Below are 57,671 nucleotides of genomic sequence, written 5' to 3'. Positions count from 1 at the left end.
CGCGTCCGCCGGATCGACATAGACCGTGTCGGTCGGGCCCTGGCCGAAGATGTAGACCACCACCGGCTCGTCCCGCGTCAGGGCGAAGTGATGATCGCCCGCCGGCTCGGTGTAGACGCTGCCCGGCGGCAGGGCCTTGACCCTGGCCTCGTCGGCCTTGTCGCCATAGCCGAAGAACCAGGTCCCCGAGATCACCACCGCCGTGCGTTCGTCGCGGTGGCCGTGGGCGGCGATGCGGGTGTTGGCCGGGGCCTGCAGCCGGATCGTGTAGGGCCCGGCCTTGGTCGGATCGCCGGCCAGGACCGAGGTCTGGATTCCGGCGACGCCGGACGATCCCGGACCGGCCCCGCCCTGGGCCAGGGCCGCGATCTCTGCAGGGGTCAGGCGCAGTTCGGCGCTGGGCGCGGCGGCGACGCCCGACGCCGCCAGCAGGACCGCGACGAAGCCGAGGACGGCGCCTTTCACAGGGGCCCTCACAGGGGCTTGTCCAGGAACGGACGCACCAGGGCGATCGTGCCCTTGGGGTTCTCTTCCATGATCCAGTGGCCCGAGGCGGGGACCACGCCCTCGGTGACGTTGTCGGCGGCGGCGCGCATGACGACCGCCATCGTCAGGCCGAACGACTTCTCGCCGCCCAGGGCCAGCACCGGCATGGTCAGCTTGCCGTACTGGGCCAGGAAGGCCTTGTTGTCGACGGCGTCCTGGTCGAAGGCGTGGAACTGTTCGAACCCGGCGTGCATGGCCCCCGGCTGGGCGTAGAGCTTGGCGTAGTGCTCGCGCGACGCCTCGTCGAGCTTCTTCGGATCGGCCGAGAACTCGTTCCAGAAACGGTCCAGATAGATGCGCTCGCGGCCGGCGACCAGGCGCTCCATGTCCGGCCCGCCGAACCGGAAGTGCCACAGCAGCGGGTTCTTCAGGATCTCGTCCCAAGGGCCGATCCCGGGCACGGGGGCGTCGATCAGCACCAGGCGGGTCACGCGCTTCTGGTTCTGCACCGCGAAGGCGTAGGCGACCATGTTGCCGATGTCGTGGGCGACCACGTCGGTCTTGTCGATCTTCAAGGCGTCGAGAACCCCGGCCACGTCCTTGGCCTGGTTCTTCTTGTCGTAGCCGCCGGCCGCCGGCTTGCTCGACAGGCCCATGCCGCGCAGGTCGGGGACCACCACGGTGTGGTCGCGGGCCAGGTCGGCGGCCATCGGCGCCCACATGTCGCCGGTCTCGCCGTAGCCGTGCAGCAGCACGACAGCCGGGCCCTGGCCGCCGACCCGGACGTGGATCGTCGTGCCGTTCGCGGCGATCTCCTGGGTCTTGAACGCGGCGGGGAAGGCGGGGATTTCGGCATGGGCGGCGCCGGCCAGCGAAAGCAGCGCGACGGCCCAAAGGAAAAGACGGTGCATGACGAACCTCCTGATCGGAGCGTCAGCCTGACCTCGAGACGCCGCCTCGGCTTGGAGAATCCCGCCGCGACTAGCCGATTTCCGTCATTTGACCGGAGCGCCGCGGGTGATCGCGTCTAGGCGCCGCCGACCGCGCCGATATAGCCCAGCGTCGCCGCCCGGTGGACGGTCTGGGAGCGGCCGGCCACGCCCAGCTTGTCGGCGGCGTTGATCATGTGGAAGCGGACGGTCGGGGCGGCGATCTGGACGATGGCCGCGATCTCGCCGTCGGTCTTGCCCGCCGCGGCCCATTTCAGGCACTGGATCTCGCGCCGGGTCAGGCGCGCCATATCCCTGCGCTGGCCCAGCGCCGCCTCCTGGTAGGCGCCGGTCAGACGCAGGGCCAGCAGGTGGAACTCGCCGGCCCGGGTCGCGAAGATCTCGGCCACGTCGACGTCCGCGTCCGGCGAGGCCCAGACGACCGCCCCGATCACGCCGCGCGGCTGATAGGCCGGAGCCACGATCGCGGTGGCCACGCCGAACATGTCGCCCGGGTCGATCGCCCCCATCGCCTGGGTCCAGCCGGTGCGCCGCCAGGTCTGCAGCCGGCCGTCCTGGAAGAAGAACGGCTCGGACGTCAGGCGGGTGGCGAAGACGAACGGCGCGCGCAGGGCGAAGGCCCGGTCGCGCCAGTATTCCAGCGTCGGGTCGATCCAGCGGAACAGAGTCTCGGCCAGGGGTTGGCCGTCCATGCCGACCATGGGCCTGGGACTTGAGATATCGGCGCTGACGGCGATGAACGGCAGGCCGACCTCGCGGCCCAGCGCGTCGATCTCGCGCGCCAGCCGCTCGACCAGCTCCAGATCCGCGGCCGCGGGCGCGCGCTCGGCGCTCATCGTCCCACCCCTGCTCATCGCAACCCGCGGACGATGATCCGGCTTGGCGGGGGGCGCAACGATCCCCCTAGGGAAGGTCCCTATCAGTTCCGATAGCTTGCGTCCGCGAGCGCCCTTGGCGAGCTTGCGGGCGGGCGATAGCGGCGCCCCGCGTGGCGAGGTGATTTGGGTGGAGCTTGAACTGTCGGCCGAGGACCTGGCCTTTCGCGACGAGGTCCGCGCCTTCCTCGCCGCCCGCCTGACGCCGGAGCTGGCCCAGGCCGGGCGACGGATGACCAGCGTCTTCTGCGACAAGATCCACAGCCTGGCCTGGCAGAGGATCCTTCACGCCCAGGGCTGGGCCGCGCCGTCCTGGCCGGAGGAATACGGCGGCCCGGGCTGGACCGAGATGCAGCGCCACGTCTTCGCCGCCGAATGCGCCCGGGCCGGCGCGCCCGGCCTGGCGCCGATGGGCCTGAGGATGGTGGCGCCGGCGATCATGGCGTTCGGCGCGCCGGCCCAGAAGGCTCATTACCTGCCCCGCATCCTGTCGGGCGAGGACTACTGGTGCCAGGGCTATTCCGAGCCCGGCGCGGGGTCCGACCTGGCCGCCCTGTCGCTGCGCGCGGAGCGGGACGGCGACGACTACGTGCTGACCGGCTCGAAGATCTGGACCACCCACGCCCACTGGGCCAACCGGATGTTCTGCCTGGTCCGCACCGCGACGCAGGGCCGTCCCCAGGCCGGGATCACCTTCCTGCTGATCGACATGGACAATCCCCGCATCAACATCAAGCCGATCGTCACCCTGGCCGGCGAGCACGAGGTCAACCAGGTGTTCTTCGACGAAGCCCGCACCCCGGTCGTCGACCGGCTGGGCGAGGAGAACCAGGGCTGGGCGGTGGCCAAGCACCTGCTGACCTTCGAGCGCGGCGGCGGCTACGCGCCCGGGCTCGAGGCGGCGCTGGAGCGCCTGCGGACCTCGGCCGGGCTGGAAGCCGGCGACGAGACCGAGCGCCTGCTCGACGATCCGCATCATCGCCGCCGCCTGGCCGAGGCGCAGATCGCGACCCTGGCCATCGACATCTCCGAGCGGCGGGTGCTCAGCGCCCTGGCCGCCGGCGGCGGTCCCGGCCCGGCCTCGTCCCTGCTCAAGCTGCAGGGCTCTGAAGCCCTGCAGCGCCTCGACGAGCTGGCGACCGATACGCTGGGCCCCTATGTCGCCCCGCATCAGCCCCAGGCGCGGGCGGCGGGCTCGAACCTGTCGCCGATCGGCCCCGAACACGGCCTGACCACCATGGCCCGCTATCTGAACAATCGCGCGGCCTCGATCTATGGCGGCTCCAGCGAGATCCAGCGCGACATCATCGCCCGCCAGATCCTCGGGCTTTAGGGCGAGCGGCTTACGATCCAAGGGCGTCAGGACGCTAAAATTAGTTGTCATCCCGGAAGCCTCGCAGAGGCTGTCCGGGACCCAGGGGCCGGGGCAACGCGGTTGCCCTGGGTCCCGGCTCTCCGCTTCGCTACGGCCGGGATGACAACCGGTGTGGGCGAATGCCGATGGGCTCGAACCGCCGCGCGCTCTGAACCCGCCCCCTATCATTTCCGATAGCTTGTTCGCCCAACGCCGGACCCGCACGCTCCTCCCAAAGCCAGCGTCCCATGAAGGCGCGGCGATCAGGGAGGAAGAAGGATGTCCGGACCATCGCGTTTGGCGCTGACGCTCGGTGCGTCGGCGCTGGCCCTGCTTGCGGCCGCGCCCGCCTGGGCGCAGAGCAAAGCCCAAGGTCAAACCCAGGGCCAGAAGACCGACCCCTTCACGATCGAGACCCTGGTGGTCACCGCGCAGCGGCGCGAGGAGTCCGCCAACAGCGTCGGCATGCCGATCCAGGCCTTCAGCGGCGAAACCCTGCAGCAGCTGCGGGTCACCGACCCCAAGGACCTGTCGGCCATCGCCCCCAGCTTCACGGTCTCGCAGAGCTACCAGGGCGTGCCGACCTACACGCTGCGCGGCATCGGCTTCAACACGATCAACCTGTCGGCCACCTCGACGGTCGGCACCTATGTCGACGAGGTCGCCTACGCCTATCCGTTCATGAACACCGGCCCGATGTTCGACCTGGAGCGCGTCGAGGTGCTGAAGGGGCCGCAGGGCACGCTCTACGGCCGCAACACCACCGCCGGCCTGATCGACTTCGTGACCAACAAGCCCAGCGAGACCTTCGAGGGCTCGGCCACCGCCGAGGTCGGCAACTACCAGACCCACAATTTCGAGGGCTATGTCGGCGGCCCGATCGGCAAGGGCTTGCAGGGCCGCGTGGCCTTCCGTTCCGAGGACAGCGACGAGGGCTGGCAGATCAGCAACACGCGCGGCGAGCGGCAGGGCGAGAACCACCGCCTGGGCTGGCGCGGCGCCCTGGCCTTCCAGCCCAGCGACACGGTCGAGATCGACCTGTCCTATTCCGGCTGGACCAACACGTCCGACACCGTGGCCGCCCAGGGGATCGGCTTCACGCCGGCCACGGCGGCCAGTCCGTTCAACGCCCCGGGCCTGGTCGCCTACGTCAACGCGCACCCGCCGACCAAGGCCAGCCAGGCCGACTGGGCCTCGCCGACCGCTCGTGGCGCGGACATCGGCACGGGCCTGGGCATCGGTGGCCCGGCTCGCGAGGACGACCGGATGGACGCCGGCAAGCTGAAGGTGGTCTGGGACCTGACCGACTCGGTGCGGCTGGTCTCGCTGACCAGCTACAACAAGCTGACCCGCGACGCGGTGTTCGACTGGAGCGGCGCGCCCTACGAGGTGCTGGTCCAGAAAGCCCATGGCGAGATCGAGTCCTCGGCCGAGGAGCTGCATTTCGAGGGCAAGACCAGCAAGGGCGCCTGGCTCGTCGGCGGCTACATCGCCCACGACGAGATCCTGGACAGCAACCGCACCCTGCTGGGCCAGAACGCCAATGTCGGCCTGGTGCGCTTCTATGGCTCGACCCTGCTGGCCACGCCGTTCAACAGCGGCGGCTACACCGCCCTGCAGATGAGCCAGGCGTTCCGCACCTATCGGGACATCGGCGACATCGAGACCGACACCTGGAGCCTGTTCGCCAATGTCGACCACCAGCTGACCAGCGACCTGAAGCTGACCCTGGGCGTGCGCTACAGCCAGGACAAGCAGGACTACGCCGGCTGCTCGCGCGACTTCAACGGCAACATGCTGCCCAACGTCAACGTCGTGAACCGCGCCCTGTTCTTCGCCGCCTACGGCCTGGTCGCGCCGATCAGCCAGGGCCAGTGCAACACCTTCGACCCGGTCAAGAAGAGCTTTGGCCTGGTCACCTCGACGCTCGACGAGGACAACCTGGCCTGGCGGGTGGCGCTGGACTGGGCGGCGTCGGAAGACGTCCTGCTGTTCGGGTCGATCTCACGCGGGGCCAAGGCCGGCGTCACGCCGATCAACGCCGCCAACATCTCGACCCAGAACGCGCCGGCCAACCAGGAGCTGCTGACCGCCTACGAGGTCGGCATGAAGGCCGGCCTGCTGGACCACAGGCTCCAGGCCAATATCAGCGCCTTCTACTACGACTACACGGACAAGCAGCTGAGCGTCTATTTCGCCGACCCGATCTATACGGCCCTGGCGCGCCTGGCCAACGTGCCGGAGTCCATGGCCTACGGCCTGGACGGCGACATCACCTGGCGGCCTCTGCGCGACCTGACCCTGATCGCCTCGGCCACCTGGCTGCACACCGAGGTGCAGGGCTATACGGGCATCAACGCCGCCGGCCAGTCGCAGAGCTTCGACGGCCGCCCGTTCCTCTACAGCCCCAAGTTCCAGGGCGGACTGACCGCGCTGTTCGATCACGACCTGGAGAGCGGGCTGAAGCTGCAGGCGGCGTTGAACGGCCGCTGGCAGGGCAAGTCCTCGGCCGACCTGGAGGGCAATCCGCTGTTCGCGATCGACGGCTACGGCCTGCTGAACGCCAGCGTCGGCGTCTCGGACCCGGCCAAGGGCTGGGAGCTGTCGCTGTGGGGCCGCAACCTGACCGACGAATATTACTGGAGCGCGGTCAGCAGCAACGCCAACGTCGTGGTCCGCTTCCCCGGCAAGCCCACCACCTACGGCGCCTCGCTCACCGTCAAGTTCTGACCGAAATGATCGCTTCGGCGTGATGGCCGCCGAGCCGACCTCCCGCTCGCCATCGACCTCGGATCCTGGAGCGTGGCGCCTTTCCTGGCGCCACGCTCCTCTTTTTGGATCGTCAGGCCAGGGCCTTCTTGTAGAGCGCCAGCAGTTCGGTCCAGGCCTTCTCGGCGGCGGGCTCGTTGTAGACCTGGCTGCCCTTGACGGTCCAACCGTGGGCCGCGCCTTCATAGACCTCGACCTTGGCCGGGCGCTTGGCCTCGGCGAAGGCGGCCTTCAGCTTGTCCTTCACGGTCGGGTCCTGCTTGTCGTCGTTGTCGGCGACGCAGACCAGGTACTCGGCGTGGGTCTTGGGGATCAGCAGGTGCGGGCTGGTCGGCTGCCCGGTGACCAGGCCGCCGCCATGGAAGGTGGCCACCGCCCCGATCCGGCCCGGCGCCGCCGCGGCGGCGCGGAACGACAGGGGGCCGCCCATGCAATAGCCCTGGACGCCGACCTTCCTGGCCTTGTCGGTCTGGGCCTGGGCGTCGAGGAAGGCGACATAGGCGACGGCGTCGCGGTCGGTGCCCTCCGGCGTCACCGTGGCCCGCATCGGATCCAGCTTGGCGCGGTCGTCGGGCTTGGAGAAGTCGAAGGTCTGCTCGATCACCGGCGCCTTCTTGGCCCGGTAGTAGAGGTTGGGGACCAGCACCACATAGCCGGCCGCGGCCAGTCGCTTGCCCATGTCGCGGAACACCGGCCGCAGGCTCAGCACGTCCGGCCAGACCAGCACCGCCGGCCATTTCCCCTTGCCTTCCGGGTAGAACAGGGCGGCGTCGGCCACGCCGTCGGCCGTCTTGATCTCGACGTCCTTCTCGACCACCGGGCTCTGGGCCCGGACGGCGGTCGCGGCGACGCCGCCCAGCGCGGCGGCGGCCAGACCGAAGGTCCGGCGCGACAGGCGGGGATCGTGAACCAGACCGGGGTGGATATCGTCGTCACACATGCGAGCATTCTCCGTCGGAGCGCCAAAGACGCCGAGAGTGGGGGCGGCCAGCGCGCGCCGCCCTTGTGGTGAACGCATTACCGCATGACCCAAGCCCGGGAATGTTTCAACGGAGAAACACCGCGGACGCTCGTCGACGCCTGGCGGTCGTTGGCAGAACACAACGGCGGCGAGCGGCGGCGACGGCGATTTCACCAGCGCAGTTTCAGACCCGCCTGGAGCCCATAGCTGTGCTGCCGGCCCTCGAAGTCGGTTTCGTAGCGGACGTTGGCGTGCAGCGAGAGCCTGCTGTTGACCTCGGCCGTGACCCCGCCGTCGAACTCGACCCACTCGCCGCCGAGGTCGGCATGCAGCGGGACGAAGCCTTTCGCCGACGAGAACGCCGCCTTGGTGTCGCCCTGGAACTCGTACCAGAGGCTCGTCCGGCCCCACAGCGAGACGGCGTCTTCGCCGCCCCGATCCCAGGTCTTGGCGACGCGCGCGCCGAGCCTGCCGGTCAGGGCGTTCATGTCCTGGAAGTGAACGCGAGCGGCCATGTCGGTCACGTCGTCCAGCGAAACCGACTGGAACATCAGCTGGGCCTGCGGTTCGACCGTGACGGCGCCCGTCCGCAGCGCGCGGCCGCCCTCGATCGAAGCGGCGAAACCGGACCCGTTCGTCTTCACCGTCCCCAGGCGCGCCGACTGCGCCTTCATGTCGTACTGAGTGGCCTGGACGACCCCGTCGACGTACCAGCCCGTCGGATCAAAACGGGTCCAATAGGCGCCCAGCGTGTAGGCGTTGAACTTGTCCTTGCCGGTCCGCGCCTGGGTGAAGTGCTGAACCTCGCCGTCGCCGGAGCCGTAGGCCGCGTAGAGACCGGCGAACCGGCCGCTGTTCTCGCCGCTCTCGTGCACGAGGTCGACGCCCATCTGGGCCGCGTAGTAGTCGTAGTCATAGCGGGGCCCCTGCCCCAGGATCCCGTTCTTGCCTTCGCGCTCGCCGTCGCGAAGGAGGACGCGGCTCCATACGGCCCGATCATCGTCGCGATGGGGCCCCAGGCGGTCCATGTCGCCCATCCGCTCGTGCAGCGTGCCGACCAGGGACCGGCCATAGGTGAGGGCCAGCGCCGGCAGCGCGGCGTAGAGCGAGGTTTCCGGCCGGTAGGACGGGGTCTCCCCGCCCGCCTCCGTCGTCGAGCGCAGGAACCAGTCGTCGGAGGCGGTGGAGGCGCCGCCGCCGCGCACCAGCAGGTATTCGTATGGGCCGGCCAGGACGGGCGCTGACAGCTTGAACGCATCGGCGGTCGTGGTTCCGCCGTTCGCCGCGTCGACGACCAGGATGCCGTCGCCCGTGGTCAGGGCGCCCGCCCCGCCCAGATTGAGCACATGCACCGTCGTCGAGCCGGTCGCGGCCCCGCCCGCGATGACCAGCCGATCGCTGGGCGAGTCGTCGCCGCCGAGCAGGGTCTCGATCTCGAGCGCGCCGCCGTCGCCCGCATAGTCGCCGCTTACCGTGAGCGTGCCGATCGAATTGCCGGGCGCGACGCGGCCGCGGTTGACGACCTTGGCGAAGATCACGCCCACGCCGCTCAAGGTTCCGTCCGGCCCCACCGTCGTGGCCGAGCGGATCGAGCCGTTGATCGAAAGCTCGCCCATCACGATCGATGTCTGGCCGGCGTAGTCGCTGTGGCCGGCCAGGGTGAGGCGACCGGCGCCGAGCTTGGCCAGTCCCCCCGGACCGCCGACGCCCTGGCTGATCGTGCTGTCGAAGCCGTTGGTGTCGAAGCGCCCGCCGCCCGCGCCCAGCGTGATCGGTCGCGTCGCGGCCAGATCGAAGCCCGCCGCCCAGCGCAGGGTCCCGGAATCGAGCGTCAGCGCGCTGGTCGCGCCGCCGATATTGGCGTCTCGCGCGATCTGCAGCACGCCGGCGCGCACGGCCGTGCCGCCGGAATAGCTGTTGGCGCCCGTCAGGGCCAGGAGGCCGGAGCCGCCCTGCTCCACCGCTCCGAGACCGCTGATCACCCCGGCGAAAGTCACGCTGTCCGATCGATCGAAGACCAGGCGGCCGTCGTTGGCGACATCGCCGCCGATCCCGCCGCTGGTTCCACCGGCCCCGATCTGGAGCGTGCCGTCCCGGATCGTCGTGCCCTCCGAATAACTGTTGTTCCCCGTCAGGATCAGGGTTCCCGCATCCGACTTGGTGAGCCCCGCCGTCCCGGCGATCACGGCGGCGATTTCCGCCGTGGCCGCCGGATCGACACGCACCAGACCGCCGACGCCCGAGGCGTGGTTCAGGAAGGTCAGGACATGTCCCGCGCCCTGGATGCGGTAGCCGTCGCCGACGAACTGGAGCGCGACGGCCTCCACGTCCCCGCCCAGCGTGACGTCGCCGCCGGGCCCGGCGAAGACGGCCATGCCCGAGATCCATTGCTGGTTGATGGCGCCGTTCGGCGTCGTCCAATTGGTTCCGGCGAGGCTCCACGCGCCGCCGCCGCCGTCGACCCGTCCGTCGCCGAGACTGTCGCCGCCGTCCCAGAACTGGAGGGCGAGCCCATCGCGAACCGCCACCAGATTGACCTGGCCGGGAATGGCCGTCTGCACCTGGCTGGCCGCGAAACGATCGGGCAGCGCCCCCAAGGCAAGCCCCTGGTCGGTGAGCGCGCCGCCGTAGTCGATCAGCCGATAACTGCCAGGCAGCGTCGCGAAGTCCGAGGTCGGGGTGATGTCGAGCCTGCCGTCCAGCGTCAGATCGCCGGCGACCTCCACCAGGTCATTCAGGCGCCCGCCGACGACATTGGGACGCCCCAGCCGCCAGGTCAGCCGCGCGCCCGGCGCCAGGGCGAGCGCTCCGACCGAAAGGCTGCCCGGCGCGGCGAGCGGGCCAGGAGCGAGGCGCGCGCCGGCGCTTATGCTTACAGATCCCGCGATGGAGCCGCCGCCCGACAAGGTCGCGCCGGACACGACGGTGACGGCCGTGGCGCCGAGCGACCCCGCCGCCTCCAGCCGCCCCCGGACAATGGTCGTCGGGCCGGTATAGCGCATGGCGCCGCTCAAGGTCAGCGTGCCGCCGCCTTCCTGGCGCAACGCGCCGGCCCCGCTGATCGCGCCGGTGAACGTCACATCGTCCGAGCGATTGAAGGCCAGCGTTCCATCGTTGACGACTTCGCCGGTGATCGCGCCGCCGGTTCCGCCATTGCCGATCTGCAGGGTTCCCGCGCTGATCAGCGTGCCGCCGGCGTAGTTGTTGGCGCCCGTCAGGACGGTCTTGCCGGTTCCGGCCTGGGTCAGCGATCCGGCGCCGCTGATCGCGCCGGCGAAGGCGGTCTGGTCCGCTCGATCGAAGACCAAGACGCCGTTGTCGACGACGTCGCCAGCAAGGCTGCCGGTCGTTCCGCCGTTGCCGATCCGCAGCGCGCCCGCGCTGATCGTCGTGCCGCCGCTGTAACTGTTGTCGCCGACGAGGATCAGGGCGCCGCCGCCCTGCTTGGTCAGCGCGCCCGTGCCGGCGATGCCCTGCGCGAAGGTCGAGGTGTAGCCGCCGGTGTCTATCGCGCCGCCAAGGCCGAGCAGGTCGACGGGCCGCGTCGCGGCGGGATCGAAGCTGGCGCCCAGGCGCAGCGTGCCGCCGTCGAGAACGAGGGGGGCGGCCGCCGCGCCCAGATTGCCGTCGCTGGACACGACAAGAGTCCCCGCCTCGACGATCGTGCCGCCGGCATGGCTGTTGAGTCCGGTCAGGACGAGCGTTCCCTCGCCGGTCTTGCCGAGCTGGCCGGCGCCGGTGATCACGCCGTCGAGCGTCAGCTGCGCGCCGGCGCCGATCGAGAAGGCGCCGCCGTTCTCGCCAAGCGCCACGCCGCGCGCGGAAGCGAAGCTCGCCGTGGTCTCCAGCGTGCCGAAATCGAGCGCGAGCCCGCCGGAGGCTGCGCCGAGATTGGCGTCGGCGCCGATCCGGATCGCGCCGCCGTTGATCGCCGTGCCGCCGGCATAGCTGTTGGCCCCGCCCAGGACGAGCACCCCGCCGCCGCTCTTGGTGAGCGTCGCCGCCCCGGTGATCGACGCGTTGATCGTCGCCGTCGTCGACGGATCGACCCGGATGATCGTGACGCCCCCGGCGGTCAGACCAAAGCCGCCGCCCTCGATGCGGTAACCGCCGGTGCGAAACTGCATGCCCTCGAAGGCGATCGGTTCGCCCAGGGTCACCACGCCGGCCGCGCCCTGGAAGATCGCGAAGCCGCCCTTCCAGGCGGTGTTGACGCCGCCGTTGGCGACCGTCCAGTTGGTCGCCGTCGCGCTCCAGATCGCCGCGCCGCCGTCGACGACGCCGTTGCCGGCGGTGTTGGGACCATCCCAGAACTGCAGCCCGGCCCCGCCGCCGCTGCTGACGATCAGGTTGACCTCGCCCGGCGTCGCCGTCGAAATCACCAGGTTCGGGGCGGAGAAGCCGCTCGGCGCCGCGCCCAGCACAAGGCCGTTGTCGGTCAGCGCGCCGCCATAGCCGATGAGCCGATAGACGCCCAGACCCAGCCCGCCCGCGTTGGCGACGTTCAGGGTCCCGTCCAGGGTGAGGGCGCCGCCCACGATGGTTAGGTCGTTGACGCCTTGGTGGACGATGTCGGGCAGGCCGAGCTCGTAGTCGAGCTGCGAGCCGGCCCCGAGCACCAGAGACCCCACCGTCAGCACGCCGGGACCGTCGCCCGGCGCCAGACGCCCGCCGTCGGCGATAGTCACGGCGCCGCCGATGACGCCTACCCCGCCCAGCCGCGCGCCGCCGGCCACGGCGACGGCGCCGCCGATCGTCCCGTCGACGAGGAGGCGGCCGTTGTTGACGCTGGTCGGCCCGGCATAGCTGCTGGCGGCGGTCAGCGTGGTCGTGCCGGACCCCTGCTGGACCACCGCGCCGGTTCCGCTGATCACCCCGTCGAACACCAGGGCGTTGGAGCGATCGAACACCAGCGTTCCTTCATTGGCGACATCGCCGACGATGACGCCGGTGGTCGCGCCGTCGCCGAGCCGCAGCGCGCCGGCCATGATCGTCGTGCCGCCCGCATGATTGTTGTCGGTGGTCAGCGTCACCGTGCCGACGCCCGTCACGCTCAAGGCGCCGGGACCGGTGATCGGTCCGGAGAACAGGTCGGCGAAGCCGCCGTTGTCAATCGTTCCGCCGCCGACGCTCAGCAGGATGGACCGCTGGCTCGCGAGCCCGGCCGTGGTCAGCAGGCGCCCGCCGTCCAGGGTCAGCGTCGCGCCCGCCCCGCCAAGATTGAGATCGCTGGCGACCGCGAGGGTTCCGGCGCTGACGGTTGTTCCCCCGGTATGGGAATTGGCCCCCGAAAGCGTCAGCGTGCCCGCGCCGATCTGGTTGAGCGCGCCCGCGCCGCTGACCACGCCGGCGAACGTCACCGCGTCGGCCCGGTTGAACGCCAGCGCGCCATTGTCGGCGACGTCGCCGGTGAGGCTTCCAGCCGTCCCGCCGTCGCCGATCTCGAGGACGCCGGCGCTGATCGTGGTCCCGCCCGTGAAGGTGTTGGCGCCGGTGAGGATCGTCGTCCCGGCGCCGGCCTGCAGAACCGCGCCGGCGCCGCTGATCGCGCCGCCGAGGACCAGCGTGTCGGAACGGTCGAAGACCAGCAGGCTGTTGTCGACGACATCGCCGGCGATGTCGCCGCTGGTCCCGCCGTCGCCGATCCGCAGGGCGCCGGCGCTGATCGTGGTGCCTCCTGTATAGCTGTTCGACGCCGTGAGGACCGTCGCGCCCGTCCCGGCCTGCACCACGGATCCGCCGCCGCTGACCATGCCGTCGAAGAACACCAGGTTCGAGCGCGTGAAGGTCAGGACGCCGTTGTTGACGACATCGCCGGCGATGTCGCCGGTGGTCCCGCCGTCGCCGAGGCGGAGCGTGCCGGCCGCGATCGTGGTCCCGCCGGCATAGGCGTTCTCGGCCGTCAGCGTGACCGTCCCGACGCCGGTCAAGGTCAAGGCGCCGGGACCGGCGATCTGGCCGGCGAACAGGTCGGAGACGCCGCCGTTGTCGATTGTCCCGCCCCCCGTGGCCAAGCCGATGGGACGCGTGCTGCTGATCGCGGCCGTGGTCAGCAGGGCCGCGCCGTCGAGCGTCAGACCCGCGAGGGACGCGCCGAGATTGAGGTCGCTGGACACCGCGATCGTTCCCGAACGGGCGATCGTGCCGCCCGAATAGGTGTTGGCGCCGCCGAGCGTCAGCGTGCCGGCGCCGGTCTGGCTGACCGTTCCAGAGCCGCTGATCGCGCCGGCGAACGTCACGGCGTCGCCGCGATTGAACACCAGGGCGGCGTTGTCGACGATGTCGCCGGCGAGGCCGCCGCGGGCGGCGCCGTCGCCGACCCGCAAGGTCCCCGCGCTGATCGTGGTCCCGCCGGCATAGGTGTTGGCGCCGATCAGCGTCAGCGTTCCCGCGCCGAGCTTGGTCAGCGCGCCGCCGCCGCTGATCAGCCCGCCGAAGGTCACCGCGTCCGACCGATTGAAGATCAGGCCGGCGTTGTTGGCGACGTCGCCAAGGACGCCGCCCGTCGCCCCGCCGTTTCCGATCTGCAGCGCACCGGCCTGGATCGTCGTGCCGCCGGAATAGCCATTGTCGCCGGCGAGGGTCAGCGTGCCCGCCCCGATCTTGACCAGCGCGCCGGCCCCGACGACGCCCTGCGCCAAGGCGACGTCATGGCCATTGGTGTCGATCGCGCCCCCCGACGGGGCAAGGGTCATGGAGCGGCTGGCGGCGGGATTGAAGCCGGCGTCGAAGCGCAGCGTCCCGCCGTCCAGGTCCAGCGCGCCGGTGGCGGCGCCGAGATTGGCGTCGGCCGTCACGGCCAGCACGCCCGCGCCGATGACCGTGCCGCCGGCATAGGTGTTGGCCCCCGAAAGGACGAGCGTGCCGGCTCCCGACTTGCGGAGCGCTCCCACCCCGCCGATCACGCCGCTCAGCGTCAGCTGGGTCGCGCCGTCCGGCGAGACCACGCCGCCATCCTCGCCCAGGGTGACGGCGCGACCGGAGCCGAAGCTGGCCGTCGTCGCCAGGCTGGCCCCGTTCAGGCTCAGCGCGCCGCTCGCGGCCCCGAGATTGGCGTCGGCGCTGATCCGCAACGCGCCGGCGTCGACGACCGTGCCGCCGCTGTAGGTGTTCGAGCCGCCAAGACTCAGGGAACCGGGTCCGATCACGGTGAGCCGCGCCGGGCCGCCGGCCCCGTCGGCGATCGGCGCATCGACCGCCGCCGTCACCGAGGCGTCGACCCGGATGATCGTGTCGGGCCCCGCGGCGAGGCCGAAGCCGCCGCCCTCGATCGCATAGCCGTCGGTGCGGAACTGCAGACCCTCGACCGTGATCGGCGCGCCCAGCGTCACGACGCCCGCCGCCCCCTGGAAGACGGCGAAGCCGCCCTGCCACGGCGCGTTGACCACGCCGTCATCGGCGGTCCAGTTGGTCGCGGCGTTGGTCCAGCTTCCGGCGCCGCCATCGACAAGGCCGTCGCCGGCGGTGTCGGGGCCATCCCAGAACTGGAGGCCGAAGCCGCCGGCGTTGACGATCAGGTCGACCTGGCCGGCGGTCGCGGTCGAGACCAGCATGTCGCCGGGGACGAACCGGGTCGGCAGGCCCGCGACCGCCAGACCATTGTCGGTCAGCACGCCGCCATAGTTGATCAGTCGGTAGACACCCCGGCCGAACCCGCCCGCGTCGGCGATGTTGAGCGTACCGTCCAGCGTGAGATCGCCGGTGACGATGGTCAGGTCGTTGGTCCCGCCGCCGACGATGTCCGGCAGGCCAAGCTGGTAGTTCAGCACCGATCCGGAGCGGAGCAGCAGCCCGCCGACCGTCAACGTGCCGACGCTCTCGCCCGGCTCGAGGAACGCCCCGTCGGCCAGGGTCACCGCGCCGGCGAAGCTGCCCGAACCCGCCAGCCGCGCTCCGCCGGCGATCTCGGCCGGTCCGGTCACGGAGCCGTCGATCAGCAACCGCCCGCTCAGAACGATCGTTCCGCCCGTATAGGTGTGGGCCCCGACCGCGATCAGCGTGCCGGGTCCCGTCTGGACGACGGCGCCGGCCCCGCTGATCGTGCCGCCGAACGCCGTCCGACTGCCGGGGCCGGCGACGTTTCCGAAGAACACTGGACCCGCGCGATCGAAGACGAGCCTGGCGCCCGCCGCGATCACGACGTCGCCGTTGAGCGTTCCCGCGTCCAGGCCGGCTCCGAGCTGAAGCGCCCCCGCGTCGATGATCGCGCCGCCGGTCTGGCTGTTGGTATTGGTGAGGACCAGGGTTCCCAAGCCGTCCTTGACCAGCGGAACCGCTCCGAAAACCACGCCCTCGGCGGTGATCGTGCCTGGCCCCGAGTCGATCGTCACCGGTGCGGCGCCGGTGAATTCAATCCTGCGCGTGATGCTGAACGTTTTGGTGAGAGCAAGCTTGCCGCCATCCTCCAGGTAGATGGTCCCGGTCGAATTGCCCAGATTGGCGCTCGCCTCCGCGACGAGCGTCGTGGCCAGCGGCGTCGGGCTCGAAACGCCGATAATCCGCAAGTCACCCACGAAGGGGTTGTTTCCGGTCACCGTCGCGACGCCGCCGTTCCGGAACGTCACATCGCCAACGCCGGAGATATTGTTGGTGACCGAATAGGTGTCGCTGCGGCCGAAGGCGAGACCGCCCTGGTTGATGATGGCGCCAAAGACGCCGCCCGTCGTCCCGCCGAGGTCGCCGATCTGCAGCACGCCGCTCTTGATCTCGACGCCCCCGGTAAAGGTGTTGTTGCCGGTCAGCAGGATCGTGGCGCCGGGGCCGCCCATGCTGTTGAACCGGCCAGGCCCCGATATGACGCCCGTGAAGGCCGCGTTCGAGCCGTTGAGATTGAGCGTCCCGCCGCCAATCCCGAGCGTCACCCCTCGCGCCGAGCTGAACCCGTCGCCGACGTTGAGCGTGCTGTCGTCGAGCGTCAGTCCGCCGCCAGCCTCGCCCAGAAGATTGTCGGCGGCGACCGTCAGGGCGCCCGCCTTGACGAATACGCCGCCGGCGAAGCTGTTGCCCGCGCCCTGCAGCACCAGCTCGCCAAGGCCGGCCTTGGTGAGCGCGCCTGGGCCGGAAATGACGCCGGAGAAGGTGGCCAGCGCCCCGAGGGTCGTGATCGTCCCGCCGCCCGCGTCGAGCGTCACGGCCCGCGCGGTGGCGAAGCCCTCTCCCACGTGCAGGGCGCCGCCGTCGAGGGCCAGCCCGCCCGTCGCCGCGCCCAGGTTGGCGTCGACGTCGACGCTGAGCACGCCTTCGTCGATCCTGGTCCCGCCGGTGTAGCTGTTGGCGCCGTTAAGAAGGACCAGCGCGCCGGCGCCGGCCTTGCGAAGCCGCCCGGCGCCGTCGATCAGTCCGGACATCGTCGTGATGGTCGTCTCGCCGATCGTGTCGAAGGTCTGGGTGGTGTCCTGGATCGTGAACGGTATGACGAAGCTGAACGAGCTGGTCAGCGCCAGCGTGCTGTCCAGGGCCATGAAGACAGTGCCCGTTCCCGGTTCCCCCATGGTCTCGCGGAAGTCGGCGATCAGCGTGCTGCCGACAGGCTGGCCGGCGACGCCCGTGATCCGGGTGTCGCCCTTGTAGGCGTTCCTCGACAGCAGGTGCGCGACGCCGCCGCCGGTGATCTCGATCCCGCCGGTTCCGTCGATTTGGTTGGCGATTTGATAGGCGCCGCCGCGGTTGAAGATCAGCATGCCGTTGTCGAGCACGTCGCCGGCGATGCTCCCCGTCGCGCCGCCGGCGCCGAGCTGCAGAACGCCGCCGTTGATCGTGGCGCCGCCGGTGAAGGTGTTGTCCCCGGTCAGGACGATGGTGTTCGCCGAGGCGCCCTTGGTGAGCCGGCCCGTCCCCGAGATGACGCCGCTGAAGGTCGCGCTCGCGCCGCTGGTGTCCAGCGTGCCGCCGCCGTCCTCCAGGGTCAGGGCGCGCGCCGAGCTGAACCCGCCGCCGACGGTCAGCGCGCCGCCGTCGAACGTGACGTCCTGGGTGGGGTCGCCGAGCAGGCTGTCGGTCGCGGCGGTCAGCACGCCGGCCATGATGACGGTCCCGCCCTCATAGCTGTTGGCCGTTCCTCCGAGCACCAGATTGCCCACGCCGGTCTTGAACAGCGCGCCCTCGCCATGGATCAGGCCGGTGAAGGTGGCGGTCCCGCCGGTCGTATCGATGATCCCGCTCTCGAATTCGAGATGCACGGTTCGCGCCGTGGTGAAGCCATCGCCCACGCGCAGGGTGGCGCCGTCGAACGTCAGGCCGCCCGTCGCCGCGCCCAGATTGGCGTCGGTCGCGACGCTCAGCGTGCCCTGGTCGAGATTGACGCCGCCGGCGAAGGTGTTGATCCCGCCGAGGATCAGCGTCCCGTTGCCTTCCTTCTTCAGTTCCGTCAGGGCGCCCAGTCCGTTGGTGATCGGCGCCTCGATCCTGGCCGTCATCCCCGGATCGACGGTGATGATGGTCTCCGGCTCATGGGCCAGCGAGAAGCCGCCGCCCTGGACGACATAGCCGTCGGTGCGGAACTGCATCCCCGCGAAACCCATGTTCCCGCCGAGCGTGACCGTGCCGGCGGCGCCCTGGAACACCGCGAAGCCCCCTTGCCACGGAGCGTTGACGCTGCCGTCGTCCGCCGTCCAGTTGGAGCCCGACGGGCTCCAGATTCCCGATCCGCCATCGACGATGCTGTTCCCGGCGGTTCCGGCGCCGTCCCAGAATTGCAGGCCGAAGCCGCCGGCGCTGACGATTAGATTGACCTCGTTGGGGGTCGCGGTGGAAACGAGGATGTTTCCTGTCTCGCGAAAGCGTTCCGGCAGCGCGCCAAGATCCAGTCCGTTGTTGGTGAGCGCTCCGTCATAGTGGATCAGCTGGTAGACGCCCTGGCTGAAGCCGCCCTCGTCCGAGATGTTGAGCAGGCCGTCGAGCGTGAGCCCGCCGGTGACGATGATATGGTCGTTGGACGCGCCGCCGACGATGTTGGGAAGGCCCAGCTCATAGTCGAGCAGCGAACCGGGGTTCAGCACCAGCGATCCCATCGTCAGCGTGCCGAAGCTCGCGCCCGGCGCCACCTGTCCGCCCGCGAGAACCGTAACCGCGCCCCCAATGCTGCCCCCGCTGCCGCCTAGCGTGCCGCCGGCCGCCACCTGCACGGCCCCGGCGACCGAACCGGAGATGTCCAGCCGCCCCGCGTTGACGCTGGTCAGGCCGGAATAGGTGTTGATCCCGGCCAGAGTGGTCGTGCCGGCGCCCTGCTGGATCAGCGCGCCCGAGCCGCTGATGGCGGCGATCTGCGTCAGGTTGTCGGAACGATCCAGGATCAGGGTGGCGTTGTTGACGATGCGGCCGGCGATCGTGCCCCGATCGCCGCCGTCGCCTTGCCGCAGCGCGCCGCCGCTGATGGAGACCTCGCCGGTGAGGGCCAGTTCGCCCAGCAGCGTAAGCGTTCCGCCGCCTTGCTTGTCGAACGTGCCGGACCCGACGATCCCCCCGCCATAGGTCAGATCGGTCGCTCGGTTGAATGCGACCGCGCCCTCGTTGTTGACGTTGCCGACGAGGATGCCCGTCGATCCGCCGTCGCCGATCGTCAGCGTCGCCCCGGGAGCGACGGTGGTGAGACCCTCGCCGCTGGTTTGGAGCGTGCCTGTCACCGCCAGCACGCCGGAGCGAACCTCGACGGCGGAACCGCGCACCCCGGTCGAAGCGACGGTCCCGCTCAGGGTCAGCCTGTTGCCGCCCTCCTTGATGATCGCCCCGCCGCCCGAGATCGATCCCGCGAACACCAGGTCCGTGGCGCGGTTGAAGGTCAGGACGCCGGCGTTGCTCACGTCGCCGGCGATCGTGCCCGTGGTTCCGCCGGCGCCGAGCCGCACGTTGCCGGCGTCGATCGTCAGGGTCCCCGTGTAGTTGGGGCTGTCGGCCGCCAGGATCAGAAGGCCCGTGCCCTTCTTGTGAAGCGGGTAGGCGCCCAGCAGATTGCCCGTGAAGGTGACGCTCGGGCTCGCCACATCGATGGTCCCGCCAGCCACCGAGACCGTCGTCGCCCGCCCGGTGGTGAACGGATCGCCGACCCGAAGCGTCCCCCCGTCGAAGGTCAGGCTTCCGGTCGCGCTGCCCAGGTTGACGTTGCTCGACACGTTGAGCACGCCGTCCTCGATCCGCGTGCCGCCGGAATAGCTGTTCGCCGCGATCACCGTCATCCGGCCTGCGCCGCGCTTCACCACCGAGCCGGAGCCGACGATGGTGCTGGTGAAGATCACGTCGTCCGACCGACTGAGCGTCAGGACGCCGTGGTCGACGATGTCGCCCTCGAGGCTGCCGGTGACGCCACCTGCCCCGATCGACAGTCCGGCGCCGCTCGCGATCATCGCACCGCCGCCAAGTCCCGGGCGAAGCGTGCCGGTCACGGTCAGGGTTCCGCGCTGCACGTTGATCGTGTTGGGAGCATCATCCGTCAGGCTGACCGTACCGCCCAGCGTCCAGGCCTCGCCGTCCATGGTCAGGTTGGTGAACCCGCTCATCGGGCTGCTTTCGGAGCCCGAGCCGTGGAGTCGCAGGAAGTTGTTGGCTCCGAAGCTGGTCGCGGCGCCGTGGAGTATCGAGCCCGTGTCGAGCGTGAGGAGGTTGTCGTTGCTTCCGAAGTTGATCGCGGTGCCCGTTTCGGAGGAGATCGTGCCGCGGTTAGTGACCTGCGCCCCGCCGTCCGTGATCTCGACACCCATGCGGTGCCCGTCGATCAGCCCTTCATTGACGATCACATGGTCGCCCGACCGGATGACGATGGCGCTGGGCGACACGCCGATCCCGGACCGGATCGAGGCGCCCGCATGGTTGTTGATCGAGACCGTTCCCAACGTGTCGATAAAGATGGCGATGCCGCTGTTGCCGTCGCTGCCGCCATCGCCGCCGTGGTGCAACGGATCGGCGAACAGGCCGATGTCGCCGCTGTTGATCGTTCCGAAATTGTCGACCGCGCCGCTGGTGTTGTGGGTGAAGGCGATCGCGGGGCCTTCCCCGGCGCTGATGTCGCCAAGGTTGGTGATCGCGAGATTGACGTGCGTGAAGCTTCCATCGACGGCCACGCCGCGGTCGTCGCCGAGGATCAGGCCGATCGGCTGGTTTATCAGGCTGCCGTCGTCGCGGAAGCGAATGGCCGAGGCGGAGTCGAAGTTCCGTTCGCCGGTGAAACGCCTGTCGTTCGTTATGACGCCGGCGTTGGTGAACGTGGCGGGCGGGATGCCGTCGACGATGATCGCGTCCTTGTTCCGCGCGGAAGCCGTCGTGCCTTGATTGAGAATGTAGGCCGTGTCGCTGTTCAGCCGCTGGGTGTTGAAGCTGGATCGGACCTCGGTCTGGGCGTGGCCGACGCCATGGGCGACGCCGATCGCCAGCGCCGCCGCCAGCGCGATCGATGACGCGGAGGAGCAGTGCGCCGCACGCGACGAACGCCGGGCGCCCCCGCGTTGCGACATGGCAAACTCCTGCGACTGGCGGACCGTCCCTTTTCGGCGACGATCGTACACAGGAGGTCGACGGCGTCAGTCGGGGTAAACCCCGAGATTGGCGGGGTTTTTACGACTGTCGGCGTGCGGGGATCGTCGGTGATCAGCCATACCGGCCGGGGACGAGATCAAGCCGCGAACCGATAGCCGACGCCGGGTTCGGTCAGGATGATCTTCGGCGACGCGGGATCGTCTTCCAGCTTCTGGCGCAGCTGGCCTACGAAGACGCGCAGATACTGGGTATCGTGGGCGTGGGCCGCGCCCCAGACGGCGACCAGGAGCTCCTTGTGGGTCAGCACCTTGCCGGCCCCGATCGCCAGGCGGGCCAGGAGGTCGTATTCCTTGGGCGACAATTTCACGGCCGCGCCGTCGCGGGTGACCAGCCGCATTTCCAGGTCGATCTCGACATCGCCCGCGCGGATCGGTCCCGAGGGCGTCGGGGCGCGAGCGGAATGGCGGATGGCGGCGCGGAGCCGAGCCAGCAGTTCGCCGACCCCGAAGGGCTTTTCGACATAGTCGTTGGCGCCCCGGTCCAGGGCCTCGATCTTCTCGATCTCGCGGTCGCGAGCCGAGAGGATCAGGATCGGGCCGTCATAAAAGGCGCGAGCCTTGGTCAGCACCTCCTTGCCGTCCATGTCGGGCAGGCCCAGGTCCAGCACCACGGCGTCGGGCGACCACAGGGCGATGCCGCGCAGGCCCTCCTGGCCGCTGTCGGCGCGCAGGGGCTCATAGCCGGCCGCGTCGAGGGCGGGGCCCAGGAACCGGTGGATCTGGGGCTCGTCGTCGATGACGAGGATGCGATGGCGAAGCGCGGTCACGAGACCGTCATAGCAGATGATGGGGCGTGGCGACCGACTTTGGCAGGCTGATCAGCACCCGGGTGCCCTTGCCGTCGTGGATCGGGCTGGCGGCGGCGATCCGTCCGCCCATGGCGTCGATGAAGCCCTTGGCGATCGACAGGCCCAGGCCCACGCCCTGACTGCGGTCGCTCGGCTCGTCCATGCGACGGAACTTCTCGAAGATGTGCTCCAGTTCGGCGGGCGGAATCCCGCGCCCCTCGTCTTCGATGCTGATCACCAGGTTGGAGCGGTCCTCATAGGCCGCCATCTCGATCCGCGCCTCGGGCGGGCTGTAGGCTATGGCGTTCTCCAGGACATTGACCACGACCTGTTCCAGCAGGCCAGCGTCGGCCTGGACCAGGGTGAGCTCGACCGGGAAGTCCCGGGTCAGATCCCGGTCGCCCAGGCGACGCGAGACGCGGTCGGCGGCGGCGTTGAGGACCTCCCGTACGTCGATCCATTCGGTCCGCAAGCGTAGGGCCCCGCCTTCGATGCGGGTCATGTCCAGCAGGTTGGCGACATAGCGGTTCAGGCGCTCGGCCTCCTCGCGGATGCTGACCACCAGGTCGTCGCGCACCGGCTTGGTCAGCTTGTCGCCAAAGTCGATCAAGGTGGTCGAGGCGCCGAGCACCGTCGACAGCGGCGTGCGCAGGTCGTGGCTGACCGAGTTCATCAGGGCCGATCGGAAGCGGTCGGCGCGGCGCAGGGTCTCGGCCTCCAGGGCCTCGGCGGCCAGCTGCGAGCGCTCCAGCGCCACGGCGCCCTGTTCCAGCAGGGCCAGGACGAGGCGCTCGTCGTCCGAGCCGGGCGGCACGGCGCCGGCCTCGATCCCGGCGACCCCGGTCCGCCCGCGCACGCCCTCCAGCGGCCAGAAGGTCCAGCGGGCTTGCGGCAAGGTGCCGGTGCCGGCCCCGGCCGGCTCGCCGCGCTGCCAGGCCCAGCGGGCGGCGGCCATCGGCGCGGTGTCGAGCGACTCGATGTCCGGCGAGCCGGCGACCGGGGCGATCTCGCCTTCGATCGGCAGCAGGACCAGGGTCCGCGCGCCGGCCGCGGCGGCGACCTGCTCCGCCAGCGCCCGGGCGACCGCCTCGCGGCCGGCCCCGGCCGAAAGCGTGCGGCTCGCGGCCAGCAAGGTGGCCACGGCGGCGGTGCGGCGCTGCGAGCCCAGGGCCTGGTCGCGGACCCGTCCGGCCAAGCCGCCCGAAGCCAGCGCCACCAACCAGAACACCAGCAGGGTGAGGAAGTCGGTCGGGGCGCCGACGGCCAGGCTGTAGCGCGGTTCCAGGAACAGGTAATTGTAGACGAGGAACGCCACGGTCGCCGCCGCCAGGGCCGGCCGCAGCCCGTGCAGCACGCCGGCCGCCAGGACGGCGGCCAGGAAGATCATCCCCAGGTCCACCCGGTCGAAGGCGACGTCCAGGCCCCAGGCCGCCAGGGTCGCGGCCCCCACGAACAGGGCGCCGACGACATAGCCGCGCCAGGACCCCAGGCTCGGGCGTCGGACCGGCGGCGGCTCGCGCTCGTGTCCGGCCTCGGTGACCACGTGGATCGCCGCGCCCCTGGCCTCGCGCAGCAGGGCCGCCGCCAGGGATCGGCCGAGAAGCTCCCGCCAACGACTGTCGGTCGACTTGCCGATGACGATCTGGGTGACATTGTTGCGCCGGGCGTAGGCCATCACGGCGGTCACGATGTCGCCGCCGGTCAGGGCGAGCGTCGCGCCGCCCAGTTGTTCGGCCAGGCGGAAGGCTTCGCGCAGGCGCACGGAGCCCTCGGCCCCGACCGCCGGCCGATCCGTCCGCTCGACATGGGCCACGGTCCAGGGCGCGTTCATCATCATGTCCGACAGCCGCCGGCCGGCGCGGACCAGACCGCCGGCCATGGCGTCGCCGCCGACCAGCACCAGGATGCGTTCGCCCGCCGCCCACGGTCCGTCGACGCCCTTCTCCCGCATGGTCGCGACGAGCTGATCGTCGACCGTCTGGGCCGCGCGACGCAGGGCCAGTTCGCGCAGGGCCGTGAGGTTCTCGACCTTGAAGAAGTTCTCCGACGCCAGACGCGCGGTCTCCGGCACATAGACCTTGCCGGCCGTCATCCGTTCGCGAAGCTCGTCGGGCGTGATGTCGACGACCTCGATGTCGTCGGCCCGCGACAGGGCGCTGTCGGGCACGGTCTCGCGCTGGCGCACGCCGGTGATGCGCTGGACGACGTCCACCAGGCTTTCCAGATGCTGGACGTTCAGCGTCGTCCAGACGTCGATGCCGGCGGCCAGCAGTTCCTCGACATCCTGCCAGCGCTTGGGGTGGCGCGAACCCGGCGCGTTCGAATGGGCGTATTCGTCGACCAGGAGCACCTTGGGCCGGCGGGCCAGGGCCGCGTCCAGGTCGAACTCCATCAGCACCCGGCCGCGATGGTCGATCGGCTGGCGGGGGAGAACCTCCATGCCGCGCAGCAGGCTCTCGGTCTCGCGGCGGCCGTGGGTCTCGACGACCCCGACCAGGACGTCCTGGCCCTCGGCCTTGCGGCGGCGGGCGGCGCGCAGCATCTCGTAGGTCTTGCCGACCCCGGGGGCCATGCCCAGAAACACCTTCAGGCGCCCCCGGCCGGCCTTGTTGGCGGCGGCCAGGAGCGCCTCGGGATCCGGACGGCCCTTTTCCGTTTGTCTGGGATCGTGGGCCGGCAACTATCCGCCTTTCGGGAAGCGGGCGTCGAGCGCGCGGTTGGCGGCCAGCACGTTGACGCGGGGCTGGCCGATGAAGCCCAGCAGCGGCGGCTTCACCTGGCTCTCGACCACGGCCAGGACGGCGGCCTTCGATAAGCCCCGGGCCTTGGCTACACGCGCGGCCTGCAGCCGGGCGTAGGCGGGCGAGATGTCGGGATCGAGTCCCGAGGCCGAGGCCGTCACCGCGTCGGCGGGGATCGCCGCGCCGGGGCTTTCGGCGCGCAGGGCGTCGGCGTCGGTCTTTTCGCGTTCGATCAGCTTGTCGTTCAGCGGACCCATGTTGGAGCCGCTGGAGGCCGAGGCGTCGTAGCCGTTTCCGGCCGCCGAGGGGCGCGGGTGCAGATACTCGGCCCTGGCGAAGGGCTGGCCGATCAGGGCCGAGCCGACGACCGCGCCCTTGGCGTCGCGCAGCAGCGAGCCGTTGGCCTGGGCCGGAAAGACCGCCTGTCCGACGCCGGTGACGGCCAGCGGATAGGCCAGGCCGAGCAGCAGCGTGAACAGGCCCATCGAGACGAAGGCGGGGCGAAGGTGGGAAAGCATGACGGATGAATCTCCGATGAGCCGAGCTTAGGCGAGACCGAGGGCCGAGACCACGAGGTCGATCAGCTTGATGCCGACAAAGGGGGCCACGAGACCGCCCAGGCCGTAGAGGGCGAGGTTGCGCGACAGCAGCTTGCCGGCCCCGACGGCGCGATACTTCACGCCCTTCAGCGCCAGGGGGATCAGGGCGACGATGACCAGGGCGTTGAAGATCACCGCCGACAGGATCGCGCTTTGCGGGCTGTGCAGCTTCATGACGTTCATGGCGCCGAGGGCGGGCAGGGCGACCACGAACATGGCGGGGATGATCGCGAAGTACTTGGCCACGTCGTTGGCGATCGAGAAGGTCGTCAGGGCGCCGCGGGTGATCAGCATCTGTTTGCCGACCTCGACGATCTCGATGACCTTGGTCGGGTCGCTGTCGAGATCGACCATGTTGCCGGCCTCGCGCGCGGCCTGGGCGCCGGTCTGCATGGCGACGCCGACGTCGGCCTGGGCCAGGGCGGGAGCATCGTTGGCCCCGTCGCCGCACATGGCGACCAGGCGGCCCTTGCCCTGTTCCTCGCGGATCAGCCGCAGCTTGTCCTCGGGCGTGGCTTCGGCCAGGAAATCGTCGACCCCGGCCTCAGAGGCGATGGCGGCGGCGGTCACCGGGTTGTCGCCGGTGATCATCACCGTGCGCAGGCCCATGCGGCGCAGGTCGGCGAAGCGTTCCTTGACCCCCGGCTTGACCACGTCCTTGAGGTGGATGACGCCGACCAGGACGCCGTCCTCGCTGACGGCCAGCGGCGTGCCGCCCGAGCGGGCGATGCGGTCGACGGCGGCGGCGACCTCGGCCGGCACGCGCTTCGGATCGATGGCCAGCGAGCGGTAGACCGCGTCCACCGCGCCCTTGCGCCAGGAGCGCCCACCGGCGTCGAGGCCGGACTGTCGGGTCTGGGCGGTGAACGGGATCGACAGGGCGCCGACCGGCGGTTCGACGGCCAGGCCCTGGCCACGAGCCAGTTCGATGATCGATCGGCCCTCGGGCGTTTCGTCGGCCAGCGAGGCCATCAGGGCCGCGCGCAGGGCCTGGTCGGCCCGCACGCCGGGAGCGGGGATCACCTCGACCGCCATGCGGTTGCCGAAGGTGATGGTGCCGGTCTTGTCCAGCAGCAAGGTGTCGACGTCGCCGGCGGCCTCGACCGCTCTGCCGGAGGTCGCCAGAACGTTGACCTTCAGCAGGCGGTCCATGCCGGCGATGCCGACCGCGCTGAGCAGCCCGCCGATCGTCGTGGGAATGAGGGTGATGAACAGGGCGCCCAGCACCAGCGGATCGAGCGCCACGCCCGAGAACTTGCCCAGGCCCAGCAGGGTGACCACCGCGATCAGGAAGATCAGGGTCAGGCCGGCCAGCAGGACGGCCAGGGCGATCTCGTTGGGTGTCTTGCGACGATCAGCGCCCTCGACCATGGCGATCATGCGGTCCAGGAAGGTCGAGCCGGCCTCGGCCGTGACCCGCACCTTGATCCAGTCCGAGACCACGGTGGTGCCGCCGGTGACGGCCGAGCGGTCGCCGCCGCTTTCGCGGATCACCGGCGCGCTCTCGCCGGTGATCGCAGCCTCGTTGACGCTGGCCATGCCCTCGACGATTTCGCCGTCGGTCGGCACCACGTCGCCGGCCTCGACAAGGATCACCTCGCCGACGGCCAGCTTGTGGGCCGGGGTGGGGATCCAGGCGTCGTTCTCGGGGTTAATGATCAGCTTGGCCTGGGTGGTCACCCGCGTGGCCCGCAGGCTGTCGGCGGCCGCCTTGCCCCGCCCTTCGGCGACGCTCTCGGCGAGGTTGGCGAACAGCACCGTGGCCCACAGCCACAGCGAGATCTGGATCGCGAAGCCGGCGGACTGGTGTGCGACCACGGCGGCGACGGCGGAGACCGTCGACAGCAGGGCCACGATCCAGGTCGCGAAGATCACCGGGTTGCCGGTCAGCCGGCGCGGATCGAGCTTGACGAAGGCGTCGCGGGCGGCGCGGACCAGGACCGGGCCGGTGAGGCCGCCGGCCAGGGCGGCGGCCTTGCGGCGGCCTTCGCCGGCGTGGGTGTCTAAGGAGGTCATGGGGTCACCCATCAGTGGAGGGCGGCGACCGCGGCGAGCGCCTGGAAGTGCTCGACGATCGGTCCCAGCGCCATCGCGGGGAAGAATTGCAGGCCGCCCAGGATCAGGATCACCCCGATCAGGAGGCCGATGAACAGGCCGCCGTCGGTCGGCAGCGTGCCGGCGGTCGGGGCCAGCTTGGGCTTGGCGGCCAGGGCGCCGGCGATGGCCAGGACGGCGATCATGGGAACAAAGCGGCCCAGCATCATCGCCACGCCCAGGGTGGTGTTCCACCAGGGCGCGTTGGCGCTCAGCCCGCCGAAGGCCGAGCCGTTGTTGGCCGTACCCGAGACGTAGGCGTAGAGGATCTCCGACAGCCCATGCGGCCCGGAATGCATCAGCCCCTTCAGCGCCTCGGGCAGGACGGCGGCCACGCCCGAGAAGCCCAGCATCGACAGCGGGACGATCAGCACGGCCAGCATGGACAGCTGGATCTCGCGCGCCTCGACCTTCTTGCCCAGATATTCCGGCGTGCGCCCGACCATCAGCCCGGCCACGAACACCGCCAGCAGGGCCATGACGACCATGATGGCGATCCCCGAGCCGATGCCGCCGGGCAGGATCTCGCCCAGCTGCATCAGGAACATCGCCACCGCGCCGCCCAGGGGCATCAGGCTGGAATGCATGCCGTTGACCGAGCCGTTGGAGGCCCCGGTGGTCATGGCCGCCCAGGCGGCGGTCGAGGGGGCGCCGAAGCGGACCTCCTTGCCCTCCATGTTGACCGAGGTGTCGACGTGGGCGGCCACCTGGGCCGGCGCCGGACGCGTCTCGGCGGCATAGACTCCCGCCGCGCCGGCGGCCAGCAGCAGGACGCCGGCGGCGACCAGGGCCCGGATGTCCTTCCTGGCCTTGGCCGTGCGGCCGAAGGCGAAGAAGGCGGCCCAGCCCAGCACGTTGATCGACACGGCCGTGATCAGGTTGGTCAGCGGACTGGGGTTCTCGAACGGGTGGGCGGAATTGACGTTGAAGATCCCGCCGCCGTTGATGCCCAACTGCTTGATCGCCAACTGGCTGGCGGTGGCGAACAGCGAGATCTTCTGCTCGCCGCCCTCCAGGGTGTGGGCCGTGACGCCCGCCGCCAGGGTCTGGGGCACGCCCAGGGCGACGAGGACGATCGCCATGACCAGGCACAGCGGCAGCAGCACATAGAGGGTCGTGCGGACCAGATCGGACCAGAAGTTGCCGACGCCTTCGCCGCGATTGGCGACGAACGCCCGGGCCAGGGCGGCGGCGATGGTCGCGCCGGTCGCGGCCGAGACGAAGTTCTGCACCGTCAGCGCCAGCATCTGGCTGAGCGTCGACATGGTCGTCTCGCCGCCATAGCTCTGCCAGTTGGTGTTGGTCACGAAGCTGGCGGCGGTGTTGAAGGCCAGGTGCGGCGAGACGCCGGCGAAGCCTTGCGGGTTCAGCGGCAGCACGCCTTGCAGCCGCAGCACCGCATAGACGAACAGGAAGCCGACGGCGTTGAAGGCCAGCAGGGCGCCGGCATAGCCGAACCAGGTCTGGCTCTTGTTCGGATCGACGCCGCAGGCCCGGTGGAAGGCCTTCTCGACCGGTCGAAGCACCGGGTCGAGCCAGGTGCGCTCGCCGTTCCAGACGCGCGACATGTACACGCCCAACGGCCAGCCGACGCCGACCGCCAGGCCGAGGGTCAGGGCGATCTCCGCCCATCCTTGCCAGGTCATGGAAATAGGTCCGTCAAAACTTGTCGGGCCGCAGCATCGCCGCGACCATGTAGCCGGCGACGACGATCGCCCCGGCCGCCCAGAGCACGCTCACCAGCATGGTCAGACGCGCCTCAGTCCCGCCGCGAACGCGGCGAAGACGGCGAAGAGCCCAAGGCCCAACGCCAGATAGATCAGGTCAGCCATGCGCCGCCTCCATTCCTATGGAGGACTTGAAGACCACGAGCCCGCGTAAGGCCTCCATGCGGAAAGAGGCGACGGGCATAAGGGGAGCATAAGGATGGGGGCGCCGAGGGGCCCGATGCGCCGCCGCCGGCTTCGCGCCGGTCTAGTCCGCGTCCAACAGCGCCTGGGCGACAGCCTTGCCGCAGCCGACGGTGTCGAGCGGTCCGCCCAGGTCACGGGTGCGCAGCTGGGGTTGCGCCAGCACGGTTTCGATGGCCGCGACGACGGCCGCCGCGGCCCGCGGCTCGCTCAGGTGGTCCAGCATCAGGGCCGCCGACCAGATCTGTCCCACCGGGTTGGCGATCCCCTGGCCGGCGATGTCCGGCGCGGAGCCATGCACGGGTTCGAACAGGGACGGGAAGGCGCGCTCGGGATTGATGTTGCCGGCTGGGGCGATGCCGATGGTGCCGGTGCAGGCCGGGCCCAGGTCCGACAGGATGTCGCCGAACAGGTTGGAGGCCACCACGACGTCGAACCAGTCGGGATGCTGCACGAAGTGCGCGGTCAGGATGTCGATATGGTACTTGTCCCAGCGCACGTCGGGATAGGTCGGGGCCATCGCTTCGACCCGCTCGTCCCAGTAGGGCATGGTGATGGCGATGCCGTTGGACTTGGTCGCCGAGGTCAGGTGCTTCTTCTCGCGGCGCCGGGCCAGCTCGAAGGCGAACTTGAGGATGCGGTCGACGCCGATCCGCGTCATCACCGTTTCCTGCATCACCACCTCGCGTTCGGCGCCCGGAAAGATCCGCCCGCCGATCGAGGAGTATTCGCCCTCGGTGTTCTCGCGCACGACATAGAAGTCGATCTCGCCGGGCGACCGGTTGGCCAGGGGGCTGGGCACGCCGGGCATCAGCCGGACCGGGCGCAGGTTGACGTACTGGTCGAACTCGCGCCGGAACTGGATCAGCGAACCCCAGAGCGAGACGTGATCTGGCACCGTCTCCGGCCAGCCGACGGCGCCGAAGAAGATCGCGTCATGGCCGCCGATCCGGGCCTTCCAGTCGTCCGGCATCATCTGGCCGTGCTTCAGGTAATAGTCGCAGGAGGCGAAGTCGAAATGGTCGAACGCGAAGGTGCAGCCGAAGCGCGCCGAGACGGCCTCCAGCACCCTCAGCCCCTCGGGGACGACTTCCTTGCCGATCCCGTCGCCCGGAATGACGGCGATCCGGTAGTGGCGCGCTTGGCTCATTGAAACACCCTCGGACGACACGCCCCATGCCCCGTCGGCATCACCGGCCGGGTTAGGCCAGGGGCCGAGAACAGGGCAAATGCGAAATTCGTATGAAACGATGCCGCGACGGTCGTCCGTTCGGAAAGCGGGGTCGGAGCACCGATAGCCGCCGTCGACACGCGCTCATTCTGGCGTGTCTAAAAATGGATGCAATTGCTAACGTTCTTGGATGTCGTTATGGCTGGACCCAGAGGCTGATGATCGATCAGCGGCGGGTGGCGATCGCGTGAAGACGGCGTTTCGTAGCGAGAACATGATCGGTCATGACGCGGCCCGCCTCGGCGCTGTCCTGGCGTCGGATGGCGTCCAGCAGCCGTTCATGGTCGCCCTGCGACGACAGCAGGTGCTCCGGCGTGGTCGCGGCCACCTGTCTGAGACGCAACGGGACGGCCGCCGCCACGCTGGGGCACAGCCGGGCCGGGTCGCCGAACACCGGATAGATCAGGGTCATCCGGATAGCGTTGCGCAGGACCTTGTTCTGCGACGCATGATGGATCGAGCGGTGGAAGGCGTGGTTGAGCTCGTACCACTCGATCTCGGCCTTCTCCGACCATTCGCCCCGATCCAGTATGGCTCGGCCCTGGCGGACCAGGTCGGCCAGCCGATCCAGCGCCGGGGCCTCCCAGCCCAGATCCACCGACATCCGCGCGGCCTGGCCCTCGAGGCCGGCCCGGACCTCGATCGAGTCGAACACGTCGCCGATGGTCACGGCCCGGACGGTGTAGCCGCGGTTGATCCCGTAATCGACCAGGCCCTCGGCCGACAGCACCGCCAGGGCGCTGCGGATGGGGGTGCGCGACACGGCCAGCTCGGTCGCCAGGCCTTCGGCCCGCAGCCGGGTTTCGGGCGGGATCTGTCCGGTGACGATCATCTCGCGCAGGCGCATCAGGACCGTGTGGGTCGCCGGTTCCGTCCGCGGCGGGTCGGCCAGGGGCGTGCTCGGGTCTGCGCTTTGGCCTGCCGGTTTCGTCGCCATACGTTCGGTGTCTCCCGAAGCCGGTTCGAGTCCGGCCCGCTATCCCTTCCTTACACCGCTACCTCGTTGGACGCGCAAGACTTCGGCCGAGCCTTGACCTCAACTCACCTGCAAAGGCGGCCGCCGGCCGGCCCGGAGATCGTCGCGTGACCGACCTGCTGCTTCAACCCGCCGTGCTTGGTCTGGCGATGGTGGTCACCTTCATGATCCTGATCATGACCAAGCGGATGTCGGCGATCGCCGCGCTTCTGGTCGTGCCGATCGGGTTCGGACTGCTGGCCGGCGCCGGGGCCGGTCTCGGCGAGATGATCCTCCAGGGGGTGGGTCAGGTGGCGCCGACCGCGCTGATGCTGTCTTTCGCGGTGCTCTACTTCGCCATCATGATGGACGCGGGGCTGTTCGATCCGCTGGTCAACAAGGTGCTGGCGATCGTCGGGGAGGATCCGCTGCGGATCAGCCTGGGCACGGCCATCCTGGCCATGCTGGTCTCGATCGACGGCGACGGCACGACCACGGCGCTGATCGTGATCACCGCCTTCCTGCCGGTGTACCGCCGGGTGGGGATGAACCCGCTGATCCTGGCGACCCTGCTGGGCCTGGCCAACGCGCTGATGAACTACGTCCCCTGGGGCGGCCCCTCGGCCCGGGCCGCCGCCGCGGTCCATGTTGACCTGGCCGACGTCGTGGGGCCGCTGCTGCCGGCCATGGGCGTGGGTCTGCTGGGCATACTGGGCCTGGCCTTGCTGTTCGGGAAATCGGAGCGCGAGCGCCTGGCTTTCGCCCCGGCGGCCAGGAGCGACCCGGGCGGGGCGATCACGCCCTTGCCTCCGGTCGCCGACGCCGAGCGCGCCGCCATCCGCCGGCCGAAGCTCTTCTGGTTCAACCTGGTGCTCACCGTCGGCCTGATCCTGGGCATGATCCTGGGCCTGGCGCCGCTGCCGGTGCTGATGATGGGGGCCTTCGCGGTGGCCGCGACGGTCAACTATCCCAAAGTCTCCGACCAGAAGGCCCGGCTGGCCGCCCACGCCGACAATGTCGTCAATGTCGTCGTGCTGCTGTTCGCGGCCGGCGCCTTCACCGGCATCCTCAACGGCACGGGCATGTCCGGCGCCATGGCCAACGCCGCCCTGGCGGTCATCCCGCCCCAGATCGGTCCCTTCCTGGCGCCGATCACCGCCTTGATCAGCATGCCCCTGACCTTCGTGATGTCCAACGACGCCTATTATTTCGGCGTGGTTCCGGTGATCGCCAACGCCGCCGCCGGCTTCGGGATCGAGCCGGCCGCCATCGCCCGCGCCTCGCTGATCGGCCAGCCCGTCCACTCGATGAGCCCGCTGCTGGCCCCGATCTATCTGGCCTGCGGCCTGCTGGGCGTCGACGTGGCCGACGCTCAGAGGTTCGCGCTGAAATGGGCCGTGCTGATCAGCCTGCTGGTGCTGGGCGCCGCCATGCTGACGGGCGCGATCCCGGTGGTCGGCTGATCGAAGACGCGTATCGAACCCCGCGCCTCAAGCCGTCGTCCGGCCTCGGCTTCCCGCGGGCGCGCCGTCACCCGGTGCGCCCGGCGCCTTTCGGGAGGGCTCGGCCCGTTCCCGGATCGGCTTCGGCGCGAGCCTTGAGCAGGGCCCAGAAGGCCTCGGCCGCCATGGTCTGGCGGGCGCGGGGGCGATAGAGGCGGATGTCGATGGGGATATCCCAGCGCTCGTCGCCGGCCCGAGCCAGCACGCCCAGGTCAAGGTCGCGCGCGATCAGGCTCATCGGCATCCAGGCCACGCCGCGCCCGGCCCGCGCCATCTCGGCCAGCACGGTGGCCACATGGGCCGTGAAGACCGGCTTCAACCACACCGAGGGTCCCTCCAGCGCATGGGTCGAGGCCAGGATGCGGCCCATCCCGGAGACGTCGCTGAAGGCCAGATAGGGCGCCGGCGCGCCCAGGTCCCCCGGCAGCACGAAGCGGGGGCGACGCGGGTCGTCCAAGGCCGGGGCGCTGACCGGAACCAGGGTGTCGGTCCCCAGGTCGACCGAGACGAAATAGTTCGGCTTGAACGACACCGGCGTCGAGGGGTGGTGGTGGCACAGCAGGAACTGGGCCTGGCCCTGCAGCATCATCCGCTCGCAGCCGGCCATGTTGTCGGTCACCAGGCTGACCGTGGAGCCCAGGGGGCGCTCGGCCTCGATCTCCTCCAGCCATCGGGGAAAGAAGGTGATCGACAGGGCGTGGGTCGAGGCGAAGCGCAGAGTGGTGGTCGACCCCTCGGCGATCGCCCGGGTCTGCTCGCGTCCCAGATAGAGCCGGCGCAGCAGATCCTCGGCCGAGGGGCGCCATTGCTCGCCGGCGAGGGTCAAGGCGACGCGGTGGGTGTCGCGGTTGAACAGGGGCGCGCCCAGCCAGGCTTCCAGGAGACGGATGCGGCGGCTGAACGCCGGCTGCGAGACGTTGCGCGCCTCGGCCGCGCGCCCGAAATGCTGGTGCTCGACCAGGGCGAGAAAGTCTTCGAGCCAGTCGAGTTCCATGAGCGTGCTCCGCCTAGCGGCCTTCGCGGCCGTCGGCGACGACACATTCGGGGGCGGGATCGTCACCGTCGAGGACGGCGACGACGGCGCGCGCCGCCACCATGTTGGTCCGGTCCAGGCCCTCGCACGACGAGGCCGCGGCGTGCGGCGTGCCGATCACGTTGGGCAGGTCCAGAAGCGCCTGGGACACCGGCGTGTAGGCGGGGTCGCTCTCGCTGACATAGACGTCCAGGCCCGCGCCGGCCAGGCGGCCCGCCCGCAGCGCGTCCAGCAGGTGGGCGTCCTCGACCAGGCCGCCGCGCGCGGTGTTGATCAGGATCGCCGTGGGCTTCATGGCGTCGATCGCCGCCTCGTCGATCAGGAAGCGGGTCTCCGGGGTCAGGGGCGCGTGCAGGCTGACATAGTCGCCGCGGGCCAGCAGTTGCGGCAGGTCGACGAACTGGACCCCGGTCGCCCGGGCGTAGTCGGCGTCCGGGCGCGGGGTGTGGACCAGGACCTTGCAGTCGAAGCCAGACAGGCGCTTGACGACGCTCTTGCCGATCCGACCCAGACCTATGAGACCGACCGTCTTTTCGCACAGGTCCGAGCCCTTCAGGATCGACCAGTCGCCGTCGATCATCCGCTGCTGGGACTCGCGCAGCCGCCGGCCGACGGCCAGCATCAGGCCGATCGTGTGGTCCGCCACCGAGGCGTCGTTGCCGCCAGCCGCGATGGTCACGACCCGGCCCAGCTCGCGGGCCGCGGCCAGGTCGACGCGCTCGTGGCCGACTCCCCGGCGCGAGACGATCCGTAGGTCAGGCAAGGCGGCGAGCAGCTCGCGGGTCACCCGCGCGTGGCCGACGATCCAGCCCGCCGCGCCGGCCAGGATCTCGACGAGGGCGTCGTGCGACAGGTCGCCGTCGGCCTTTCCCGCCGGCAGGGACGCGATCGTCACCTCGCAGCCGTGAGACCGCAGGTAGGCGTGGGCGCGGTCGTCGAAGAAGCGCTGGGTGACAACGACCTTGCGGGCGCCAAGCATGCTTTGTCTCCAAACTCGAAAAGGTCGCCGCGGGGGAAGCGCCCGGGTGTTTCCGCGCCAGATCGCGGCGCGCATCATTCGATCCAAGTTTCGCAACACGGGCCCTGGGGGGCGCGGATCGCCTGGGCGGCCGCCTTTCCCGAAGTGGGCCTTTTCACATCGCTAGCGAAGTGTTGGATAATTTGCATTCAAAAACTTGACGCATTGCATCCCATAACGCTAGTGGCTTTCGACGGCCGGTCAGGGCCGGCCTTTGTCGGGTGGGAAGCGCATGTTCGAAGGCCCTATCAAGATCATCGTCCCCGTGGGCTCGCTCGGCGCCGGCGTGGTCGAGGCGGAGGTCCGCCGCGGCGTCGCCCTGGGCGCTCACGCCATCGCCACCGACGCGGGCTCGACCGACAGCGGGGCGGCCTACCTCGCCCTGGGCATGTCCAAGAACAATCGCGGCTCGGTGAAGCGCGATCTGACCATCCTGATGAAGGCCGGCGCGGAGGCGGGGATTCCCGTCATCGTCGGCACCAGCGGCCAGGCCGGCGGCGACAAGAACGTCGACTGGACCCGCGACATCGCCGTCGAGATCGCCCGCGAGCTGGGCCTGTCGCCCCGGATCGCGCTGCTCTATTCCGAGCAGGACAAGGACGTCCTCAAGGCCCGGAACGCCGCCGGCAAGATCACGCCCCTGGCCCCGCTGGGCCCGCTCGACGACGCCGCCATCGACGCTTGCGACCACATCGTCGCCGCCATGGGGCCCGAGCCCTACATGGCCGCGCTGCGGGCGGGCGCCGACCTGATCCTTGGCGGCCGCACCACCGACACGGCGGTCATCGCCTGTTTCGCCCTCCTGCACGGCGCGCCGGCGGGCGCGGCCTGGCACGCGGGCAAGGTCTCGGAATGCGGTTCGCAATGCGCCGTCTACCGGGATCGCGGCTCCGGCGTCCTGCTGTCGATCGGCCAGGACGGCTTCGAGGTCGAACCGCTGGCGCCGGACAATCGCTGCGACCCCCACAGCGTCTCGGCCCACATGCTGTACGAGAACAGCGACCCCTTCCGCCTGACCGAGCCCGGCGGCGTCCTCGACGTGACCGACGCGGTCTATGCCGAGGTCGACGACCGCGCCGTCAAGGTCACCGGATCGGTCTGGGAGCCCCAGCCCTACACCATGAAGCTGGAGGGCGCGGCCGGCGGCCGCTACCAGACCCTGATGCTGGTCGGCATCCAGGACCCCGACGTCCTGGGCCGCGTCGACGAGTTCCACGACAAGATGCTGGCCGCCCTCTACGACCGCGCGCGCAAGTCAACCGGCCTGGACGACGCGGCCTTTCACATCTCGCTGCGGATGTATGGCTGGAACGCGGTGTCCGGCGACAGGCCGCCGCCCGGAACGCCGGCGCCGCGCGAGATCGGCGTGCTGTTCGTCGCCACCGCCGACACCCAGGAGCTGGCCACCCAGATCGCCAAGGCCTGCAACGCGTACTTCTTCCACTACCCGATCTCGATGGACAAGGAGCTGCCCAGCTACGGCTTCGCCTTCACCCCGGCCGACGTCGAACGCGGCCAGGTCTACGAGTTCAAGCTCAACCACGTGGTCCAGGTCGACGATCCCCTGGAACTGGTCCGCACCGCCTGGATCGACCTGCGCAAAGAGGAGGCCGCGTAATGGCGACCGTCGGCGATGTCTGCCGCCATGTGCGCTCCAAGAACGCCGGGCCCTACTGGGTGACCTTCGACCTGTTCTTCGACGGGGCGGAGAACTTCGCCAAATACAGCCAGAGCCCGGCCCTGGGACCCGACCTGCTGCACCGGCTGTTCGGCGCCGATCCGGCGCAGGTGAAGCGCTTTTCGGTGCCCAGCCTGAACGTGGTCAAGATCTCCTACGCCCGGACCACGCCGCAGGGCGGCGAGGTCGAACGCGACATGCATCGCGGTCAGCAATTCGTGCGGCTGCTCGACGTTCAACTCGACTGAGGACGGACGGCCATGAACGCCCACGCCGTGGACACGACGCCCGCCCTGGCCGACGCCCTGGAAACCGCGATCCGGATCGACCTGGCCGTCGCCTATCGGCTGGCGGCGCTGTTCGGCTGAGACGACCTGGTCTTCACCACATCTTGGCCCGCGCGCCGGGGCCGGAGCACCACTTCCTGATCAATCCATACGGCTGGATGCTCGAGAAGATCACGGCCTCGTCGCTGGTCAAGGTCGACCTGCACGGCAAGGTGGTCGGTCCGACCAAGGCGATGGTCAATCCCGCCGGCTTCACCATCCATTCAGCGATGCACGCCGCGCGAACTGGTCTGGCCGGGCCTGCTGCGGCGCCTGGACCGCCAGAACCCCGGCTACGCCGCCTGATCCGGCCGACGGAGTCGACTCCGTCCTGATCATCGCCGCCTCGACGCCGGGGGGTCCACCGTTCATCCTGTCGGCCAGGTCGGCCGCGCCCTCTCGACGCGTCGGACTTGAAAATCCGTTCGGCGACCCGCGCCGGCAGTCTTGGAGGGAAGTCCGTGGCCTACGGCGACTATCAGAACGAGATCTATTTCAAGGGTCTGCACGGCGTGAAGCCGACCTGGCCCGTGGATTTCGCCACGCTGGAGCAGAGAGCCGTCGCGGCCTTGCCGCCGTCGGTGCTGTCCTATGTGCAGGGCGGCTGCGGCGACGAGTTCACCCAGAACCACAACGCCCACGCGTTCCGGCGCTGGGGCCTGATCCCCCGCATGATGGTCGACTGCACGCGCCGGGATCTGTCGGTGAACCTGTTCGGACTGACGCTGCCGACGCCGCTGTTCATGGCGCCGATCGGCGTGATCGGCCTGTGCGCCCAGGACGGCCATGGCGACATCGCCACCGCCCAGGCGGCGGCCGCCACCGGCGTGCCGATGGTCGCCTCGACCCTGACCAACGATCCGATGGAAGCGGTCGCCGCCGCGATGGGCGACACGCCCGGCTTCTTCCAGCTCTACACGCCCAAGGACAAGGGCGTGGCCGAAAGCCTGGTGCGCCGGGCCGAGGCGGCGGGTTTCAAGGGCATCGTCGTGACGCTGGACACCTGGATCACGGGCTGGCGGCCGCGCGACCTCAACGACGCCAACTTCCCGCAGCTGCGCGGCCACGCCCTGGCCAACTACTTCTCGGATCCGGCCTTCCGCGCCCTGTTGGCCAAGCCGCCGGAAGAAGATCTGCCCAGCGCCGTGATGACCTGGGCCCAGACCTTCGGCAAGCCGCTGACCTGGGCCGACCTGCCGTGGTTGCGCTCGCTGACCAAGCTGCCGCTGATCCTCAAGGGCGTCTGCCACCCGGACGACGCCCGCCGGGCCATCGACGGCGGCGTCGACGGGATCTACTGCTCCAACCACGGCGGACGTCAGGCCAATGGCGGCGTGGCGGCGATCGACCTGCTGCCGGCGGTGGTCGAGGCCAGCGGCGACGTGCCGGTGCTGTTCGACTCCGGGGTCCGTTCGGGCAGCGACGTGGTCAAGGCGCTGGCCCTGGGCGCGACGGCTGTCGGGGTCGGGCGGCCCTATGCCTACGGCGCGGCGCTCGGCGGCGCGGCGGGCGTCGCCCATGTCCTGCGCAGCCTGTTGGCCGAGGCCGACCTGCTGATGGCGGTCGACGGCTATCCGACCATCGCCGACCTCAAGGCCGCCGGGCTGGTCCGCGCGGACTGAGGTCGTCGTCGCTTTATATCATCCAACGCATCAATTAATTGCATCCAATTAATTGACCGTCGTGATCCAATTCTCCTATGGTTTGATGCCCGGGTCCGCCCGAGGACAAAACAAAAACGGGGAGGATGCGTGATGACGACCAGTCGAAGGATTCTGGCGTGCGGCGCCGCGGCGGCCGCTCTGGCCGGCGCCGGCCAGGCGATGGCCCAGACCGCGCAAGTCGCGCGGGCGGGGGCGCCGGAAGGCGTTTCGCTCGACGAAATCGTCGTCACCGCGCAACGGCGCAGCGAGCGCCTGCAGGACGTGCCGGTGACGGTGACGGCCTTCGGCGCGGAGGAAGTGCGGCAGGCGCGGATCCGGGAGATCGACGATGTCGCCACCCGGACGCCCGGTCTGAACTTCGACGCCTTTCCGGCCTCGCAGCCGCGCATCGCCATTCGCGGCATCGGCTCGTCCGATCGCGGCGCGGCGGGCGATCCCAGCTCGGCGGTGTTCCTGGACGAGATCTATCTGGGCCGTCCGGCCGCCGTGGCTTTCGACGCCTTCGACGTCTCGCGCATCGAGGTGTTGAAGGGGCCGCAGGGCACGCTCTATGGCCGCAACGTCGTGGGCGGGGCGATCAATGTCGTCACCAACCGTCCCGATTTCGACCGGGTCGAGGCCGCGGGCGAGGTGACGGCCGGCAACTACGAGCGTCTGGAAGGCGCCGGCTACGTCAACGCGCCGTTCGCCGACGGCAAGGCGGCGTTCCGGGCCAGCGGCAGCTGGCGAACCCATGACGGCTACGTCAAGAACACCTTCACCGGCGGCCGGGTCGAGGACCAGGACACCCGCAGCGGCCGTCTGCAGCTGGCCGTCCAGCCGAAGGAAGCCCTCCGCCTGCTGGTGACCGTCGACGGCACGCGCGACCGCGGCGCCGGACCCGGCCAGCACGTGCTTGATCTCGACGAGACCGATCCGCTGTCGGCGTTCTGGACCGTCGACCGTGACCGCAAGCACACCGCCGGCTCGACGGACGGCTATCAGAACCGCGACACCTGGGGCGTGCGCGGCCAGATGGACTGGGACCTGTCGTTCGCCACCCTGACCTATCTGGGGGCCTACCGGGATCTCGACTATCACGTCGCCTATGATTTCGACGGCGGCAATCCGAGCACCAACTTCATCGACATCTCGGGCGGCAATGACGAGGACAGCCGCTTCTCCAGCCACGAAGTGCGGCTGAGCGCCTTGCCCGACAGCCGCGTCCAGTGGGTCGCCGGCGTCTACAAGTACGACAGCAAGACCCTGCGCGACGACATCTTGCGGTTGGACATCGGCGGCCAGGGCACGGAGATCTACGCCCAGGACGCCAGGCTCGACAGCTACGCGGTGTTCGGCGACATCACCGTTCCGGTCGCCGACACGGTCTCGCTGATCGGCGGCCTGCGCTACTCCAAGGACAAGAAGGACTATCGGGTCTCCAACACCGAGGGAGACTCGGTGTTCCGTGCCGGGGAGGTCTTCGACGTCAGCGTTTCGGGAACCTATGACGCGGTGACCTATCGCGCCGGGGCCAACTATCAGCCGGCCGAGGATCGGCTCTACTACGTGATGGTCTCGAAGGGCTTCAAGAGCGGCGGGTTCCAGGACACGCCCAGCTCGGCCAAGGACGCCGCCGACGGCTTCGAGCCGGAATACGCCACCCAGTACGAGGTGGGGCAGAAGAGCACGTTCCTGAACGGCGCCCTGACCTGGAACAACACGATCTACGTGCTGAAATACAGCGACCTGCAGACGCGGCGCACCGTGGGCTTCGCCACGATCACCGACAACGCCGGCAAGGCCACGATCAAGGGCTACGAGACCTATCTGAGCTGGCGGCCGTTCGCCCACGCCCGCCTCGTGGCCAGCTACGGCTACACCGACGCGCGCTTCGACGCGTTCATGCCCGAGCCCGGGGTGGACTATGCCGGCAACCGCATCTCGCGCACGCCCAAGCACAAGGTGGTGCTGTCGCCGTCCTACGATCTCCCCTTGGGCGATCGCGGCGAGCTGCGGTTCGCCGTCGACTACCGCTACGAGAGCCACATCTACGACGACAATTCCAACACCGGTCCCGAGCAGCGCCCGGCGACCAACTTCCTCGACGGCCGCATCGTCTACAGCGCGCCTTCGGACAAGCTGGCCCTGTCGCTGTGGGGCAAGAACCTGACCGACGAACTGACCCGCACCTATCAGGGCACGTTCCTGGGGGCCAATTTCGGCGCCTACAATCCTCCTCGAACCTTCGGCCTCACCCTGAGTCTGAAGATGTAGGCGCTTGGGCGGCCGGCGCCGGGCCCGTCGGCCGCTCGCTTTTCAACATGATCATGAGCCGCCGAGCTTGGGGAGCCGATGTCGCCAGGCGCTGAGCACGCGCCGCCGTCGGCCCGGATCGCGGCGTTGCGGTTGTTCTCCGCCGACCGGTCGCGTGAAGGGCGGCCAGCGCATTCGGCGATAAGTATTCGCCGGCATTTGCGCCGCAGCAATTCCTTGCAGGGGACGTTGCGCGCCATCCCGATCCGATGATCGCGGCGCGAAGCGCTTTCCGTCAGTCAACGCCAGATCGACGTGCGACAGCGCGGCCGATTACCATGAAAGGTCAAATTTGACCGATCTAGTCCAATAATCGCGCCGTCGGATGTACTTTGGTGTGATTATGGGTCACGTAAATAAAGCAAAAATTGGGCGAATATAGGTATACTGTCCTATTTTTATGCCACATTATGCACGAATATGCCGATATTTGCTGAAGATATTGTAATATATAAGGAATTTCCGATACTAGCAGTCAAGCTAATTCTATAGCCCAGCTTGTCGCTGCTCTGCAAAATCGCGAGCCATGCTTCAGGTGCGCGGATCGACGAATTGCCGCGCTTATAGGTATGCAAAATCAACTGCTTGCTGATCTAGCGTTGCTTGCGAGAGGATTTCAATTTTCGTCCGAGAAATGATTTCGTGTCGGCTAGGGCACATTTTTTCGTTCTGCCAAGCTTGTTTCCCGCGACGACATGGCGCCTTGTATTCGCACAACAGGCTGAAATTCGAAGGCTCTTGCATGGCGACGCTTGCTGAAGCTGTATGGGTATGTGCTTCATATGAACTATGGATTACTTGACTATACGGCGCCTCAGAACGTCATGTGCATAACGTAAGGTTGCGACATCTTACCGGATTCGATCCGACGATCAAAAACAACGGTCAGTAAGAGTCGATTGCGACCACGCGCGGGGAGACGCAGGGAGAGCGCAGGGTGACGTGGCGAAAATGCTGCGTTGCGATAGTTCAAGACTATAACATCTCTCAATTCTCATAAGATACTTAGGGTGGGCTCAGATTATTTAGAAATCATCAAAGCGATTTGATGATTTCTTGCGTATCGGAGGTCGCGCGGTGAATATTGGCATGACTCAAGTCGTATCAGTGAACACGAGTTTGCCTCGGATCAGCGAGGTGGTTTCTCGATGTCTCGACATTGCCGTGGCGTTGCTGGCGCTGATTTTCATCATTCCGCTGCTGGCGACGATCGCGGTCGCCATCAAGCTCGCCGACGGGGGCCCCGTGCTGTTCAGCCATCGGCGGATCGGGCGCGACGGCCAGCCGTTCGGTTGCCTGAAGTTCCGCAGCATGGTCGTGAACGCCGAGGAACGCCTGGCCAGGCTGCTGGCGGTCGATGAGTTGGCGCGCCAGGAATGGCTCAAGGACCACAAGCTGCGGGATGATCCGCGCGTCACGCCCCTGGGATCCTTCCTACGCCGATCCAGCCTCGACGAGCTGCCGCAGCTGTTCAACGTGCTGCGCGGCGAGATGAGCATCGTCGGACCGCGCCCGATCGTCCAGGCCGAGGTCGCGCGCTACGGCCGCCGCTTCGCCTCGTACTGCGCGGTGCGTCCGGGGATCACCGGCTTGTGGCAGGTCAGCGGCCGCAACGACGTCTCCTACCGCCGCCGGGTCGCGTGCGACGTCGTCTATGCGCGGCGCAAGTCGCTGGGCCGGGATGTCTTCATCATCGTCTGGACCGTGCCCGCCGTCCTCAAGGGCCAGGGCTCCTATTGAGGCCCGGTTCGCGGCGGCTTCGACCGGCCGCGCCCCACCCCCTGCTTCACTCCGCTTGGAAGGATCATGACCATGCGAGTTGCGATGATCGGCGCCGGCTATGTCGGCTTGGTGTCCGGGGCCTGTTTCGCCGATTTCGGCCATGAGGTCGTTTGCGTGGATCGCGACGCGGACAGGATCCGGCGGTTGACGGCGGGCGACATGCCCATCTTCGAGCCGGGTCTCGACGAACTGGCGATGCGCAATGTCCGCGAAGGACGGCTCGGCTTCGCCAGCGATCCGGCCGAGGCCGTCGGCCAGGCCGACGCGGTGTTCATCGCGGTCGGCACTCCGTCGCGGCGCGGCGACGGCCATGCCGACCTGTCCTATGTCTACGCCGCCGCCGAGGAGATCGCCGGCCTGATCGACGGCTTCACCGTCGTGGTCATGAAGTCGACCGTGCCGGTCGGCACCGGCGACGAGGTCGAGGCCATCATCCGGCGGGCGCGGCCCGAGGCGGACTTCGCGGTGGTGTCCAACCCGGAGTTCCTGCGCGAAGGCGCGGCCATCGAGGACTTCAAGCGTCCCGACCGGGTGGTGGTCGGCTGCGACGACCGTCGCGCCGAGGATCTGATGCGCAAGCTCTATCGCCCGCTGTTCCTCAACGAGACGCCGGAACGAGATGGCCGACCTGTGCGAAAAGGTCGGGGCCGACGTCCAGCAGGTGGCCCGGGGCATCGGCCTGGACAAGCGGATCGGCGGCAAGTTCCTCAACGCCGGTCCCGGCTACGGCGGCTCGTGCTTCCCAAAAGACACCGTCGCCCTGGCCCGCACCGCCAGCGATCATGGCGCGCCGATCCGGCTGATCGAAACCACCGTGGCGGTCAACGACGCGCGCAAGAAGGCCATGGTCGACAAGGTCGTCCGCGCGCTCGGCGGCGAGATGCGCGGCCGGACGATCGCCCTGCTGGGACTGACCTTCAAGCCCAACACCGACGACATGCGCGACGCGCCGGCCCTGGAAATCATCACCGGTCTCCAGGCCCTGGGCGCGCGGGTCCAGGGCTATGATCCGGAAGGCATGCGCGAGGCCGGCCGGCTGGTCGCCGGCGTCGATTTCCGTCCGGGGCCCTACGAGGCCGTCGAAGGGGCCGACGCGGTGGTGATCGTCACCGAATGGGATCAGTTCCGGGCGCTCGACCTGGAACGGGTCAAGGGATTGCTGCGGCGGCCCGTGGTGGTCGACCTGCGCAACATCTACCGCCCCGAGGACATGGCCGAACAGGGCTTCGCCTATGTCGGGGTGGGACGACCCCAGGGCCGGGGCTCGGAGGCGGTCGCGGCCATCGCGGCGGTGGCCTAGATGACGCGCCCCACGCCCCTGCCCGAGGCTGGCGTCTGCGTGATCGTCGCCGCCTACAACGCCCAGGCGACGATCGGCCGGGCGGTTCGGTCGGCCTTGCGGCAACAGGGGGTTTCCGAGATCTACGTCATCGACGACGCCTCGGACGACGAGACGATCGCGACGGCGGCCGCCTGCGACGACGGCGGCGGCCGCCTTGTGATCCTGCGTCAGCCCTCCAACCAGGGTCCGGCCGCCGCGCGCAATCTGGCACTGAGCCTGACCACGGCCGACTGGGTCTGCGTGCTGGACGCCGACGACTATTTCCTCCCCGGGCGCATCGCCCGGCTGCTGGCCGACGCCGGCGAGGCGGACCTGGTGGCGGACGAACTGATCCGGACCCGGGAAACCTCGCCGGCCACGATCACCCATCTCTCCACGCCCGCCGGCGACCCGCGGCGGATCGACTTCGAGGCCTTCGTGTCGGGCAATGTCAGCCGCGAGGGCCGACCGCGCCAGGAACTGGGCTTCATCAAGCCGCTGACGCGCACGGCCTTCCTGCGCCGGCACGGTCTTGTCTATGACGAGCGGTTGAGGCTGGGCGAGGACTACGAGTTCTACGCCCGCGCCCTGGCCCGGGGCGCGCGGATGGTTCTGTCGCCGCCGCGCGGCTATGTCGCCATGGAGCGCGCCGGCTCGCTGAGCGGGCGCCATTCCGAGGAAGATCTGCGCCGTCTGCGCGATTGCGACCAAGGGCTGGCGGCCCTCAGGCCCCTGAGCGCGGGCGAGCGCCAAGCGCTTCGTCGGCACGCCGCCAGCGTCGACAGCCGGCTTCAGTGGCGGCTGATGATCAACGCGGTGAAGGCGCGCGACGTGGTCGCCGCCTTGCGCACCTTCACCTCGTGGAAGGTTGGCTCCTACCTTGTCGCGCGCCTCGCCGAACAGGCCTGGCTCCGCTCCGTCGGGCGCCTGGGGGCGAAATCCGGCACGGCGCGGCCGACATCGCCTCGGCCAGCCGCCCCCCGTCTGAATCAAACCATCGCGAAGTGAACGCCATGACGATCGCCACTCACAGCCCGTCCTTCACCGCTCTACCCCCCCCCGCGCAGCGGCGCGGCCCATGAGGCGCCCAAGACGGTTTCCGAGGTCATGGATCCGCGCAAGGCGTGGCGGATGTTTCAGCGCCGGCTGCGAACGTTCATCGCCGTGGCCGCGATCGTGCTGCTGGCCGCCCTCATCCTGACCCTGACCGCGCCGCGCCTGTTCACCGCCAAGTCGCGGATCATGTTCAATCCGAGTCCCGAGCAGGTCGTCGCCTCCCAGTCCGTGGTGCCCGATCCGCCGGCGGTGTCGACGGTGATCGACACCGAGGTCGAGGTCCTGCAGTCGCGCGAACTGGCCCAGCGGGTCACCGACCAGCTGCAACTGCAGAAGGATCCGGAGTTCAACCCCTTCCTGCGCGAGCCCTCCGCGCTGGACCGCTGGCTCGCCGGCCTCGGGCCGCGCAAGCCGCCCGAGCCGCCCGCCAGCCGCGAACAGCTGGAGGCTCGGGGCCGAGGCGCGGCCACCGGCGCCGTGCAGCGCGGACTGAACATCCGGCGGTCGGGCCTGACCTACATCGTCGATGTGGGCTTCACCTCGCGCGATCCCCAGAAGGCCGCCCTGATCGCCAACGCCCTCGCCGAGGAATATCTGAACTCGCGATCCGAGGCGAAGATGTCGACCACCACCAAAGCCAACCAGTGGCTGCAGCGGCGGTTGGCCAAGCTCGAACCGGAACTGGCCGCCAAGGAGGCCGCCGTCGCCGCCTATCGCGCGCGCAACAACCTGCTCAGCGCCTCGGGCGCGACCTTGGCCGAGCAGGAGATCTCCAGCTACAACCAGCAACTGGCCGCGGCGCGGGCCGAGGAGGCCACCGAACAGGCGCGCCTCGACACCGCGCGCAGCCAGCTGGCCCGCGGTTCGCGGGGCGACGACGTGGGCGAGGCCCTGGATTCCCAGGTCATCCAGAAGCTGCGCGAGCAGCGGGCGGCGGTCAGCGCGGCCGTCGCCGATCTTCAGGGCCGTTATGGTCCCCGCCACCCCGACCTGCTCAAGGCGCAGCGGGAGCTGGGCGACATCGACCGGCAGATCGAGGAAGAAATCCACCGGGTGATGTCGAACCTCGAGGCCAAGACCCAGGTGGCGCGGCAGCGGACGAGCTCGCTCGCGGGCAGCCTGGGCGCGGCGCGCGGCGGCCTGGCCGGCGTCAACGCCGCCAGCGTGTCGCTCAACCGGCTCGAACGCGACGCCCAGGTGGCGCGCACGGACTATGAGTCGTTGCTGGCCCGCTATCGCGAAACCTCGTCTCAGGCGGCGCTGCAGGATTCCGACGCCGAACTGGTCTCGCGGGCGCGGACGTCGAACGCGCCCAGCTCGCCCAACGTGCCGATCAATATCTCGCTGGGCGTGGTGCTGGCCCTGGTCCTGGGAATCGGCGCGGTCCTGCTGGCCGAGGCGATGGACGACAGCCTGGCCACGGCGGCCGATGTCGAACGCAAGCTGAACCTGACGGCGCTCGGCTCGGTGCCGCTGCTGCGGTCGGTGTCGAGTCGCCGCGACCGCGACATGGCGCCGGCCGGGCATGTGCTGGCCAGACCCCTGTCGGTGTTCGCCGAATCCTTCCGCACGCTGCGCGCGGTCCTGCTGCACGGCGAGTTCGGCGGCGTGCGGATCGTCGCCGTGACCTCTTCCCTGCCGGGGGAGGGCAAGACCACGGTCAGCGTCTGCATGGCGCGCAGCGCGGCCCAGGCCGGCCTCAAAGTCGTGCTCGTCGATTGCGACCTTCGCCGCCGCAGCCTCAATCAGCTGCTGGGCCGTGAACCCGATGTCGGGCTGCTCGAGGTGCTGTCGGGCGCCTGCGGACTCGACCAGGCCCTGCTGCCGGACGTCTCGGGCGCCATGCTGCTGCCCACCGCCCACCGTCAGACGGTCCACCAGGACGTGTTTTCACAGCCGGCCATGGACCGGTTGCTGTCGGCGCTGTCGGCCCGCTTCGATCTGGTCCTGCTCGATACGGCGCCTGTCCTGGCCGTGGCGGACACGCGCGTGCTGGCGGCGAAGGCGGAGGTCGTCCTGCACGTGGCGCGGTGGCGCAAGACATCCGCCAACGCCGTGGACGAGGGGTTGCGCCATCTGGAGCAGTCGGGCGCGACGATCGCCGGCCTGGCCTTGACCCAGGTGGATTTCCGCAAGCAGCAGCGGTTCGGCTACGGCGACCCGGCCTTCTACTACGGCCAGTTCAAGGGGTATTACGCCAATGGCTAGGCTTTGGACCCGCCGCGCCGACCGTGGCTCAATGGGGCCTGAACACCACCCACGCCGCGGTCCAGCCCACGACGTTGAAGGCGATGATGAACGCCAGGGTCTGGCGCTTCGACCAGCGCGGCTTGGGCTTCTCCCTGGCGGCGGGAGCGGCGTCGGAGCGCTGCGCCACGACCGGACCCGGGCCCGTGTAGTTCGGTATCTTCCGCCTCAAGCCCATGATCCCGGCTTCCCATTTCGGTCCGCCCTTGGACGCCTGGCTCAACCCACGGCTCCACAGATCGGATGCCTGAATGTTTAATCCACAAAGTCGTTACGCGGAAGGACCCGGCGCCGTTCCCCGGAAGCGGCAAAGGCGCGCAGGTCGCGCCGGGAGCCTGAAGCGGTGATCGACCTCGTCGAAGAGGCCCGGCTCGGCGCCGCGGGGGCGGCCCCGCCGCGCGCGCCGCGCGTCAGCGTCCTGATGGCCAACCACAACGGCTCGGCGTTCATCGCCGACGCCCTGGCCTCGATCCAGCGCCAGACCCTGAGGGACCTGGAGGTCATCGTCGTCGATGACGGCTCACGGGACGACAGCGTGGCCATCGTTCGGCGCTTGGCCGCCCTGGATCCCCGGATCCGCCTTCTGGAGCGCGACCGCAGCGCCGGGCCGGGCGCGGCGCGCAACGCGGCCCTGGCTGTCGCCCGGGGGGACTGGGTGGCGGTGGTCGACAGCGACGACCTGATCCATCCCGAACGCTTGAAGACCTTGCTGACCAAGGCCCAGGCCGACGGCGCGGACATCGCGGTCGATGACCTGCTGATCTTTTCCGAGGACGAAACGGCGCCGCCGCGCGCCCTGCTGTCTCGGATGCTGGGCGGCGCGCCGCGCTGGATCGACCTGCCCGCCTTCGTCCGATCCAACCGATTGTTCGGACGCGAGCCGGTCCTGGGCTTCACCAAGCCGCTGATCCGGCGCGAGGCGCTGCGGCTCGCGGCGGTCGCCTACGACGAGGCGCTGCCCGTCGGCGAGGACTACGACCTGCTGGCGCGGGCGATGGCCAGGGGGCTGCGCCTGAGGGCCTATCCGGACCTGACCTATTTCTACCGCAAGCACCGCGTGTCGATCTCGCACCGGCTGGACGAGGCGCGGCTGGAGGCGATGGCCGCCAACGCCGCGCGCTATCGCGCCGAGGTCGAGGTCTCGCCGACGCTGGACGCCGCCCTGTCCGTCCGTGAACGGAGCATCACGGCCGCGCGGGGCTTTGTCCGGATCGTGGCCGATCTGAAGCGCGGCGCGATCCTGAAGGCCCTGCGGACCGGCCTGCGCTCGCCAACCAGCGCGGCGTTGCTGACCATCGTGGTCGGCGACCGTTTGACGGCGCTGGCGCGAGGTCCCGCGACGCCGCGCCGGACCTCGGCGGCCGGGCGGGTGGTGGTGTTGTCGCGCCAGAGGGTGATCGGGTCCACCAATGGCAGCTCGACCTACCTGCTGAGCTTATGCCGGGCGCTGAAGGCGCGCGGACTGTCCCTGGAGTTCCTGGGGCCCAGCCCCGGGACGTTCGGGCGCTGGCCCTGGATGCGGCTGACGCCGGAAATGGCCGTGTTCGATCGGGTGCGGGTGCGCGGCGGATGGCGGGTCGGCGACCTGCTGATCGCCCAGGACCCGGCCGTCCTGGGCTCGGCGTTGCTGACGGGGCTGGAGCGCCTGCTGGCCAAGCTGAAGCTGAAGTCCAGCGGGTGGGTCAAGCCCGCGCCCTACGCCGTCAGCGCGGCGGCCGCCGATGTCGACCGGCTCTACGTCGCCGAACGGGCGCGCGGCGCGGGGGCCATCGTGGCCGACTACGCCTTCCTGACGCCGCTGGCCCCCTACGCCCTGACGCCGGGCGCGCCCTGCTTCGTGGTCATGCACGATCTGTTCTCCAGCCGGACGGCGTCGTTCGCCGCCGTGGGGGCCACGGACTCGGTCGCCACGCTGGACCCGGAACGCGAATTCGAACTGTTGTCCCAGGCCGACGCCGTGGTCGCCATCCAGGAGACCGAAGCGGCGGCGGTCAGCGCCGCCAATCCCAACCAGAAGGTGATCGTCGCGCCGCTGGCCGCCACGCCCGTCGCCGCCGCCAGCCCCGGCGAGGGGCCGCTCCTGCTGTTCGTCGGCAGCAACACCGCGCCCAATGTCGTCGGCTTGAGATGGTTCTTCGACCAGGTCTGGCCGACCGTGAGGGCGGCGCAACCCGAAGCGGTCCTGACGGTCGCGGGCAATGTCAGCCGGGCCTTCGCCACCGTTCCGCCCGGCGTGCGGATGCTGGGACCGGTGCCGGACCTCGATCCGCTCTACGCCCGCGCCGCGGTCGTGGTCTCGCCGCTGACGACGGGTTCGGGACTGAAGATCAAGGTGATCGAGGCGCTGGGGCGCGGCAAGGCCATGGTCGCGACCTCGGTCAGCCTGCAGGGGGTGGAGGAGCTGCTGCGGTCCTGCGTCCTGCGGGCCGACGATCCCGACCTGTTCGCCGCCCATGTGGTCGGGCTGCTGGCGAGCGCCGACCGGCGCGTCGCCCAGGGCGAAGCCGCGCTCGATCGCGTTCGCCGCAGCTTCTCGCCCGAGGCCTGCTACGGCGAATTCGTCGAAGCCATCGCCGGCGATGCGTCATGAGCGAGGTCATGCTGGATCAGGCGCCGCCCGCCACGCGCGCGGTCGCGACCGTCGAGCGCGACCGCATCCAGGTCATGCGCGGCCTGGCCTGCCTGCTGCTGGTCCTGTTCCACGTCATCGGCGGCAACGCCCATGACGGCCTGCGGGTCTCCGACGACGGATGGATCCGCAAGGGGCTGGACCTGCTGCTCTACATCCGCATGCCGATCTTCGGCTTCCTGTCGGGCTATGTCTACGCGCTGCGGCCGACGGAGCGCGGCCGGCTGCTCCCGTTCCTGAGGGGCAAGGCGCGGCGATTGCTGCTGCCCCTGGCGACGACCTCCACCCTGTTCTTCCTGACCTGGAACGCCCTGGACGGCGCGCTCGTCCAGCGGCTGCCGGAGATCTGGCGGATCTATGTCTTCTCCTACGAGATCTTCTGGTTCCTGCAGGCGATGGCCTTGATCTTCGTCGGCATCGCCGCGCTCGAGGGGCTGGGACTGCTGCGTCGTCCGGCGGGCGTCGTCGCGGCGGCGGTGACCGCCTATCTGCTGGCCACCCAGTTCGAGATTGTCTCTTTTCTGTCGATCGGCGGGGCCCTTTATCTGGCGCCCTATTTCCTGCTCGGCCTCGCCGCCTGCCGCTTCAAGCCGATGGAGGCGCGCGGCGTTCCGTGGGTGGTCGCCGCGATCCTGATCTGCGCCTTCGCGCTCCACGCCTGGAAAGTGCTGACCCTGCCGCACCTCCAAAGCATCGGCCGCGTTCACCTGCTCTCCCCGCTGGTGGGCGGCGGCGCGTCCTTGCTGCTGCTGCGATACATTCCCACCGACTGGCCCGGCAGCGGCTGGCTGGCCCGCGTCGGCGATTCCTCGTTCGCGATCTTCCTCTTTCACATCTTCTTCGCGACCGCTTCGCGCCTGGCGCTGACGAAGCTGGGCGTGACGGATCTGGCGACGCTGGTCGGGGTCGGCATGGCGCTGGCGGTCGCCGGCCCGATGGCGCTGGAAGCGCTGCTGAAGCGCCACGCCGTCACGCGTCGTGTGTTTCTCGGGCTGAATTGATCCGAGGCGCGTTGGGCCTGGCGACGATCACGATCGCGGCGCCGGCCGCGCGGCCGGCCGCCTCCCTGGCCGCCCCGTCCCGCGATCGAGGATCGCCGGCGTTCGCCGAACCGGACGCGGTCGTGAGCCAGGGGCGGGCTCAAGGTCGGCTTCCGGTTCGATCGCGGCGCTCTCGCGCCAGCCCAGCCATGCGGAGAACGTCAGAAGGAACAGTTGCACCGTCATCGGGGCGAAGGGCAGGAAGACGTTCTCGACCTTGGCCCGGATGGCCAGGATCAGGAACATGGTCGCCAGGAAGGCGGCGGGGGCCGACGGCGCGACGACGGCCCGCGCGACGGACTTGACCCCGGCCAGGGCGAACAAGGCGCAGAACAGCGCCGCGCCGATCAGGCCGAAGTCCACCGCCCATTCGCGATAGGTGTCGTGGAAGTGGAAACCCTTGCCGTCGGCGACGCCCGCCCATCGCAGCAGGCCTATATTGTCCGCGCCGCCGCCCAGCCAGGCCGAGCGGAAACCATGGCCGAGCCACGGGCGTTCGGCGATCATGCGGTCGGCATGGGCCCAGAGATAGTCGCGGCCCGTGAGCCCCGGGTCCTTGTGCAGCACCGTCGTCGAAAAGTGCTGGGCCCCCTCCAAAAGGAGCGAGGAGCCGATCGCCAGCGGGATCATGGCGGCGACCAGCGCGAAAATGGCCAGGGCGCGCCAGCGAACGTTCAGCACGGCGAACGCGGACAGGCTGGCGAAGAGCAGCACGCCGAGCGCCGCGGTGATCAGGCCGCCGGCCGACTCGCCTCTCAACAGCACGAAGCTGGCGACGGACGCGCCCAGCAGACCCAGCAGGCGCACCGGCGCGGGCTGCTCGCGGTCGACCACGGCGGCGATGGCCCCGGCCAGGAGCAGCTGGGCCAGGACGGCCATTGCGTTCTTGGAGCCCAGTATGCCGATCAGCACGGGCCCGGTCGCCGAAACGCCGCGCCGTCCGTCGGCGATGCAGACCAGGCAGATGAACAGCGCGCTGAGAAAGATGATCCGCACCAGGGCCCGGGTCGACAGCGCGCCGACCACCGACATGGCGATCAGCGCCGTCAGCAGCATCTGGACGCCGTAGCGCAGGCTGACCTCGGGGGCCGTCGACCAGATGACGGAAAGGCAGGTGACCAGCGGAATGACCAGCAGCGGCCAGGCGCGCGCCAGGGTCGTCGCCAGCGTCAGCGGCCGGATGCAGATCAGCAGGGCCAGGACGCCCAGCTGCAGGATGATGTTGATCGGGCCGAGGATCGCCGTCCAGGTCAGGACCAGGGCGAGCAGGCTCAAGGCTTCGGCGGCCCAGGGCGCGTCGAGCGGGTTGCGAGCCGAGAGTTCGGAACGGATGCGGCTGATCAGGGCCATGTCGCCTCGGTCCAGGAGAGCGGTTTCACACGCGCGAAGGACCACGCGGCCGATCGCCAACATCACTCCGCTCATCGTTGGCGATCAAGAGCTGATTCGCCGCCTGAAAGCTTAACTGTATGTATATGCCATGATCGTAAGTACATCATGTGATACTGCGAGCAGTGAGAGATGATATAATCATCACTTCATCGCTTTGTCGGGCGCAAACGTGGCGATATTGTGAAACGCGCGGAGGCCTTTGGATATTTCGCGTGATTTTCCATTGTCGTTGATGGAGAATCTTTTTGGGCGGGGCGCCCTATCTTAAGCATTGGAGCGCCAATGAGCTCAGCCCCCAGACGAATGCGCGCCGTCGGCATGGCCGTGGTGGTCCTGGCCGGCGCGGCCTCGGCGCTCGCCGCCTGGCCTCAGGAGTCGGTCGGCGGACCGCCCGCGGGTTTCTCCCTGACGCCCAGCTTCAACGAGGAATTCGATGGCGCGGCTCTCGACACGACCCGCTGGCGCACGGCCTATCGGACCGACGGCGTGACGCCGCCCACGGTGGCCAATCGATCGCTCTACGGCAATCGCGAGCGCGAGCTCTATTTCGATCCGGCGTTCCTGGGATTGGGCGTGCAGCCCTTCTCCGTCGCCGACGGCGCCTTGACCATCACCGCGGCGCCCATGTCGCCGTCGGCGCGCGAGGCGGTGGCCGCGGCGGTGGCTCAGCAGCCTGAGTCGATCCGCAACAGCCCACTCAAGGACGTCAGCTACAGCTCGGGGCTGATCACCACCAAGGGAAGCTTCTCCCAGCTCTACGGATATTTCGAGATCCGGGCGCGCTGGACCGGCGGAAAGGGGCTTTGGCCGGCCTTCTGGGCGTTGCCGGCCGACGGCGGCTGGCCGCCCGAGCTCGACGTCATGGAGGCGCTGGGCCATGAGCCGACCACCGTCTATCAGAGCGTCCACTCCAAGCAGACCGGCGCGGCGGTGGGCGACACCACCCGCGTGGCCGTGGGCGCGGGCACCTCGGCGTTCCACACCTACGGCATGTTGTGGACCAAGGACGAAATCCGCTTCTATCTCGACGGGCGGCAGACGGCGGCCAGGCCGACCCCGACCGACGCCCACAAGCCGATGTATCTGATGGCCAATCTCGCGGTCGGCGGCTACTGGCCCGGCGATCCGACCGCGACGACGCCCTTCCCGGCGACCATGACCATCGACTACGTGCGGGCCTGGAAGCTGGCCGAATAGAGCGCGTCGGGCCTTCGCCCGGCTCAGGCGAGCTTCCGGCGGCCCAGACGCTGGCCGGCCATCGCCACCAGGCCCAGGCTTTCCTTCAGGATGGCGCGCCCGGTCGACGAGACGAACAACGCGCTCGCCACGCCGAGGTACGAGACGGCGGCGGCGATCGCCAGATCCAGCAGCGGCCACCCTGTCGAGGTCAGGCGCAGGGCGGCCAGCGGGATCGCGGCGACCGCGCCGGCCGCCGCGAACGGCGCGGCCAGGGCCCAGATCTGCCGCGTGCGGACCGGCCCCTCGCGGCCGGCGTACCACCACAGGGCCGGCAATCTCAGAAAGACGTCGCTGAGCGCATAGGCGGCCGCCACGCCGATCGCGCCCCAGGGCAGGCCCGCGACGAAGGCCGCGATGCTGGTCACGGCGTTGAACAGGCCCCAGCGGGCGAACTGGCCCGTGCGCTGCTGGCTGACGAACAGCCAGCCCAGGGTGTTGCTCAGCGGCTGGGGCAGCGCCGCCAGGCCCAGCCAGGCGAAGATCGGCGCGGCCCCGGCCCATTCATGGCCCATGAGCACCGGAATCAGCGTGTCGGCGGTGAAGATCAGGAACAGCACGCCGGGCACGGTGATCAGCAGGATCTGCTGGGCGGTGCGGCCATAGGCGTGGCGATAGCGCTCCGGCTCGTCGACCAGCCGGGACAGGATGGGGACCATGACCCGGCCGATCGGGTTGTTGATCTGTTGCAGCGGCAGCAGGAGCAGCTTGTAGGCCCGGTCGTAGAGGCCCAGCTCGGCGGCCCCCGCCACGCGGCCGATCAGCACATTGTCGAGATTGCGGGCGAAGAAGTTGGAGATGTTGAAGGTGGTGACTCCCCCGCCCAGCCTCAGCATGGCGCGCACCTCGGCGAACGGCGCGGGTCGGCCCGGACGCCAACCGGTGAACAGCCAGGCGCCGACCATGCCCGCCGACATCGAGGCCGTCGTCGCCGCGAACAGAGCCCAGACGCTGGGCCGCCACCAGGCGATCAGCACGCCCGTGGCCAGACCGATGACGGCCGAGGCGCTGTCGATCATCGCCAGTGGCTTGAAGCGCATGTCCCGGGCCAGCAGGGCGAAGTGCTGCGAGCCCAGTCCGGCGATCACCACGGTCGCCGCCAAGGCCACAGTGAGGCCGACGACCTTGGACTCGCCGTAGAACAGGCCCAGCAGGGGGGCGCTCGCGGCCAGCAGCAGGCCCAGCAGCGCCGCGACTCCCAGATTGATCCAGAACAGGCCGCTCATCTGTTCGCGCGTGATCTCGCGCGAGGTGATCACCGCCTGGGACAGACCCAGGTCCTGGAACACCATGACGAAGGCGGTCAGGGGCATGACCATCGCGAACACCCCGAAATCCCCGGGGCTCAACAGCCTCGCCAGCACCACGACGGAGACGAACTGGACGACGACCTTCACGGCTTGAGCGGCCCCGGTGACCGCCGCGCCGCCGACCGCGCGCGATTTCAAGGCGCCGACCGGGGGGGCTGCGCGCTCGGCTTCATCATCGCGCCTTGAAGGGGCCATCTTCGCTCGCTTTTCCTTGCGGGCGCTACCCACGCCACCTCGAACCGGCTATGTTCGCAGTTGCAGCATAGGCCGCTATGGCCGTGACGCGTCAAGTGAGGCGCCAATGCATTATCGATCCATCGCGGACTTGAACGCCACGATCACCCGTAACCTAAGGAAGATACCCCCCGATATCGACCTTATTGTAGGCATACCGCGTAGCGGCCTTATTCCGGCCAACATGCTAAGCTTGGCCTTGAACTTGCCATTGGCCGATTTGGACGGATTCCTGCAGGGACGAATACTGGCCAAGGGTCGGACTCGCCCGTTACAAAGCTTGACCGGCGATGGAGGCGAGTATCGCCGAATTCTGGTCATCGACGACAGCATCAACTCCGGCGGATCGATGCTGGAGGCGCGGCGAAGGCTGGCCGAGGCGGGCCTTTCGGACAGGGTCCTGTTCTGCGCGGCCTACGGCCTGGGGGCCGAACATCCCGAGGCGGACATCGTCCTGGAGACGGCGCCCCGGCCTCGGATGTTCCAGTGGAACGTCATGCATCACAAGTTCCTCGCCGACGCCTGTCTCGACATCGACGGGGTGCTCTGCTGCGATCCGAGCGAGGTGGAAAACGACGACGGCCCCCGTTACGAGGCCTTCCTGCGCGACGCCCGGCCGTTCCTGCGACCGACCCAGAAGGTCGGCCATCTGGTGACCAGCCGGCTGGAGAAGCACCGGGCCGCGACCGAGGCCTGGCTGGCCGAGGCGGGGATCGCGTACGGCAAGCTGTGGATGCTGGACCTGCCCAGCGCCGAGGAGCGCCGCCGGCTCGGCGCCCACGGCGGCTTCAAGGCCAAGGTCTATGCCGGGCTCGACGCCACCCTGTTCATCGAGAGCGAGGAACGCCAGGCCGTCGAGATCGCGCGCCTGTCGCGCAAGCCGGTGCTGAGCATCGAAACCCAGACCATCCTCTATCCGGACCGGCTGGAGGACCAGATGCGCATGCGCGAACGGCTGGCCGCCCGCGACCGCCTGCGCGGCGCGGTCGAGACTCCGCCCCCGCGCACGGCGCTCAAGCGCGTGGCCCGGCGACTGCTGGGCCCGTCGCTGTACGGCGCCCTGGGGCGGGCGGCGCGTCCAGTCGACCGCGCGGCCGCGGCCAACCGACGGGAGGTCTGAAGCCACGCCACGAACGTGGAAGTCGTCACCGGGGGGGCGCTCGGTTTCGCACCAACGCCTTGGGAGCTCGACTTGGTTTCGCCAACCCACAGCTCGACCGCGCCGCTGCCGGTCAGCATCATCATACCCACCTTCAACCGCGCCCGCCTGCTGGGCGAGGCGTTGAACAGCCTGGTGGCCCAGAGCCGCCCCGCCGCCGAGATCCTGGTGGTGGACGACGGCTCCGACGACGACACCGCCACGGTCGTCGAACGCTTCGGTCCCGCCGTCACCTATCTGCGGCAGGACAACAGCGGCAAGGCCGCGGCCCTCAATCTGGGACTGTCGCTGGCCAGCCAGGACGCCGTCTGGATCTTCGACGACGACGACATCGCCGCGCCCGAAGCGCTGGAGCGGCTTTATGCGCCCCTGGCCGCCGACCCCGACCTCGATTTCACCTACGGCCTTTGCGACAAGTTCGAGGGCGAATGGCCGTCGCCGCTGAGCGAGCCGAACACCTCCTACGAATCCGGCGATCGCGCCGCCCTCTATGTGCGGCTGATGGAGGACTTCTTCATCTGGCAAGGCTCGATGCTGGTGCGCCGGCGGTGCTACGCGGCCGTCGGCCCCTTCGACATCCGGCTGACGCGCTCGCAGGACTATGAAATGAACCTGCGGCTGGCCCGGCGCTTTCAGGGGCGAGGCCAGCCGTTCGTGGTCTTCCACCAGCGGCATCATGCCGGCGTGCGAGGCCCACGCGCGGCCAGCGTCGGGGCCGACAAGGTGGAGGCCGCCTGGCGAAGGTTCAACCAGATCATCTTCCGCGACCTGCACGCCAGCCATGATCTGATGGAGTTCTATGTCGAGGCCGATCCCGCCGTCGATCCCCGACGCAAGCGCCTCACCGCCCTGTTGCAGCGCGCCTGCATCATGGCGCGCAAGGGTCTGTGGGATCTGGCGGCGGTCGACATGGTCGAGGCGGCGGAGCTGAGCGCCCGACTGCGGGTCGCGACGCTGAACGAACAGGAGACCGCGGCCCTGCGGCGGGTGTTCCAGAGCGGCGCCCGCTCGACCTTTTCCAACGCGGACGAGGCGTCGACCTTCTTCGGCACGATCAAGCTGTTCGCCAGTCGCCGGCAGGCCTCGCAGATCGCGGGCAACCTGCTGCTGCCGGTTTCGCACCGGCTTCGCAAGCTGCTGACCGAGAAGGCGAGCCGGGACGAGGCCGGACAGGTTCTGCTGCTGCTTTCGCACCTGCTGCGACCCGGCTATCTGGCCGAATACTGGAAGGCGCGGGGCCGGCGATTGTTCATGTACCGGGTCACGCCGCTGGGCTGCGAGGCGCCCGCGTGAAGGTCGCTTATTTCGTCCACGATCTCGAGGACGCGGCGGTGCGTCGTCGGGTGCGCATGCTGCGCGCCGGCGGCTGCGAGGTGGCTGTGCTCGGGTTTCGCCGCGCCGCCGCGCCCGTCGACCAGGTCGAGGGCGTCCCCGCCACGGACCTTGGCCGGACCCACAACGCTCGGCTCGCCCAGCGCGCGGCGGCGGTGGCGGTCAATCTCCTCAAGGCCGG

The 57,671-nt window shown here is 69.5% G+C and carries 33 protein-coding genes and 2 pseudogenes (2 of these 35 only partly in view); 18 read left to right on the top strand and 17 right to left on the bottom strand.

What is annotated here, in order from left to right:
- The 3 genes from ASD21_RS17260 to ASD21_RS17250 form a co-directional block, all read right to left on the bottom strand.
- Nucleotides 1-465, bottom strand: the 5' portion of a protein-coding gene (locus ASD21_RS17260) for a cupin domain-containing protein (RefSeq protein WP_056443993.1). 18 nt of this gene lie to the left of the window's left edge; only the first 465 of its 483 coding nucleotides appear in the window; it begins with the start codon at nucleotides 463-465; its stop codon lies off the left edge, out of view.
- A gap of 8 nt (nucleotides 466-473) precedes the next feature.
- Nucleotides 474-1,397, bottom strand: a complete 924-nt coding sequence (locus ASD21_RS17255; RefSeq protein ID WP_056443990.1) for an alpha/beta fold hydrolase — start codon at nucleotides 1,395-1,397, stop codon at nucleotides 474-476.
- Nucleotides 1,398-1,513: 116 nt separating this feature from the next.
- A complete protein-coding gene (locus ASD21_RS17250; protein WP_056443986.1) occupies nucleotides 1,514-2,272 on the bottom strand; it encodes a helix-turn-helix transcriptional regulator in 759 nt (252 codons plus the stop codon).
- A gap of 169 nt (nucleotides 2,273-2,441) precedes the next feature.
- Here ASD21_RS17250 and ASD21_RS17245 point away from each other — a divergent pair, with 169 nt between their 5' ends.
- Together ASD21_RS17245 and ASD21_RS17240 are read left to right on the top strand one after the other, a co-directional pair.
- Complete coding sequence (locus ASD21_RS17245) at nucleotides 2,442-3,644, top strand: acyl-CoA dehydrogenase family protein (protein ID WP_056443982.1); 1,203 nt, start codon at nucleotides 2,442-2,444, stop codon at nucleotides 3,642-3,644.
- A 300-nt stretch (nucleotides 3,645-3,944) separates the two neighbouring features.
- Nucleotides 3,945-6,395 carry a TonB-dependent receptor gene (locus tag ASD21_RS17240; RefSeq protein WP_056443979.1) on the top strand — a complete coding sequence of 817 codons (2,451 nt, stop codon included), beginning with the start codon at nucleotides 3,945-3,947 and terminating at the stop codon, nucleotides 6,393-6,395.
- Between the two features lie 112 nt (nucleotides 6,396-6,507).
- Here the strand turns inward: ASD21_RS17240 and ASD21_RS17235 are convergent, their stop codons facing one another.
- From ASD21_RS17235 to ASD21_RS17195, 9 genes are all read right to left on the bottom strand, one after another.
- Nucleotides 6,508-7,374, bottom strand: a complete 867-nt coding sequence (locus tag ASD21_RS17235; protein ID WP_056443976.1) for a dienelactone hydrolase family protein — start codon at nucleotides 7,372-7,374, stop codon at nucleotides 6,508-6,510.
- A 191-nt stretch (nucleotides 7,375-7,565) separates the two neighbouring features.
- Nucleotides 7,566-20,837, bottom strand: a complete 13,272-nt coding sequence (locus ASD21_RS24065) for an autotransporter-associated beta strand repeat-containing protein (protein ID WP_056443972.1) — start codon at nucleotides 20,835-20,837, stop codon at nucleotides 7,566-7,568.
- A 158-nt stretch (nucleotides 20,838-20,995) separates the two neighbouring features.
- Nucleotides 20,996-21,685, bottom strand: a complete 690-nt coding sequence (locus tag ASD21_RS17225) for a winged helix-turn-helix domain-containing protein (protein WP_056443969.1) — start codon at nucleotides 21,683-21,685, stop codon at nucleotides 20,996-20,998.
- Between the two features lie 7 nt (nucleotides 21,686-21,692).
- Nucleotides 21,693-24,278, bottom strand: a complete 2,586-nt coding sequence (locus ASD21_RS17220) for an ATP-binding protein (protein ID WP_442856981.1) — start codon at nucleotides 24,276-24,278, stop codon at nucleotides 21,693-21,695.
- A 108-nt stretch (nucleotides 24,279-24,386) separates the two neighbouring features.
- Nucleotides 24,387-24,965: a potassium-transporting ATPase subunit KdpC gene (kdpC, locus tag ASD21_RS17215; RefSeq protein ID WP_056443964.1), complete on the bottom strand. Its 579-nt coding sequence runs from the start codon at nucleotides 24,963-24,965 to the stop codon at nucleotides 24,387-24,389.
- A 27-nt stretch (nucleotides 24,966-24,992) separates the two neighbouring features.
- Entirely contained in the window at nucleotides 24,993-27,062 is a 2,070-nt protein-coding gene (kdpB, locus tag ASD21_RS17210; protein WP_056443961.1) for a potassium-transporting ATPase subunit KdpB, read from the bottom strand.
- Between the two features lie 11 nt (nucleotides 27,063-27,073).
- Nucleotides 27,074-28,786, bottom strand: a complete 1,713-nt coding sequence (kdpA, locus tag ASD21_RS17205; RefSeq protein ID WP_056443958.1) for a potassium-transporting ATPase subunit KdpA — start codon at nucleotides 28,784-28,786, stop codon at nucleotides 27,074-27,076.
- A gap of 328 nt (nucleotides 28,787-29,114) precedes the next feature.
- Entirely contained in the window at nucleotides 29,115-30,200 is a 1,086-nt protein-coding gene (locus ASD21_RS17200; protein WP_056443955.1) for a tartrate dehydrogenase, read from the bottom strand.
- Between the two features lie 247 nt (nucleotides 30,201-30,447).
- Entirely contained in the window at nucleotides 30,448-31,218 is a 771-nt protein-coding gene (locus tag ASD21_RS17195) for a GntR family transcriptional regulator (protein WP_056443952.1), read from the bottom strand.
- Nucleotides 31,219-31,364: 146 nt separating this feature from the next.
- On the opposite strand from ASD21_RS17195, the gene ASD21_RS17190 reads away from it, so the two are divergent.
- A complete protein-coding gene (locus ASD21_RS17190; RefSeq protein ID WP_082554825.1) occupies nucleotides 31,365-32,699 on the top strand; it encodes a CitMHS family transporter in 1,335 nt (444 codons plus the stop codon).
- 67 nt (nucleotides 32,700-32,766) lie between these two features.
- On the opposite strand, the gene ASD21_RS17185 is transcribed toward ASD21_RS17190, so the two are convergent.
- Both ASD21_RS17185 and ASD21_RS17180 read right to left on the bottom strand, forming a co-directional pair.
- Entirely contained in the window at nucleotides 32,767-33,732 is a 966-nt protein-coding gene (locus ASD21_RS17185; RefSeq protein ID WP_056443949.1) for a LysR family transcriptional regulator, read from the bottom strand.
- A 13-nt stretch (nucleotides 33,733-33,745) separates the two neighbouring features.
- Complete coding sequence (locus ASD21_RS17180) at nucleotides 33,746-34,750, bottom strand: phosphoglycerate dehydrogenase (RefSeq protein WP_056443945.1); 1,005 nt, start codon at nucleotides 34,748-34,750, stop codon at nucleotides 33,746-33,748.
- Between the two features lie 271 nt (nucleotides 34,751-35,021).
- Here ASD21_RS17180 and ASD21_RS17175 point away from each other — a divergent pair, with 271 nt between their 5' ends.
- The 9 genes and pseudogenes from ASD21_RS17175 to ASD21_RS17135 all read left to right on the top strand — a co-directional run bounded on the left by ASD21_RS17175 (nucleotide 35,022) and on the right by ASD21_RS17135 (nucleotide 47,119).
- A complete protein-coding gene (locus tag ASD21_RS17175; RefSeq protein WP_056443941.1) occupies nucleotides 35,022-36,407 on the top strand; it encodes an acyclic terpene utilization AtuA family protein in 1,386 nt (461 codons plus the stop codon).
- On the top strand, nucleotides 36,407-36,715 hold the full coding sequence (locus tag ASD21_RS17170; protein WP_056443938.1) for a DUF4387 domain-containing protein: 309 nt from the start codon (nucleotides 36,407-36,409) through the stop codon (nucleotides 36,713-36,715). Before ASD21_RS17175 ends, ASD21_RS17170 begins: the two co-directional genes overlap by 1 nt.
- Before the next feature lie 12 nt (nucleotides 36,716-36,727).
- A pseudogene (locus tag ASD21_RS17165) lies at nucleotides 36,728-37,038 on the top strand (class II aldolase/adducin family protein); the annotation flags it as partial.
- A 216-nt stretch (nucleotides 37,039-37,254) separates the two neighbouring features.
- Nucleotides 37,255-38,415: an alpha-hydroxy-acid oxidizing protein gene (locus tag ASD21_RS17160; RefSeq protein ID WP_056443935.1), complete on the top strand. Its 1,161-nt coding sequence runs from the start codon at nucleotides 37,255-37,257 to the stop codon at nucleotides 38,413-38,415.
- Nucleotides 38,416-38,547: 132 nt separating this feature from the next.
- Nucleotides 38,548-40,713, top strand: a complete 2,166-nt coding sequence (locus ASD21_RS17155; protein WP_056443932.1) for a TonB-dependent receptor — start codon at nucleotides 38,548-38,550, stop codon at nucleotides 40,711-40,713.
- Between the two features lie 1,116 nt (nucleotides 40,714-41,829).
- The gene (locus ASD21_RS17150) at nucleotides 41,830-42,492 is read left to right on the top strand and encodes a sugar transferase (protein ID WP_235524907.1); all 663 of its coding nucleotides are present in this window, start codon (nucleotides 41,830-41,832) and stop codon (nucleotides 42,490-42,492) included.
- A gap of 72 nt (nucleotides 42,493-42,564) precedes the next feature.
- Nucleotides 42,565-43,834, top strand: a pseudogene (locus ASD21_RS17145) (UDP-glucose dehydrogenase family protein).
- The gene (locus ASD21_RS17140) at nucleotides 43,835-44,863 is read left to right on the top strand and encodes a glycosyltransferase family 2 protein (protein WP_056443930.1); all 1,029 of its coding nucleotides are present in this window, start codon (nucleotides 43,835-43,837) and stop codon (nucleotides 44,861-44,863) included. It begins immediately after the preceding pseudogene.
- A 123-nt stretch (nucleotides 44,864-44,986) separates the two neighbouring features.
- The gene (locus ASD21_RS17135) at nucleotides 44,987-47,119 is read left to right on the top strand and encodes a GumC family protein (RefSeq protein WP_162250248.1); all 2,133 of its coding nucleotides are present in this window, start codon (nucleotides 44,987-44,989) and stop codon (nucleotides 47,117-47,119) included.
- A 28-nt stretch (nucleotides 47,120-47,147) separates the two neighbouring features.
- Here ASD21_RS17135 and ASD21_RS17130 read toward each other — a convergent pair whose 3' ends face one another.
- Nucleotides 47,148-47,381 (bottom strand): hypothetical protein, encoded by a 234-nt coding sequence (locus ASD21_RS17130; RefSeq protein ID WP_056443927.1) that lies wholly within the window; start codon nucleotides 47,379-47,381, stop codon nucleotides 47,148-47,150.
- A 120-nt stretch (nucleotides 47,382-47,501) separates the two neighbouring features.
- Between ASD21_RS17130 and ASD21_RS17125 the strand changes: the two genes are divergently transcribed.
- Complete coding sequence (locus tag ASD21_RS17125) at nucleotides 47,502-49,748, top strand: glycosyltransferase (RefSeq protein WP_056443924.1); 2,247 nt, start codon at nucleotides 47,502-47,504, stop codon at nucleotides 49,746-49,748.
- Nucleotides 49,745-50,788: an acyltransferase family protein gene (locus tag ASD21_RS17120; RefSeq protein ID WP_056443921.1), complete on the top strand. Its 1,044-nt coding sequence runs from the start codon at nucleotides 49,745-49,747 to the stop codon at nucleotides 50,786-50,788. The genes ASD21_RS17125 and ASD21_RS17120 overlap by 4 nt, the downstream gene beginning before the upstream one ends.
- A gap of 27 nt (nucleotides 50,789-50,815) precedes the next feature.
- Here the strand turns inward: ASD21_RS17120 and ASD21_RS17115 are convergent, their stop codons facing one another.
- The gene (locus tag ASD21_RS17115) at nucleotides 50,816-52,177 is read right to left on the bottom strand and encodes an O-antigen ligase family protein (RefSeq protein WP_056443918.1); all 1,362 of its coding nucleotides are present in this window, start codon (nucleotides 52,175-52,177) and stop codon (nucleotides 50,816-50,818) included.
- Nucleotides 52,178-52,501: 324 nt separating this feature from the next.
- On the opposite strand from ASD21_RS17115, the gene ASD21_RS17110 reads away from it, so the two are divergent.
- Nucleotides 52,502-53,416, top strand: a complete 915-nt coding sequence (locus ASD21_RS17110; protein ID WP_082554821.1) for a glycoside hydrolase family 16 protein — start codon at nucleotides 52,502-52,504, stop codon at nucleotides 53,414-53,416.
- 23 nt (nucleotides 53,417-53,439) lie between these two features.
- On the opposite strand, the gene ASD21_RS17105 is transcribed toward ASD21_RS17110, so the two are convergent.
- On the bottom strand, nucleotides 53,440-54,903 hold the full coding sequence (locus ASD21_RS17105) for a lipopolysaccharide biosynthesis protein (protein ID WP_056443915.1): 1,464 nt from the start codon (nucleotides 54,901-54,903) through the stop codon (nucleotides 53,440-53,442).
- Nucleotides 54,904-55,066: 163 nt separating this feature from the next.
- On the opposite strand from ASD21_RS17105, the gene ASD21_RS17100 reads away from it, so the two are divergent.
- The 3 genes from ASD21_RS17100 to ASD21_RS24060 all read left to right on the top strand — a co-directional run.
- Nucleotides 55,067-56,119 carry a phosphoribosyltransferase gene (locus tag ASD21_RS17100; RefSeq protein ID WP_056443912.1) on the top strand — a complete coding sequence of 351 codons (1,053 nt, stop codon included), beginning with the start codon at nucleotides 55,067-55,069 and terminating at the stop codon, nucleotides 56,117-56,119.
- A gap of 72 nt (nucleotides 56,120-56,191) precedes the next feature.
- Entirely contained in the window at nucleotides 56,192-57,451 is a 1,260-nt protein-coding gene (locus ASD21_RS17095; RefSeq protein WP_056443909.1) for a glycosyltransferase family 2 protein, read from the top strand.
- Nucleotides 57,448-57,671, top strand: partial view of a glycosyltransferase gene (locus ASD21_RS24060; protein WP_056443906.1) — the 5' portion only. It continues 901 nt past the right edge of the window; the window shows 224 of its 1,125 coding nt (coding positions 1-224); its start codon is at nucleotides 57,448-57,450; the stop codon falls past the right edge of the window. Before ASD21_RS17095 ends, ASD21_RS24060 begins: the two co-directional genes overlap by 4 nt.

The organism is Caulobacter sp. Root1455 (assembly GCF_001426905.1).
Lineage (GTDB): Bacteria > Pseudomonadota > Alphaproteobacteria > Caulobacterales > Caulobacteraceae > Caulobacter.
The sequence above is the reverse complement of the archived record's forward strand: the minus strand, read 5'-3'. Positions and strand labels throughout refer to the sequence as shown.

Bases quoted from the DNA above. Each gene is read 5' to 3' on its own strand.
- ASD21_RS17255 (WP_056443990.1), bottom strand. From the start codon at position 1,397: ATGCACCGTCTTTTCCTTTGGGCCGTCGCGCTGCTTTCGCTGGCCGGC.
- ASD21_RS17250 (WP_056443986.1), bottom strand. From the start codon at position 2,272: ATGAGCGCCGAGCGCGCGCCCGCGGCCGCGGATCTGGAGCTGGTCGAG.
- ASD21_RS17240 (WP_056443979.1), top strand. From the start codon at position 3,945: ATGTCCGGACCATCGCGTTTGGCGCTGACGCTCGGTGCGTCGGCGCTG.
- ASD21_RS17235 (WP_056443976.1), bottom strand. From the start codon at position 7,374: ATGTGTGACGACGATATCCACCCCGGTCTGGTTCACGATCCCCGCCTG.
- ASD21_RS24065 (WP_056443972.1), bottom strand. From the start codon at position 20,837: ATGTCGCAACGCGGGGGCGCCCGGCGTTCGTCGCGTGCGGCGCACTGC.
- ASD21_RS17220 (WP_442856981.1), bottom strand. From the start codon at position 24,278: ATGGCCCCCGGGGTCGGCAAGACCTACGAGATGCTGCGCGCCGCCCGC.
- kdpC (WP_056443964.1), bottom strand. From the start codon at position 24,965: ATGCTTTCCCACCTTCGCCCCGCCTTCGTCTCGATGGGCCTGTTCACG.
- kdpB (WP_056443961.1), bottom strand. From the start codon at position 27,062: ATGACCTCCTTAGACACCCACGCCGGCGAAGGCCGCCGCAAGGCCGCC.
- kdpA (WP_056443958.1), bottom strand. From the start codon at position 28,786: ATGACCTGGCAAGGATGGGCGGAGATCGCCCTGACCCTCGGCCTGGCG.
- ASD21_RS17200 (WP_056443955.1), bottom strand. From the start codon at position 30,200: ATGAGCCAAGCGCGCCACTACCGGATCGCCGTCATTCCGGGCGACGGG.
- ASD21_RS17195 (WP_056443952.1), bottom strand. From the start codon at position 31,218: ATGGCGACGAAACCGGCAGGCCAAAGCGCAGACCCGAGCACGCCCCTG.
- ASD21_RS17185 (WP_056443949.1), bottom strand. From the start codon at position 33,732: ATGGAACTCGACTGGCTCGAAGACTTTCTCGCCCTGGTCGAGCACCAG.
- ASD21_RS17180 (WP_056443945.1), bottom strand. From the start codon at position 34,750: ATGCTTGGCGCCCGCAAGGTCGTTGTCACCCAGCGCTTCTTCGACGAC.
- ASD21_RS17175 (WP_056443941.1), top strand. From the start codon at position 35,022: ATGTTCGAAGGCCCTATCAAGATCATCGTCCCCGTGGGCTCGCTCGGC.
- ASD21_RS17170 (WP_056443938.1), top strand. From the start codon at position 36,407: ATGGCGACCGTCGGCGATGTCTGCCGCCATGTGCGCTCCAAGAACGCC.
- ASD21_RS17155 (WP_056443932.1), top strand. From the start codon at position 38,548: ATGACGACCAGTCGAAGGATTCTGGCGTGCGGCGCCGCGGCGGCCGCT.
- ASD21_RS17140 (WP_056443930.1), top strand. From the start codon at position 43,835: ATGACGCGCCCCACGCCCCTGCCCGAGGCTGGCGTCTGCGTGATCGTC.
- ASD21_RS17135 (WP_162250248.1), top strand. From the start codon at position 44,987: ATGTTTCAGCGCCGGCTGCGAACGTTCATCGCCGTGGCCGCGATCGTG.
- ASD21_RS17120 (WP_056443921.1), top strand. From the start codon at position 49,745: ATGAGCGAGGTCATGCTGGATCAGGCGCCGCCCGCCACGCGCGCGGTC.
- ASD21_RS17115 (WP_056443918.1), bottom strand. From the start codon at position 52,177: ATGGCCCTGATCAGCCGCATCCGTTCCGAACTCTCGGCTCGCAACCCG.
- ASD21_RS17110 (WP_082554821.1), top strand. From the start codon at position 52,502: ATGAGCTCAGCCCCCAGACGAATGCGCGCCGTCGGCATGGCCGTGGTG.
- ASD21_RS17100 (WP_056443912.1), top strand. From the start codon at position 55,067: ATGCATTATCGATCCATCGCGGACTTGAACGCCACGATCACCCGTAAC.